This window comes from Sphingomonas sp. CARO-RG-8B-R24-01, from assembly GCF_022662295.1.
GTDB lineage: Bacteria > Pseudomonadota > Alphaproteobacteria > Sphingomonadales > Sphingomonadaceae > Sphingomonas.
Window position 1 is genome coordinate 115,108 of the sequence record NZ_JAKNQI010000006.1, and the last position, 56,943, is coordinate 172,050.

General features: G+C 67.9%; 53 protein-coding genes (2 of these 53 cut by a window edge). 24 read left to right on the plus strand and 29 right to left on the minus strand.

Annotation, left to right across the window (positions count from 1 at the left end; translation table 11 throughout):
- Both L8G49_RS12930 and L8G49_RS12935 read right to left on the minus strand, forming a co-directional pair.
- Positions 1-387: the 5' portion of a molybdopterin-dependent oxidoreductase gene (locus tag L8G49_RS12930; RefSeq protein WP_242186227.1), read on the minus strand. The gene continues 375 nt to the left of window position 1, outside the view; only the first 387 of its 762 coding nucleotides appear in the window; it begins with the start codon at positions 385-387; its stop codon lies beyond the left edge, outside the window.
- Positions 384-1,142: a cytochrome b/b6 domain-containing protein gene (locus L8G49_RS12935; RefSeq protein WP_242138640.1), complete on the minus strand. Its 759-nt coding sequence runs from the start codon at positions 1,140-1,142 to the stop codon at positions 384-386. Before L8G49_RS12935 ends, L8G49_RS12930 begins: the two co-directional genes overlap by 4 nt.
- Before the next feature lie 94 nt (positions 1,143-1,236).
- On the opposite strand from L8G49_RS12935, the gene L8G49_RS12940 reads away from it, so the two are divergent.
- Entirely contained in the window at positions 1,237-1,866 is a 630-nt protein-coding gene (locus L8G49_RS12940; RefSeq protein ID WP_242186228.1) for a flavin reductase family protein, read from the plus strand.
- Between the two features lie 315 nt (positions 1,867-2,181).
- Positions 2,182-2,841 (plus strand): opacity protein, encoded by a 660-nt coding sequence (locus tag L8G49_RS12945; RefSeq protein ID WP_242186229.1) that lies wholly within the window; start codon positions 2,182-2,184, stop codon positions 2,839-2,841.
- A 265-nt stretch (positions 2,842-3,106) separates the two neighbouring features.
- Here L8G49_RS12945 and L8G49_RS12950 read toward each other — a convergent pair whose 3' ends face one another.
- From L8G49_RS12950 to L8G49_RS12975, 6 genes are all read right to left on the minus strand, one after another.
- Positions 3,107-3,895: an ABC transporter permease gene (locus L8G49_RS12950; protein ID WP_242186230.1), complete on the minus strand. Its 789-nt coding sequence runs from the start codon at positions 3,893-3,895 to the stop codon at positions 3,107-3,109.
- On the minus strand, positions 3,892-4,824 hold the full coding sequence (locus L8G49_RS12955; RefSeq protein ID WP_242186233.1) for an ABC transporter ATP-binding protein: 933 nt from the start codon (positions 4,822-4,824) through the stop codon (positions 3,892-3,894). Before L8G49_RS12955 ends, L8G49_RS12950 begins: the two co-directional genes overlap by 4 nt.
- 201 nt (positions 4,825-5,025) lie before the next feature.
- Positions 5,026-5,730 (minus strand): RibD family protein, encoded by a 705-nt coding sequence (locus tag L8G49_RS12960; protein WP_242186235.1) that lies wholly within the window; start codon positions 5,728-5,730, stop codon positions 5,026-5,028.
- Between the two features lie 461 nt (positions 5,731-6,191).
- Positions 6,192-6,917 carry a DsbA family protein gene (locus L8G49_RS12965; RefSeq protein ID WP_242186238.1) on the minus strand — a complete coding sequence of 242 codons (726 nt, stop codon included), beginning with the start codon at positions 6,915-6,917 and terminating at the stop codon, positions 6,192-6,194.
- Positions 6,917-8,272: a M48 family metalloprotease gene (locus L8G49_RS12970; RefSeq protein WP_242186240.1), complete on the minus strand. Its 1,356-nt coding sequence runs from the start codon at positions 8,270-8,272 to the stop codon at positions 6,917-6,919. Before L8G49_RS12970 ends, L8G49_RS12965 begins: the two co-directional genes overlap by 1 nt.
- A 196-nt stretch (positions 8,273-8,468) precedes the next feature.
- Positions 8,469-11,384 carry a ribonuclease E/G gene (locus L8G49_RS12975; RefSeq protein ID WP_242186242.1) on the minus strand — a complete coding sequence of 972 codons (2,916 nt, stop codon included), beginning with the start codon at positions 11,382-11,384 and terminating at the stop codon, positions 8,469-8,471.
- 593 nt (positions 11,385-11,977) lie between these two features.
- Between L8G49_RS12975 and L8G49_RS12980 the strand changes: the two genes are divergently transcribed.
- From L8G49_RS12980 to L8G49_RS12995, 4 genes are all read left to right on the plus strand, one after another.
- Entirely contained in the window at positions 11,978-12,856 is an 879-nt protein-coding gene (locus tag L8G49_RS12980) for an N-acetylmuramoyl-L-alanine amidase (RefSeq protein WP_347272065.1), read from the plus strand.
- A 96-nt stretch (positions 12,857-12,952) separates the two neighbouring features.
- The gene (locus L8G49_RS12985) at positions 12,953-15,484 is read left to right on the plus strand and encodes a transglycosylase domain-containing protein (RefSeq protein ID WP_242186244.1); all 2,532 of its coding nucleotides are present in this window, start codon (positions 12,953-12,955) and stop codon (positions 15,482-15,484) included.
- Positions 15,485-15,607: 123 nt separating this feature from the next.
- Complete coding sequence (gene prfB, locus L8G49_RS12990; RefSeq protein WP_242186245.1) at positions 15,608-16,735, plus strand: peptide chain release factor 2; 1,128 nt, start codon at positions 15,608-15,610, stop codon at positions 16,733-16,735.
- Between the two features lie 145 nt (positions 16,736-16,880).
- Positions 16,881-17,600, plus strand: a complete 720-nt coding sequence (locus L8G49_RS12995; protein ID WP_242186246.1) for a class I SAM-dependent methyltransferase — start codon at positions 16,881-16,883, stop codon at positions 17,598-17,600.
- A gap of 12 nt (positions 17,601-17,612) precedes the next feature.
- Here L8G49_RS12995 and L8G49_RS13000 read toward each other — a convergent pair whose 3' ends face one another.
- Positions 17,613-18,017 (minus strand): JAB domain-containing protein, encoded by a 405-nt coding sequence (locus tag L8G49_RS13000; RefSeq protein ID WP_242186247.1) that lies wholly within the window; start codon positions 18,015-18,017, stop codon positions 17,613-17,615.
- A 238-nt stretch (positions 18,018-18,255) separates the two neighbouring features.
- Between L8G49_RS13000 and L8G49_RS13005 the strand changes: the two genes are divergently transcribed.
- On the plus strand, positions 18,256-19,152 hold the full coding sequence (locus tag L8G49_RS13005; RefSeq protein ID WP_242186248.1) for a thymidylate synthase: 897 nt from the start codon (positions 18,256-18,258) through the stop codon (positions 19,150-19,152).
- 116 nt (positions 19,153-19,268) lie between these two features.
- On the plus strand, positions 19,269-19,817 hold the full coding sequence (locus L8G49_RS13010; protein ID WP_242186249.1) for a cytochrome c family protein: 549 nt from the start codon (positions 19,269-19,271) through the stop codon (positions 19,815-19,817).
- Between the two features lie 54 nt (positions 19,818-19,871).
- Here L8G49_RS13010 and L8G49_RS13015 read toward each other — a convergent pair whose 3' ends face one another.
- From L8G49_RS13015 to L8G49_RS13045, 7 genes are all read right to left on the minus strand, one after another.
- A complete protein-coding gene (locus L8G49_RS13015) occupies positions 19,872-20,069 on the minus strand; it encodes a hypothetical protein (protein ID WP_242138624.1) in 198 nt (65 codons plus the stop codon).
- 59 nt (positions 20,070-20,128) lie between these two features.
- Complete coding sequence (locus L8G49_RS13020) at positions 20,129-20,632, minus strand: TspO/MBR family protein (RefSeq protein WP_242138623.1); 504 nt, start codon at positions 20,630-20,632, stop codon at positions 20,129-20,131.
- The gene (locus L8G49_RS13025) at positions 20,629-21,813 is read right to left on the minus strand and encodes a geranylgeranyl diphosphate reductase (protein ID WP_242186250.1); all 1,185 of its coding nucleotides are present in this window, start codon (positions 21,811-21,813) and stop codon (positions 20,629-20,631) included. The genes L8G49_RS13020 and L8G49_RS13025 overlap by 4 nt, the downstream gene beginning before the upstream one ends.
- Positions 21,810-23,126 carry a BCD family MFS transporter gene (locus L8G49_RS13030; protein ID WP_242186251.1) on the minus strand — a complete coding sequence of 439 codons (1,317 nt, stop codon included), beginning with the start codon at positions 23,124-23,126 and terminating at the stop codon, positions 21,810-21,812. The genes L8G49_RS13025 and L8G49_RS13030 overlap by 4 nt, the downstream gene beginning before the upstream one ends.
- Positions 23,123-24,034 carry a chlorophyll synthase ChlG gene (gene chlG, locus L8G49_RS13035; protein ID WP_242186252.1) on the minus strand — a complete coding sequence of 304 codons (912 nt, stop codon included), beginning with the start codon at positions 24,032-24,034 and terminating at the stop codon, positions 23,123-23,125. Before chlG ends, L8G49_RS13030 begins: the two co-directional genes overlap by 4 nt.
- Positions 24,035-24,123: 89 nt before the next feature.
- Positions 24,124-25,551, minus strand: a complete 1,428-nt coding sequence (gene ppsR, locus L8G49_RS13040; protein WP_242186254.1) for a transcriptional regulator PpsR — start codon at positions 25,549-25,551, stop codon at positions 24,124-24,126.
- A 69-nt stretch (positions 25,552-25,620) separates the two neighbouring features.
- A complete protein-coding gene (locus L8G49_RS13045; protein WP_242138618.1) occupies positions 25,621-26,442 on the minus strand; it encodes a cobalamin-dependent protein in 822 nt (273 codons plus the stop codon).
- Between the two features lie 329 nt (positions 26,443-26,771).
- On the opposite strand from L8G49_RS13045, the gene bchF reads away from it, so the two are divergent.
- The 14 genes from bchF to hemA all read left to right on the plus strand — a co-directional run bounded on the left by bchF (position 26,772) and on the right by hemA (position 42,736).
- On the plus strand, positions 26,772-27,320 hold the full coding sequence (bchF, locus tag L8G49_RS13050) for a 2-vinyl bacteriochlorophyllide hydratase (RefSeq protein WP_242186257.1): 549 nt from the start codon (positions 26,772-26,774) through the stop codon (positions 27,318-27,320).
- A complete protein-coding gene (locus L8G49_RS13055) occupies positions 27,317-28,615 on the plus strand; it encodes a ferredoxin:protochlorophyllide reductase (ATP-dependent) subunit N (protein WP_242186258.1) in 1,299 nt (432 codons plus the stop codon). Before bchF ends, L8G49_RS13055 begins: the two co-directional genes overlap by 4 nt.
- A 115-nt stretch (positions 28,616-28,730) precedes the next feature.
- A complete protein-coding gene (bchB, locus tag L8G49_RS13060) occupies positions 28,731-30,485 on the plus strand; it encodes a ferredoxin:protochlorophyllide reductase (ATP-dependent) subunit B (protein WP_242186260.1) in 1,755 nt (584 codons plus the stop codon).
- Positions 30,475-34,179, plus strand: coding sequence for a magnesium chelatase subunit H (locus L8G49_RS13065; protein WP_242186262.1), 3,705 nt, complete (start codon positions 30,475-30,477; stop codon positions 34,177-34,179). Before bchB ends, L8G49_RS13065 begins: the two co-directional genes overlap by 11 nt.
- Before the next feature lie 11 nt (positions 34,180-34,190).
- Positions 34,191-35,081 carry a ferredoxin:protochlorophyllide reductase (ATP-dependent) iron-sulfur ATP-binding protein gene (gene bchL / locus L8G49_RS13070; protein ID WP_242186264.1) on the plus strand — a complete coding sequence of 297 codons (891 nt, stop codon included), beginning with the start codon at positions 34,191-34,193 and terminating at the stop codon, positions 35,079-35,081.
- A gap of 169 nt (positions 35,082-35,250) precedes the next feature.
- Positions 35,251-35,934: a magnesium protoporphyrin IX methyltransferase gene (gene bchM, locus L8G49_RS13075; RefSeq protein ID WP_242186265.1), complete on the plus strand. Its 684-nt coding sequence runs from the start codon at positions 35,251-35,253 to the stop codon at positions 35,932-35,934.
- Positions 35,931-37,430: a BCD family MFS transporter gene (locus L8G49_RS13080; RefSeq protein ID WP_242186266.1), complete on the plus strand. Its 1,500-nt coding sequence runs from the start codon at positions 35,931-35,933 to the stop codon at positions 37,428-37,430. Before bchM ends, L8G49_RS13080 begins: the two co-directional genes overlap by 4 nt.
- 17 nt (positions 37,431-37,447) lie before the next feature.
- Complete coding sequence (puhA, locus tag L8G49_RS13085; RefSeq protein ID WP_242186267.1) at positions 37,448-38,233, plus strand: photosynthetic reaction center subunit H; 786 nt, start codon at positions 37,448-37,450, stop codon at positions 38,231-38,233.
- Complete coding sequence (gene puhB, locus L8G49_RS13090) at positions 38,230-38,880, plus strand: photosynthetic complex putative assembly protein PuhB (protein ID WP_242186268.1); 651 nt, start codon at positions 38,230-38,232, stop codon at positions 38,878-38,880. Before puhA ends, puhB begins: the two co-directional genes overlap by 4 nt.
- Positions 38,877-39,371, plus strand: coding sequence for a photosynthetic complex assembly protein PuhC (puhC, locus tag L8G49_RS13095; protein ID WP_242186269.1), 495 nt, complete (start codon positions 38,877-38,879; stop codon positions 39,369-39,371). Before puhB ends, puhC begins: the two co-directional genes overlap by 4 nt.
- Positions 39,368-39,664, plus strand: a complete 297-nt coding sequence (locus L8G49_RS13100) for a hypothetical protein (RefSeq protein WP_242186270.1) — start codon at positions 39,368-39,370, stop codon at positions 39,662-39,664. Before puhC ends, L8G49_RS13100 begins: the two co-directional genes overlap by 4 nt.
- Positions 39,661-40,722 (plus strand): magnesium-protoporphyrin IX monomethyl ester (oxidative) cyclase, encoded by a 1,062-nt coding sequence (gene acsF / locus L8G49_RS13105; RefSeq protein ID WP_242186271.1) that lies wholly within the window; start codon positions 39,661-39,663, stop codon positions 40,720-40,722. The genes L8G49_RS13100 and acsF overlap by 4 nt, the downstream gene beginning before the upstream one ends.
- Positions 40,719-41,519 (plus strand): putative photosynthetic complex assembly protein PuhE, encoded by an 801-nt coding sequence (puhE, locus tag L8G49_RS13110; RefSeq protein ID WP_242186272.1) that lies wholly within the window; start codon positions 40,719-40,721, stop codon positions 41,517-41,519. Before acsF ends, puhE begins: the two co-directional genes overlap by 4 nt.
- Positions 41,516-42,736: a 5-aminolevulinate synthase gene (gene hemA, locus L8G49_RS13115; protein ID WP_242186273.1), complete on the plus strand. Its 1,221-nt coding sequence runs from the start codon at positions 41,516-41,518 to the stop codon at positions 42,734-42,736. The genes puhE and hemA overlap by 4 nt, the downstream gene beginning before the upstream one ends.
- A 192-nt stretch (positions 42,737-42,928) precedes the next feature.
- Here hemA and L8G49_RS13120 read toward each other — a convergent pair whose 3' ends face one another.
- The 11 genes from L8G49_RS13120 to L8G49_RS13170 all read right to left on the minus strand — a co-directional run bounded on the left by L8G49_RS13120 (position 42,929) and on the right by L8G49_RS13170 (position 54,089).
- Entirely contained in the window at positions 42,929-44,188 is a 1,260-nt protein-coding gene (locus tag L8G49_RS13120; RefSeq protein WP_242186275.1) for a DUF3422 domain-containing protein, read from the minus strand.
- 60 nt (positions 44,189-44,248) lie between these two features.
- Entirely contained in the window at positions 44,249-45,346 is a 1,098-nt protein-coding gene (pufC, locus tag L8G49_RS13125; RefSeq protein WP_242186276.1) for a photosynthetic reaction center cytochrome PufC, read from the minus strand.
- Positions 45,343-46,317: a photosynthetic reaction center subunit M gene (pufM, locus tag L8G49_RS13130; protein WP_242186277.1), complete on the minus strand. Its 975-nt coding sequence runs from the start codon at positions 46,315-46,317 to the stop codon at positions 45,343-45,345. The genes pufC and pufM overlap by 4 nt, the downstream gene beginning before the upstream one ends.
- Positions 46,318-46,330: 13 nt before the next feature.
- Positions 46,331-47,170, minus strand: coding sequence for a photosynthetic reaction center subunit L (gene pufL / locus L8G49_RS13135; protein WP_242186278.1), 840 nt, complete (start codon positions 47,168-47,170; stop codon positions 46,331-46,333).
- Positions 47,171-47,287: 117 nt separating this feature from the next.
- Entirely contained in the window at positions 47,288-47,470 is a 183-nt protein-coding gene (pufA, locus tag L8G49_RS13140) for a light-harvesting antenna LH1, alpha subunit (protein ID WP_242138599.1), read from the minus strand.
- Positions 47,471-47,500: 30 nt separating this feature from the next.
- Positions 47,501-47,662, minus strand: coding sequence for a light-harvesting antenna LH1, beta subunit (pufB, locus tag L8G49_RS13145; RefSeq protein ID WP_242138598.1), 162 nt, complete (start codon positions 47,660-47,662; stop codon positions 47,501-47,503).
- A 124-nt stretch (positions 47,663-47,786) separates the two neighbouring features.
- Entirely contained in the window at positions 47,787-49,232 is a 1,446-nt protein-coding gene (gene bchZ / locus L8G49_RS13150; protein WP_242186279.1) for a chlorophyllide a reductase subunit Z, read from the minus strand.
- A gap of 133 nt (positions 49,233-49,365) precedes the next feature.
- Complete coding sequence (bchY, locus tag L8G49_RS13155) at positions 49,366-50,958, minus strand: chlorophyllide a reductase subunit Y (protein ID WP_277923264.1); 1,593 nt, start codon at positions 50,956-50,958, stop codon at positions 49,366-49,368.
- The gene (locus L8G49_RS13160) at positions 50,948-51,931 is read right to left on the minus strand and encodes a chlorophyllide a reductase iron protein subunit X (RefSeq protein ID WP_242186280.1); all 984 of its coding nucleotides are present in this window, start codon (positions 51,929-51,931) and stop codon (positions 50,948-50,950) included. Before L8G49_RS13160 ends, bchY begins: the two co-directional genes overlap by 11 nt.
- Entirely contained in the window at positions 51,928-52,854 is a 927-nt protein-coding gene (bchC, locus tag L8G49_RS13165; protein ID WP_242138594.1) for a chlorophyll synthesis pathway protein BchC, read from the minus strand. The genes L8G49_RS13160 and bchC overlap by 4 nt, the downstream gene beginning before the upstream one ends.
- 71 nt (positions 52,855-52,925) lie before the next feature.
- Entirely contained in the window at positions 52,926-54,089 is a 1,164-nt protein-coding gene (locus L8G49_RS13170) for an acetylserotonin O-methyltransferase (protein ID WP_242186281.1), read from the minus strand.
- 55 nt (positions 54,090-54,144) lie between these two features.
- On the opposite strand from L8G49_RS13170, the gene crtD reads away from it, so the two are divergent.
- Together crtD and L8G49_RS13180 are read left to right on the plus strand one after the other, a co-directional pair.
- Positions 54,145-55,704 carry a 1-hydroxycarotenoid 3,4-desaturase CrtD gene (gene crtD, locus L8G49_RS13175; protein ID WP_242186282.1) on the plus strand — a complete coding sequence of 520 codons (1,560 nt, stop codon included), beginning with the start codon at positions 54,145-54,147 and terminating at the stop codon, positions 55,702-55,704.
- Complete coding sequence (locus tag L8G49_RS13180; protein WP_347272066.1) at positions 55,605-56,537, plus strand: hydratase; 933 nt, start codon at positions 55,605-55,607, stop codon at positions 56,535-56,537. Before crtD ends, L8G49_RS13180 begins: the two co-directional genes overlap by 100 nt.
- Here L8G49_RS13180 and L8G49_RS13185 read toward each other — a convergent pair.
- Both L8G49_RS13185 and bchO read right to left on the minus strand, forming a co-directional pair.
- Complete coding sequence (locus L8G49_RS13185; protein ID WP_242186283.1) at positions 56,484-56,672, minus strand: hypothetical protein; 189 nt, start codon at positions 56,670-56,672, stop codon at positions 56,484-56,486. The two genes, L8G49_RS13180 and L8G49_RS13185, sit on opposite strands and share 54 nt — an antisense overlap.
- Positions 56,669-56,943: the end of an alpha/beta fold hydrolase BchO gene (gene bchO / locus L8G49_RS13190; RefSeq protein ID WP_242186285.1), read on the minus strand. Its footprint extends 613 nt past the window's final position; 275 of the gene's 888 nt are visible here — the last part of the coding sequence; its start codon lies off the right edge, out of view; it ends in the stop codon at positions 56,669-56,671. The genes L8G49_RS13185 and bchO overlap by 4 nt, the downstream gene beginning before the upstream one ends.

A 56,943-nucleotide genomic window follows, 5' to 3' on the forward strand; every position in this document is an offset into this window, starting at 1 on the left:
GACGCAGTCGTGCCGGGTGATTTGGGTCCGCGCCGGCATCGCCATCAGCTGCTGGTGCGAGATCGCGAGCGGCCGGGCGACGAGGCCACCGACCTTGAGCCGCCAGTTCGCGAACTTGTCCGCGACCATCGCGGCATAATCGGGCGTGCCGGGATTGCTCGTCCCGTTGGTGCGGAAGAACGGCGACATCTGGTCGGCACGATATTCGGGCGCGAGACTGTGCCGGTTCGACAGCGCGCGCTGCAGACCGAGGTTGAGCTTTTCGCCCGAGAACAGGATTTTCCGCGCCGCCGGAATGTCCGCGACCCGGTCGCATCCGGCGAGCAACGCGCCGGTGCCCAGCGCCGCGGTCGTGACCAGCGCGCGTCGTGTGATCAGGCTGCTCATGCCGCATCCTCGCGTTTGTCGTGGCCGGGAATGCGCCACCAGCCGGTGATCATCGACTTCGTCTCGGGCCAGGCGCCCGCCAGGATCACGAGGACGAGGTGGACGATGATGAACAGCACCAGCCCCGACGCTGCGATGAAATGCACCGAGCGCGCCGAGGCACGCCCGCCGACGATATCGAGCAGCCACGGCCATGCCGCATCCATTCCGGGCGACAGGGCCAGCCCCGTGACGATCATCGCGGGCAGCAGGATGAAGATCGCCAGCACATAGGCCAGCTTCTGGAAGATGTTGCGCGCATTGGGCTGCTTCGGATCGTGGAAGCGCAGCGCGATATGCTCCTTGGCATCATACCACAGGTGCGCCGGCGCCAGCTCGCGCGCGCGGATCGCCAGGTCGCGCTGGAAATGCCGGTTGATCAGGCTCGCCGCCATGAAGGCCAGCAGCCCGAAGCCGAGCACCAGCGCGAACAGCAGATGCCAGCGCCGCGCGACCGCGAGATTATAGCCCGCGGGAATCGTCAGCCAGGGCGGCGCGCGCGGCGTATCGAGCCAGGCATGGTCCGAATTCGCGCCGAACTGCCCCCAGTAGAGATGCGGATGCGCATTGAGGATCGTCAGCCCGCTGCCGATCATGATGAAAATCGTGATCACGGACACCCAGTGCCAGATCCGCGTTGTCAGCCGGTGCCGGTAGATCGGCGTGCCAGCACCGGGCGGCGGGGTCGTTGCGGGGGAGCGGGTTGCGTCGGTCATACAGGTGCCTATTCGAGCCGTCGCCGGAGATGGTTACACCTAACCGCATTCCCGACGTTCGCCCACCGTAAACCGCGCCGCGAGGACCATCCCCATGTCGAATCATCATTTCTACGAGCCCAAGGATGGTCCTGCGGGCATTCCGGGTCTGGACCACGATCCGCTCAATTCGATCGTCGCGCCGCGCCCGATCGGCTGGATCAGCACGCTCTCGGAAGACGGCACGCGCAACCTGGCACCCTACAGCTTCTTCAATCTGTTCAACTATCGCCCGCCGATCATCGGGTTCGCCTCGATGGGCTGGAAGGACAGCGCCGCCAACATCGCCGCGACCGGCGAGTTCGTCTGGAACCTCGTGACGCGCGATCTCGCCGACGTGATGAACCGCAGCGCCGCGACGGTCGGGCCCGAGGTCGACGAATTCGCCCTGGCGGGGATCGCCACCCTCCCCTCCCGCCTGGTCAAGCCGGCACGGGTCGCGGCGAGCCCGGTCGCGTTCGAATGCCGCCACACCCAGACGCTGCGCCTGGAAACCAGGGAAGGCCGCGCGCTCGACCAGTGGATGATCCTCGGCGAAGTGGTCGGGATCCATATCGCGCCCGAGCTGATCGCGGAGGGGGCCTATAAGACGGCCGCGGCGCACCCGATCCTGCGTGGCGGCGGCCCGGGGGACTATTTCGAGATCCGCGAGGATGCCCTGTTCAAGATGCAGCGGCCGGGCTGATGAACGGGCGTCCGGACGCCCCCTCTATTGCAGCGCACGCTGCATCCGTCCGGGGAAAGGCGCGTCCAGAATCGGTCGTAGCGCGCTGCGCAAGGCCAGTCCGGCATATGACGGATTTGGCAAATCACCGGAATCCGGTCGATTTCCGTTCATGCTGCCGCAAGAAACCGTTGCACAAATGTGACATTCGGGAACCTTCCTCAAAAATCTCTCGACCGCACTGCAACAAGCGATGGCCAACGTAGTTCAGACGACTACGGAGCTCGGGACGAACACCCGGCGCCAACCAAAACGCCAAAAGATAGGTCACATCATATGCGTAACATCACCCTTGCCGCGGCCGCCCTGGCCGTTTTCGCAGCAGCACCTGCCTTCGCGCAGGACATGTCGCAGGACACCACGCCAGCAGCGCAGACCGACGCGGGCCCCAAGGCACCCGACGGCAGCAAGGCATTCGGCATCGAGCCGTATGTCGGCGTCATGGGCGGCTGGGAGCAGTTCGACAACGAGCGCAACCACGGTATCCCGCAGGCGCTGAACTCGAACGGCACGCTGCGTAACAACTATCGCCTCGCAGGCGCGCTGGTTCAGGGCGTCGTCGGCGTCAACGTTCCGCTCGGGCCGGTCTTCGTCGGCGCAGAAGGCAACGTTGCCAAGGGCGTTTCGGGCAACATCAACTGGGAATATGGCGCAGCAGGCCGCTTCGGCGTCCGCGCAGGCGACAGCGGCATGTTCTACGGCAAGGTCGGCTACCAGTGGATCGATTTCGACCACTATTCGACCTTCTCGACCGGCAACCGCAACGACAAGAAGCATGACGGCATCACTTACGGGATCGGCACCGAGTTCGGCCCCAAGGACATCGGCCTGAAGGGCATCACCGGCAACGCCGGCTTCCGCATCCGCGCAGAAGTCAACACGTTCGGCGATTTCCACAGCTTCCGCCCGATGATGGGCGTGATCACGCACTTCTAAGACTTCGGTCTCGGCAAGTCCTTGAGGGGCGGGGAATGGCAGCATTCCCCGCCCTTTTTGCGTGGATGGCCCGGGGGGCAGTGCCGCGACCGTTCGCGCCGGACGGCCATGGACCGCCACCGGCCCGCCCACATCGCCGATCCGTCCAAGCGGCAAGGCGCAAGGTTCGAGGGATTCCGGCGGCAACGTGGGGCAGACGTCGCTGGCCCCGAACGTCCGGCCGTCGGTCAGGCCGGCGCGGGATGTCCCGGCGGCCGGCGAAGTTTCAGTTCTTGAGCCGCCACCCGGACTTGAAGATCCATCCCACCACGCCGAGGCACGCGACCAGGAACAGCGCGGTCACGCCAAGGCTCAGCCCGACGGACACGTCGCCCTTGTCGAAGAACGCCCAGCGGAACCCGCTGACGAGATACACCACCGGGTTGAACAGGCTGACCGTCCGCCACGGCTGCGGCAGCATGTCGATCGAATAGAACGCGCCGCCCAGGAAGGTCAGGGGGGTAATCAGCAGGGCGGGGATGAAGTTGAGCTGTTCGAACCCCTTCGCCCAGATCCCGATGATGAAGCCGAACAGACTGAACGTCACGCTGGTCAGGATCAGGAACGCAATCATCGCGAGCGGGTGGACGATCTGGAGCGGCACGAACAGCGCCGCGGTCGCGAGGATGATCAGCCCGATCACCATCGACTTGGTTGCGGCTGCGCCGACATAACCGACCACCATCTCCATCGCCGAGACCGGCGCGGACAGCAGCTCGAACATCGTGCCGGTGAATTTGGGGAAATAGATGCCGATCGAGGCATTGGCGATGCTCTGCGTCAGCAGCGACAGCATGATAAGGCCCGGCACGATGAAACTGCCGTACCCGACCCCGCCGACCGTGCTGATCCGCGACCCGATCGCGCCGCCGAACACGACGAAATAGAGCGAGGTGGTGATCACCGGGGTGACGAGGCTCTGCCACAGGGTGCGCAGCGCGCGCGCCATCTCAAAGCGGTAGATCGCCCAGATCCCGTTGAAGTTGATCGCGGGGGCTTTGTTCGTGCCGCTCATGCCGCGTCCTTCTTCTCGACCAGGTCGACGAAAATATCCTCGAGGCTCGATTTCGAGGTCTCGAGATCCTTGAACCCGATCCCCAGCTCGCCGAGTTTGCGCAGCAGCGAAGGGATGCCGGTATGCTCGGCCTGCGCATCGAAGATATAGCGCAGCGTCCGGTCGTCATTCTCGAGCGCGACGTCCCAGTCGGACAGGTCGGCGGGAAGCGTGGACAGCGGTTCCTGCAGCGAAATCAGCATCTGCCGCTTGCCGAGCTTTTTCATCAGCTCGGCCTTGCCCTCGACCAGGATCAGCTGCCCCTTGTTGATGACGCCGACCCGGTCGGCCATCTCCTCGGCCTCCTCGATATAATGCGTCGTCAGGATGATCGTCGTCCCCTTCTCGCGCAGCCGATGGACGAGCTTCCACATGTCGCGGCGCAGAGCGACGTCGACACCCGCGGTCGGTTCGTCGAGGAACAGGATGTCGGGTTCATGGCTCAACGCCTTGGCGATCAGCACGCGGCGCTTCATCCCGCCCGACAGCGTCATGATCTTGGCGTCGCGCTTGTCCCACAAGGAAAGGTCACGCAGCACCTGTTCGAGATGCGCCTCGTTCGCCCCGCGCCCGAACAGGCGACGACTGAAGCGGACGGTGGCGATCACGGTCTCGAACATGTCGACCGACAGTTCCTGCGGCACCAGCCCGATCGCACGGCGTGCGCTGCGGAAATCGTTGAGCGCATCGTGGCCGAGCACCGTCACGCTGCCGGTGGTGGGGGTGACGATCCCGCAGATGATCGAGATGAGCGTGGTCTTGCCCGCGCCATTGGGGCCAAGCAGCGCGAAGATCTCGCCACGGTTGATCGACAGATCGATCGGCTGGAGCGCGTGATGGCCTGATGCGTAGGTCTTCGAGACCCCCGCGACCGAAAGTATGCTGTCCATCAAGCCCCCGTTTCCTGAACCGGGAGATAGGGTTGCTGTTGCGTCGCAACAAGGTTGGGGGGCTTGCCTCCTGAACCGCTTCCCCGGCGAAGGCCGGGGCCCAGGAGCGAAACAGAAGAGTGCGGGCGGCTGCGCTCCGTTACCTCCGCCATCGCTCCTGGGCCCCGGCCTTCGCCGGGGAGGTGTACGGATAGGGACCGTTCAGGCCGCCGCCACCGCGTAGCGAAGGTGGACGACGCCATGCGCCAGTTGCTCGCAGCCGGTGAGCGACAGCGTCACCTTGCCCTTCAGCCCGTCATCGAACTTGACGATGCTTTCCGCCCCGCTCCCGCCGTCGAGCGCGGGTGTCATTACGACGCTCAGTTCGTCGACCAGCCCCGCGGCAAGGAACGTCCCGTTGATCCCGCCCCCACCTTCGAGCAGCAGCGTCTCGATCCCGAAATCGCGCTTCAGCGTAGCGAGCGCGGCGGGAAGATCGATCTCCGCCGCATCGGACACGACATAGGAAACCCCGCTCGCCGCGAGTTCGGCGAGATGCGCGTCGCTAACGTCCCCGCCGAGCAGCACGACGACATGATCGCCGCCGACATCGCCCGCGCCGAAATGCAGCTTGGCCGAACGGTCGACCGTCACCGCGTAGCTCTCCGCCGCCGGGTTCGCGATGTGGACGGGGCGCTCGACCGTCGCGCCCGCGGGCGCGGTCGCGGAGTCGCCCTTCGCCATTTCCGCCATCGTCACGCGCCCAACGATCCAGCCGTCGGCGTCCATGCTGTCGTGGAGCTGCTCGTAGAGCGCGGTCCAGTCCTTGGATGTACCGTCAGAGCTGGTCGTATAGCGGCTCGGGTGGAGGCCACCGTCGAGCGAGGACGTCATGTGGCAGATGATTTTTGGGCGGTCGGTGGGCATGAGGCGTCTCGTGCTGGAGGGTGATGCCCTAACGCCGCATGCTGCAGGTCGGGTTCACCCGTAACCCCGGCGCAGGCGAGACCTCTGCGAAACCATAGGTGTTCTCCCGCGAAGGCGGGCGTCCAGGAGTCGCGATAACTGTAAGCCGTTGTTTTGCTTAACTCTGGATTCCCGCCTTCGCGGGAAAACACCAGACGAAGGGTCCGTAAACCGACTTTCGCAGCGGTCTTACGGAGGCCGGGGCCGCCAGGTTGCCGCAAGCACACCGCGCGCAAACCCGTCACCCCGGCGAAGGCCGGGGCCGCCAGGTTATCGCGGGGACCCTTCGACAAACGCCCGCCAACTGGCAGCTCCTGGCGCCAATTCACCCTGTCCCGATATTGGGGCTCCGGCCTTCGCCGGGGTGACGGTGCTTGACGCGACGTTCCTCACCGCATGTCATAAACCCCATGAAGCAGGGCCTACTTCGCCGCGCGCGCCGCCGCGACCGCCTTCTGCAACGCCTCCAGCGTCAGCGCCGAAGACACGACGGTGTTGCCGATCACCCAGCTGGGCGTGCCGGTCAGCCCCAATTGCCGCGCAACACCCATGTTGGACGCGATCTCGGCCTCGGCCTGCGGGGTGAATGCGGCAGCCTTGGCGAGGTCGACGCCCGCAGTCCGTGCCGACGCCGCAATCGTCGCGCCCGACACCGGGCCCGCCGCGTAGAGCGCGTCGTGGAACGCCTTGAACTTGCCCTGCTGCGCCGCCGCGAGGCTCATCCGCGCGGCATCGACGCTCGCATCGCTCAACACGGGGAATTCACGGAAGACGATGCGGAGCTTCGGGTCGCTCTTGAGCAGCGCTGCGATCGTCGGCAGGCTGGCGCGGCAATAGCCGCAATTATAGTCGTAATATTCGACCAGCGTGACGTCGGGGTTGGCACTCCCTTGCCATGCGCTGCCGAACGGCTTGAAGATCGCGTCGCGGTTCGCCGAAATCACGTCGGCATGCGCGCGGTCGCGCAGCGCGTCCATCGCCTGCGGGATGATCTCGGGGTGCGCGAGCAGGTAATCGTGGACGACCTGTTCGGTCCGCGCTGCGTCCGGTGCGCTGGCGGGGACCAGCCGTTCGGCCGCCCAGAACAGCGCCGCGCCGAGAATGGCGGCGACGAACGCCACCGCGAAGGAACCTGCATACGGGCGCATCAGCGTCTTTTCTTGTATTTCTTGGGGTTGTCGGACATTTCGTTCTGGGCGGCCAAGGCGATGTCCTGCGCGCGGATCCAGTCGGTCGAATTGGGCGGCAAGCCCTGCATCGCGCCGCGCGCGCTATACGCGGCGGTACGCTGGTCGCCGGTGAGGCTCGCCTGCTCGGCGGTGGCGAGCAACGCGCGGGTCTGGTCGCCCGACGCCTCATAGACCGTGCCGAGCTGATACCAGGCGAACGGATTGTCGTCATCGCGCGCCACCGACTGACGCAGCACCTTGATCGCCTCGGGGTAATTCGCCTTGTCCTCGGTCGCGATCAGCGCGTGGCCGAAGGTGGTCGCGATCAGCGGGCTGTTGCGCGACAGGTCGGTCGCCTCGCGCAGCGGTGCCAGTGCCTCGCGCGGCTTGCCCGCCTCGAGCAGGATCTGGCCCTGGATCTCGAGAAAATACGGGTCGTGCGGCGCGGCCTTGATCAGCGCGGTCGCCTCGGCGTCCGCCTTTTCGGGATAGCCCGATTTGTGCCATGCATAAGCGCGCGCATAATGCGCGTAGACGCTCTGATCCTGCTCGGGATAGGTGTTGAGCGTCGCCTTGGGGTCGGCGACATAGCCCATCAGCTTGGCCTTGACCCGCTTGAACCGCTCCTCGAGGCCGGGGTCGGGTTTGGTGTTATAGGCAGGCGAGGCCTGGACGTCGGCGGTCAGGTTGGCGATGCGCTCGCCGGACAAGGGATGGCTTTGCGCGAACGGGTCGATGTTGTTGAGCCCATAGGCATATTCCTCGTTCTGCAGCTTCTTGAAGAAGGTCAGCATGCCCTTCCCGGACACGCCGGACTCGCGCAGGAACTTGGCCCCCGTCGCATCCGCGGTCGATTCCTGGACGCGGGTATAGGCGAGGAACTTGCCCTGCGCGGCGCTGGTGCCCGCCGACAGGATGCCCGCCCCCGCCTCGGGCGCCCCCGCCGCGATCGCCGCGACGCCGAGCACCATGCTGAGGATCGAGATTCCCATCGCGGGGCGCGCGCCGCCATCCATCAGCACGACATGCCCGTCGGCGACGTGGCCGAGCTCGTGCGCGATCACGCCCTGGACCTGGTTGGCATTGTCGGCGGCCTGGATCAGCCCCGAGTGGACATAGATCGTCTGCCCGCCCGCGGTGAAGGCGTTGATCGAATCGTCGTTGATGAGGACGACCTTGACCGCCGCGGGCGACAGCCCCGCCGCCTTGATCAGCGGCAGCGACATGTCGTTGAACATCGCCTCGGTCTCGGCATCGCGCAAAATCGACTGTGCCGCGGCGGGTTGCGCGCAGAGCAGGAGAGAGGCCGCGAGTCCCGCGATGTACAGCTTCATGGTGCTTCTATCCCCGAGTTTGCGCGTGCGGGCAACCGTGGCGGCGATGGGCGCGGGGGGCTGAATGGCGGATGAAGCCGGGGGTTTAGCGAAGAGGGGGATGCCGTGGGCGATCCCCATTCTGCCGTTCGTGAGGGCACGAGCGCCGGAAACGAACCCGCGTCCCCCGGCACGCAGCCGGGGGACGCGGTGCGCATCATGCGCCGAAGGTGCGCTGCCACCAGCCGCGACGCGGCGTGCCGGCTTCGCCCGGATCGGGATCGATCGCGGTCGGCGCGGGGGCGGGTGCCTCGCGCTCGCTCGTCGGCTCGACGACGGGCGATGCGTCCGGCGCCGGCTCGATCGCTGGGGTCGATTCGACCGCGACGACCGGGTCGATCGCCGGGCTGGTGTCGGCAACCGGGGCTTCGACGGCACCGTCCGCCTTCGCCTTGGGACGACGCGCGCGCTTGGGCTTGGCGGGTGCCTCCTCGGCGACGGGGGCGACTGGCGCTTCGACGACGGCATCGGCCGGAGCCTCGGCGACCGCAGCCTTCTTGGTGCGACGGCGCTTGGGCTTGGCGTCCGCCTCGGCGTCGACGGCCGGAGCCTCGACCGCCGGGGTCTCGGCGACCGGCGCTTCGACCGCGGCCACCTTTGCCGCAGGCTTTACGTCCGTCTCGGGCTTGCGCGCCTTGGGACGACGACGGCCCTTCTTGGGCGCTTCTTCCTCGACCACGGCCTCGACCGGAGCATCCGCCTCGGTCAGCGCAACCATCGTCTCGACGTCGACTGCAGGCAGTTCCACAGCGGCCTCGACCGGCTGCGCTTCGCCAACGGCCTCGTCCGTGGACGGCTCGACGCCAGCCTGGTCGGCAGAGGTCTGCTCGCCCTCGGCGCGACGACCGCCACGGCGACCGCGACGACCGCGACGGCGCTTGCCGCCCTCGCCCGCTGCCGCATCGCCTTCGGCGCTTGCCCCCGTATCGTCGCCATCGGACTCGACCGCGACGTCGGCCCCGAGCAGTTCAGCGACATCGGACGCCTCGGCAATCGCGCCGCCACGATCCTCGTCGGTGTCCGCCAGCATCTCACCGTCGATATCGCCCTCGGACGTACCCTCGACCTCGCCCTCACCCTCGGGGCGATTGCGACCGCGCCGTCCGCGACGACGGCGACGGCGGCGCGAGCCACCCTCGTCGTCCCCCGCACGCTCTGCGCGCTCGGGACGCTCGCGCGGTTCGCGGGCTGCCTTGGGCTCTTCCTCTTCCTCGACGAAGTCGTCGACCTCCTCCTCGAATTCCTCCTCGGGGATGTCCTCCTCGATCTCCTCGATCGGCGCGTCGAAGCGCGGCGTGTAGGCGGGCGGCGGTCCGGAAACCTCGACCGACATGCGCGCGCCTTCCTGCTCGCCGTCGGGCGAGACTTCGATCATCACGCCGTAACGCTCTTCGATCTCGGCGAGTTCGGCGCGCTTGCGGTTGAGCAGGTAGAACGCCGCTTCCTGGCTCGCGCGCAGCAACAACTGCGATCCGCGACCCTGGGCAGCTTCGTCCTCGAGCAGACGCAGCGCCGACAGACCCGACGACGAGGCGGTACGGACGAAGCCCGAGCCTTCGCAATGCGGGCACGGCCGGGTCGATGCCTCGAGCACGCCGGTGCGCAAGCGCTGGCGGCTCATTTCCATCAGGCCGAACGACGAGATGCGCCCGATCTGGATCCGCGCGCGATCGTTCTTGAGCGCTTCCTTCATCGCCTTCTCGACCTTGCGGACGTTCGAGCCGTTATCCATGTCGATGAAGTCGATCACGACGAGACCCGCCATGTCGCGCAGCCGCAACTGGCGCGCGATCTCGGCAGCGGCCTCGAGGTTGGTCGCGGTCGCGGTCTGCTCGATCGAATGCTCGCGAGTCGAGCGCCCCGAGTTGATGTCGATCGACACCAGTGCCTCGGTCGGGTTGATGACCAGATAGCCGCCCGACTTGAGCTGGACCACCGGGTGATACATCGCGGAGAGCTGCTCCTCGACGCCTGCGCGCTGAAACAGCGGCACGGGGTCGCTGTAATGCTTCACCTTGCGCGCATGGCTCGGCATCAACAGCCGCATGAAATCCTTGGCGTGCTGATAGCCTTCGGTACCCTCGACGATGACCTCGTCGATCTCGCGATTGTAGATGTCGCGGATCGCGCGCTTCATCAGGTCGCTGTCGCCATACACCAGCGCCGGCGCGGACGACGAAAGCGTCGCCTCGCGGATTCCGTCCCACAGGCGGGCGAGATAATCGAAGTCGCGCTTGATCTCCTGGCGCGTGCGCTGGAGCCCCGCGGTCCGCACGATGCAGCCCATCGACGGGGGCAGCTTCATGTCCGCCATGATCGACTTCAGACGCTTGCGATCGCCCGCATTCGAAATCTTGCGGCTGATCCCGCCGCCGTGCGACGTGTTGGGCATCAGCACGCAATACCGACCGGCGAGCGACAGATACGTCGTCAGCGCGGCGCCCTTGTTGCCGCGCTCTTCCTTGACGACCTGGACGAGCAGCACCTGGCGGCGACGGATGACGTCCTGGATCTTGTAGCGATGGCGCAAATTGGTGCGACGCTCGCGCAGATCGTCGGCGGCATCGTCCGATGCCGAGCGCTTGCGACGGCGACGGCCACGACCTTCGCCGGGGTTCTCGCCTTCGGATGCGACTTCGCGGTCGGGGACGATCTCGTCCGCCTCATGCCCGCCGTCGTCGTCGTAGCGCTCGATCGATTCCTCGTCGGGCTCGAAGCCTTCGTCGTCCGCTTCCAGATCGTCCTCGGCATCCTGCTGGGCGCGCAGTGCAGCTTCTTCAGCGGCATGCTCGGCCTCTTCGCGCAGGAGCGCGTCGCGATCCTCCTTGGGGATCTGGTAGTAATCGGGGTGGATTTCGCTGAAAGCGAGGAAGCCGTGGCGGTTGCCACCGTAATCGATGAACGCGGCCTGGAGCGACGGCTCGACGCGCGTCACCTTGGCCAGATAGATATTCCCCTTGAGCTGCTTGCGCTCAGCGGATTCGAAATCAAATTCCTCGATCCGGTTTCCCTTGACGACGGCAACACGGGTCTCTTCCCGGTGCCGTGCGTCGATCAGCATACGCGTGGTCATGTAAATGTCTCCGGACGCGCGGCGCAGGGCCCGAAGGCGCTGGGCGCCGTGGCACTGGCCGCGCGAAATAAAGGTACGCGGAGCGAGGGGCGGTCACGCCGCCGGGTTCGCTCGCACGGTGGGTTGCAAAAAATGCCTCTGCTCGCTCTGCACGCCCGGCCTTCCGGCCCTGGGCATCCCGCGCAGTCGCGTTCCCGCCGGTCGGAACCGGGGGAAACGAGAAACGGGAGTCATGCTTCATGCGAACGTCAACCTGGATAAGCCGCGCCCAGGAAACACCGGGGCGGCCGAGTGGACCTGTCGCTTCCGTTACTTGGGTGAACGATCAGGTACTGGTTGTTGCCTAGCACCGACCCGCGCGCGCAGCAACTGGCACGTGCGCGGGGGATATCGGGCAATTCTATGGCTGGAGGACATGTTAACCGTCTTGCGCTAAAGCTGGGACCATGGTCGATCCTGGCGGTGGAAAGGTGCGCGTGCAGTCGGTTGGTAGGGCGTTTCCGGATACGGAAGGCTTCGCGCGGAACCCTGGACTCCTGTATTCGCGGGAGAAGCGGGAGGGGGGCGTCGGGATCGCTGCGCAACGGAACCGCGTGGGATGGTCGCTGCTGCTGGCAACCGGGTGCCTGGCGCTCGCCTTTCCCGCAGCGGCGACGCCGGGCGATGGCGCCGAGCGGTCGCTCCTGCTTAGCACGCACCCGCGCCGGTCCCAAACGGCCGCCTCCCTCCAGCCGAACGCGCGTCGCGCGGGCTTGCCGCGCATCTATGGCGACGACCCCCGCCGCCCGCTGGTCGTGATCGACGCCGGGCACGGCGGGGTCGACCCGGGCGCGATCTCGCCGATCGACGGGCGGCGCGAGAAGGACGTGACGCTCAGGATCGCGCGCGCGATCCGTGACGAACTGGTCCGCGCCGGGCGTGTCCGCGTCGCGCTGACGCGAGACGACGATCGCTTCCTGGTCCTGCGCGACCGCTATGGCATCGCCCGCCGGCTGGGGGGCGACCTGTTCCTCTCGATCCATTGCGACAGCGTCGGCGCCGGCTCGGCCAGCGGCGCGTCGGTCTACACGCTGTCCGAGGTCGCCTCCGACCGGGAATCCGCGCGACTGGCGGCGCGCGAGAACAAGGCGGACATCATCGCCGGGGTCAACCTGGCCTCGACCAATGCCGACATCTCGTCGATCCTGATCGACCTGACGCAGCGCGAGACGATGAACGCCTCCGCCGGCTTTGCGCGACTGCTCGGGCGCGAGGCGCGCGACCGGATCCCGCTCAAGCCCAACTTCCACCGGATGGCGTCGCTGATGGTGTTGAAGGCGCCCGACATGCCCTCGGTGCTGTTCGAGACGGGCTACATCTCCAACCCCGTCGACGCCGATTTCATCGATAGCGACGACGGGCGCCGCCGCATCGCGCAAAGCGTGGAGCGCGCCGTCGAGGTCCATTTCGCGCGGCGGATGGCGACCCGCTGACGCGCGTCCTGCCCCCGGGGCGTTGCAACCGGTGATGGTGCCGCCGAGAGAAGGCGGCTGGCAAGGCGCGCGAAAGTTGCTAGAGCCTCGTCGCTTATGGCCGAGCCCGACTCCACCGTGACATTCCGTATTCGTCGGGAAGAGGGTGGCTCGCCCGGCTTCCTGCGTCGTAGCTGGGGCCACTGGTGGGTCAAGACGCTGGCCGTGCTCGCGCTGTTCGGCGCGGTCGCGATCGGCATCGGCTGGTACGTCTTCGCCTCCGACCTGCCCTCGGTCGACAAGCTGCGCACCTATGAGCCGCCGCTGCCGACCAACGTCCGCGGGGTCGATGGCGCGCCGGTCTATACCTATGCGCGCGAACGCCGGGTCGAGCTGAGCTACGACGAATATCCGCAGATGCTGGTGCACGCGTTCCTCGCGGCGGAAGACAAGTCGTTCTTCGAGCATCACGGCGTCGATTATCTCGGTATCGCCAGTGCCGCGTTCCGCAACATCAGCACGGGCCGCCGCCCCGCCGGTGCCTCGACCATCACGCAGCAGGTCGCCAAGAACCTGCTGATCGGCAATGCGCCCAATTACAGCCGCAAGATCAAGGAGGCGATCCTCGCCTACCGGATCGAGGACACGCTGACCAAGAAGCAGATCCTGGAACTGTACCTCAACCAGATCGCGCTCGGCCGCAACGCGTTCGGCGTCGCGGCGGCGAGCTATGCCTATTTCGGCAAGGACCTGAACAAGCTCGACCTCGCGCAGATGGCGTATCTGGCGATCCTGCCCAAGGGTCCGTCCAATTACGACCCGCTGCGCCATACCCAGCGCGCGCTCGACCGGCGCGCCTATGTGCTGCGCGAAATGCTGTCGAACGGGTTCATCACCCAGGCCCAGCACGATGCAGCGATGGCAGAGCCGCTCGGCACGGTGCCGCGCCAGACCCCCAAGACCGAGACCGCCGGGGCCGGCTATTTCGTCGAGGAAGTCCGGCGCCAGTTGATGGGCAAGTTCGGCGAAGACGCGATGACCGGGCCGTACAGCGTGTATGCGGGCGGCCTGTGGGTGCGCTCGTCGCTCGACCCCAGGATGCAGGATTATGCGCAGACCGCGCTGCGCGAGGGACTGCTGCGGTTCGATCGCGGGCGCGGTTGGTCGGGGCCGATGGGGCATGTCGATATCGACGGCGACGCCTGGCAGGCCGCGTTCCTCAACACCAACATCGGGCTCGATTATGACGACTGGCGCGCGGCGATCGTCACCGATCTGAGCACCGCCAGCGCGTCGCTCGGGTTCAGCGACGGCTCGACCGGCGAAATGCCACGCAGCGCGGCGCAGATGCCGGTCCGCGGCGGGGGCGGCACGGCCTATGCCGCGCTCAAGGTCGGCGACATCATCGCGGTGGCGCCCGAGGGCGGCGGCTTCGCGCTGCGCTCGGTACCGAAGATCTCCGGCGCGTTCGTGGTCGAGGAACCGCAGACCGGCCGCGTGCTCGCGATGCAGGGCGGGTTCGACTCCCGCGTCCAGGCGTTCAACCGCGCGACCCAGGCGCAGCGCCAGCCGGGCTCGACGATCAAGCCGATCGTCTATGCCGCCGCGCTCGAGGGCGGGATGACGCCTGCCTCGATCATCGTCGACGGGCCGTTCTGCGTCTATCAGGGCGCGCGGCTGGGGCAGAAGTGCTTCCGCAACTTCGGCAACATGCGCGGCGCGGGGCCGCACACGATGCGCTGGGGCGTCGAGCAATCCCGCAACCTGATGACGGTGCGCGCCGCCGCGACCACCGGCATGCCGCGGATCGTGTCGCTGATGGACCGGATCGGCGTCGGCAAATATCCGCCCTATCTCTCCTATGCGCTCGGCGCGGGGGAGACGACGGTGTCGCGGATGGTCAACGCCTATGCGATCCTCGCCAACCAGGGGCAGTCGCACCCCGCCTCGCTGATCGACTTCGTGCAGGACCGGCACGGCAAGGTGATCTGGCCCGAGAACTGGCGTCCGTGCGACCGCTGCAACGCGCCCGCGTGGAACGGCAAGGCGATGCCGCGCCCGGTCGTGCGGGGCAAGCAGATCGTCAGCGCGATGAGCGCATATCAGATGATCCACATCGCCGAGGGCGTGATCCAGCGCGGCACCGCCACCGTGCTGCGCGATCTCGACCGGCCGATGTTCGGCAAGACCGGGACCAATTCGGGACCGACCGACGTGTGGTTCATCGGCGGAACCCCGCAGATGATCGGCGGGCTGTACATCGGCTATGACCAGCCGCATTCGCTCGGTGGCGCGGCGCAGGGCGGCACCGTCGCCGCGCCGATCTTCAAGGCGTTCGCGACCAAGGCCTATGAGGGCCTCCCGAAGATCCCGTTCCGCGCGCCCGCCGGGATCCGCATGGTCCGGATCGATCGCGGCAGCGGGCGTCCGGTGTTCGGCGCATGGCCGACCGACGACCCCAAGGCGCCGGTGATCTGGGAAGCGTTCAAGCCCGAAAGCGAACCGCGCCGCGTGATCCACCGCGATGCGATCCTGCCCGATCCCACCGCCGCCGCCGCATCCGCGGCGAAGGCAAGGGCGGCGAGCGAGGCGCAGAAGGACACGCGCAAGGACAGCGATTTCTTGCAAAGACAGGGTGGTATTTACTAGCACCACCCCCACCCCATATACGTCATCCCCGCGCAGGCGGGGATCCATACCCCCGACCGCTCGAGATTATGGGTTCCCGCCTCCGCGGGAATGACGAAACGATGTTTTCTGGAAGGTTTCCCCATGCGCGCTGAAGCGCAGGCTCATATCGATTCGATCAAGGACGCGCTCGCGCTGCTCCGCCGCTTCCTCGACTGGGACCGTGCGCTGCGTCGGCTCGACGAGCTCAACGCGCGTGTCGAGGACCAGGCCTTGTGGAACGATCCAAAGGCCGCGCAGGCGGTTATGCGCGAACGGCGTCGTCTCGATGAGGCGATCACCGCGACGCGGGCGATCGAGAGTGAACTCAACGATACCGCAGAGCTGATCGAGATGGCCGAGGCCGAGGGCGATACCGAGATGGAGGCAGAGGGCGTCACCGCGCTCGCCGATCTCGCGCGCCGGGCGGATACCGACAAGGTCAAGGCGTTGCTCGCGGGCGAAGCCGATGGCAACGACACCTATATCGAGGTCAATGCCGGTGCCGGCGGGACCGAGAGCCAGGACTGGGCTGGGATGCTCAGCCGGATGTACTCGCGCTGGGGCGAGCGGCACGGGCTGAAGGTCGAGCTGATCGACCAGCATTCGGGCGAACAGGCCGGAATCAAGTCCGCGACGCTGCTGCTCAAGGGCGAGAACGCCTACGGCTATGCCAAGACCGAGAGCGGCGTGCATCGCCTGGTGCGCATCAGCCCGTATGACAGCGCCGCGCGCCGCCACACCTCGTTCGCGAGCGTGTGGGTCTATCCGGTCGTCGACGACAATATCGACGTCGAGTATAACGAGAGCGACCTGCGGATCGACACCTACCGTGCGTCGGGCGCGGGTGGGCAGCACATCAACACGACCGATTCGGCGGTGCGCATCACGCACATCCCGACCGGGATCGTGGTGCAGTGCCAGAACCAGCGGTCGCAGCACAAGAACAAGGCCGAGGCGTACAACCAGCTCCGCGCGCGTCTCTACGAACGCGAACTCGCGATCCGCGAAGCCGCCGCCAATGCCGAGAATGCGGGCAAGACCGACATCGGCTGGGGCCACCAGATCCGCTCCTACGTGCTCCAGCCGTATCAGATGGTGAAGGATTTGCGCACCGGCGTCACCTCGTCGAGCCCGTCGGACGTGCTCGACGGCGATCTCGACGCGTTCATGGCGGCGGCGCTGTCGCAGCGGGTGACGGGCGAGACGGTCGAGGTCGAGGACGTCGAATAGTGGGGGACAGGCGTCCGGCATTCGGTGGTACCGCTTCCCCGGCGAAGGCCGGGGCCCCGTTGCGCTGGCCGCGGCAAGCGGAAGCTGCGTCCAGTCAAACAGCGGCCCGCGACTGGGCCCCGGCCGTCGCCGGGGAAGCAGGACAATGACGATCTTCCGCCGCGCAACCCTTGCCGCATTCCTGCTCGTCGCCGCGTGCGACGGTGGCCCCGCGCGCGTCCCCGACCATACGGAAAAGGCCGGCCCCTTCCCCGCCCCCGACCGCCCCGTCGCGCCCGTCGTCTCGTCGCGCTGGTCGACCGAGGAGGAACGCGACCGCCTCAACGAGGCGAGCGAGGTCATGGCCAAGGCCGGGATCAAGCGCGGCATGACCGTCGCCGACATCGGCGCGGGCGAGGGCTATTACACCATCCGCCTCGCCGCGCGCGTCGGCAAGGACGGGCGCGTGCTGGCCGAGGACATCATCCCGCAGGTGCGCGATACGCTCGCGCTCCGCGTCGCGCGCGAGCGGCTTGAGGCGGTCAGCGTCCGGCTCGGCGCGCCGAACGATCCCAAGCTGCCGGACGCGAGCTTCGATCGCGTGGTGATGGTGCACATGTACCACGAAATCGAGCAGCCCTATGAGTTCCTGTGGCGCATGCGGCCGTCGCTGCGCCCCGACGGGCTGGTCGTGGTGGTCGATGCCGATCGCCAGACCCAGAACCACGGCACCCCGCCGGCGCTGCTGAAATGCGAGTTCGCCGCGGTCGGTTACGTGCAGGTTGCGACCTATGACATGCCGTCGGCGGGTGGCTATCTCGCGACCTTCCGCCCACAGGGTCCGCGCCCGGAGCCGAGCGCGATCAAGCCCTGTCGACTCACCTGACGCAATCCCGCGTCACAACAGGCCTTCCGCGCGAAAGCTGATCCGCCTGCCGCGCGCGAGCACGAGGTGCTCGACCAGCGCGATCCCGATCGAATCGAGCGTGCGCGCGAGCCGCCGCGTGACGGCATAATCGGCGGGGCTCGGCGTCGGGTCGCCGCCCGGATGGTTATGCGCCATGGCGATGGCCGCCGCATCGAATTCGAGCGCGTCCGCGACGACCGCGCGCAGGGGAATGATCAGCGAATCCACCCCACCCCCGCTTACCTCGCGCGTCCCGAGAACCCTCCATTTCGGATCAAGATACACGAACACCGCCATCTCCCGCGCCGCCGTCGCGATCGGCGCGAGACGGTCGTGGAGCGTTTCGAGAACGCCGGCGGTGAGCGCGTCGCGCATATCGGACGGATGGATGATCATCCCCGCACAACAGCGCAGTCCGTCGCGGCCGCCCAGCCGAGCCGCATCCACAATGGACCCTGGCCTTGCCGAAGCGGCGCCGATGCATCGCATCGCCACGTTCGGGAGAAGCGCGCGAAAGCGTCGATGGCCGGGCGGGCAAAAGCTGCTACGGCATCGCGCAAGGATCGATCGGTCGGTCGCGTGCGGGGCGCAGTGCACGCGTCCATGCCGCTCCGACCGGCAATGAGGCAGGACGATGCGACACCCGGAATATCAGTATCTCGACCTGATCGAACACGTGCTCGAGCGCGGCGACGAGCGTATCGACCGCACGGGCGTCGGAACCCGCTCGATCTTCGGGGCGGCGGTCCGTTTCGATCTCTCGGCGGGTCAGGTCCCGATCCTGACGACCAAGCGGGTCTATTGGAAGACCGCGGTTAAGGAGATGCTGTGGTTCCTTACCGGCGGTACCAACATCGCCCCGCTGCTGCGCGAGAACGTGCGGATCTGGACGGACTGGCCGCTCGCCACCTATCGTCGTGAGACGGGCGAACAGATCGAGCAGGAGGCGTTCGAGCGCCGGATCCTCGACGACGTCGGCTTTGCCGCACGATGGGGTGAGCTGGGTCCGGTCTATGGCAAGCAATGGCGTCGCTGGCAGGGCGCGGACGGACGCACGCACGATCAGATCGCGACCCTCGTACAGACGCTCAGGACCAACCCGTCGAGCCGGCGGATGCTGTTCCACGGCTGGAACGTCGGCGAACTGGACGCAATGGCGCTGCCGCCCTGCCATATGGTCTATCAGTATCACGTCACCTCCGACGGACGCCTCAACTGCCTGCTGTTCCAACGCTCGGTGGATCTGCTGCTCGGCGCGGCGTTCAACTTCGTCGGGGCGACCGCGCTGCAACTGATGCTCGCGCAACAGGCTGATCTGACGCCGGGCGAATTGGTCTGGGTGGCGGGCGACGCGCATCTCTATCTCAACCACCTCGAGCAGGCGCGCGAACAGATTACGCGCGAACCGCGTCCTTTTCCCACGATGCGACTCACCCGCCGGCCGGACAGCATCGACGGCTACCGGATCACGGACTTCGCGGTCGACGGCTACACCCCGCACGCCGCGATCAAAGCGGACGTCGCCGTCTGATCTGGCCGGAAAAGACTTTGTAAATCAAGCAACTGTCAAATATTGTGGACAGTTCTGCCGCGATCGTGTGAGATGAGGGCCTGGAGACGTGATAACGGACCAACAGGAGCAGGATCATGAAAGCAGGATCGATGACGTCGTTTGGGCGGTTGGGCTTTGGCCTGGCGTGTACCGCCCTGGTTTTGACGGCGTGCGGCAAGAAAGCCGAGACCACCGACACCACCAGCACGACCACGACCACTGCTTCCACCTCCGCCGATACGACCGCTCCCGCCGCCGCGCCGACAACCGCGGCCGCCAAGGCGCCGGCAGCCGACAATACCGACACGCTCGCGGGGGTGAAGCTGGCCGCGTTTACCGGCGACGCCAAGAAGGGCGAGGCCGATTTCGTCACGTGCAAGACCTGTCACGCGATCGAGGCGGGGGTGAACAAGATCGGTCCGTCCCTGCACGGCGTGGTTGGCCGCGCCGCCGGGACGATCGCGGGGTTCAGCTATTCCACCGCGAACAAGACCAGCGGCATCACCTGGACCCCGGAGAAGCTGTTCCAATATCTCGAAAATCCGCAGCGTGTCGTGCCCGGCACCAAGATGAGCTTCGCCGGCTGGCCGACCGACCCGCAGAAGCGCGCCGACGTGATCGCCTATCTCAAGGCGAATTCCTGATACGTGCGACGGGGCCGGGCGGTCGCGCCCGACCCCGCTCGCGGGCGTCCTCCGCTACCGGCGACGCCGCCCCAGATCCGCAAGATGCACCGGGAATGACGCGGCCAGCGCCAGCGCGATCCAGGGCCATGCCAGCCCGAGCAGCGCCGCCCGCAACGCCAGCAGCATGATCGCCCCCGGCAGCAATCGCAGCGCGGCATCCCCCGCCGACCAGCCGCGCCAGCGCACCAGCGCGATTCCTTCCGCCAGCATGAGGCAAAGGATCAGGTCGACCGCATGCGCCTGCCCGAAGAGCCAGGTCCCGATCGCGCTCAGCCGAACGGGCCGTTGAGCCGGACGATCGTCATCGTCAGATAGCCGGCATAGGTGACCCAGCCGAGATAGGGCAGCAAGAGCAGCCCGGCGACGACCGAGCGCGGCCACACGACATAGATCCACGCGGCAACCGACACCCACCACGCCACCGCATCGATCACCGCCCAGTCGGGCCGATGGACGTGAAAGAACAGCAGGCTCCATGTCACATTGAAGAAGCCGCTGAGCGCGAACAGCCCGATCATCCACTCCGCGCCGGATTGATCGGGCACCGCCCGCCAGCCGTGCACGGCGGCCCATGCGGTGACCAGATAGACCGCGGTCCAGGCCAGTCCATCGGTCGCTTCCGGCAAGGCCCAGCGCGGCTGGGTGAGGCCGCGATACCAGGGATCGACCTCGGTGATCGTCGCCCCCATGACCGCCACGCCCAGCGCGGCGATCGCTGCCAGCCCGATCGGCAGCCCCCAGGCACGATGCAGCACGGGCGCGCGGACCTTCATGCCGGGGCCAGCCCGAACAGATGCCGCAGATCCTTCAGGAAGATACGAACGTGCGCGATCGGTTTCGCCCGCACCAGCCGCTTGTTCATATACGCGTCCCAGGTCAGCCGCTGCACGTCCGGATCCTCGCAGATCTTGACGAAGCGTTCGCGCCGCGCGTCGCTGGAATACCAGAAATATTGCATGATCCCGAGGATCCAGAACACCCGGCCGTGCGCGCGCATGAAGCGCCTGCGCGCGATCCGCAGCGCCGAGGCTTTGCCCGTCGCCAGGAACAGCGCGACCGCCTCGGCCGCGTGGCGCCCCCCCGCCATCGCATAATAGATCCCCTCGCCCGATGCCGGCGCGACCACGCCCGCGGCATCCCCCGCCACCACCACGTCACGGCCATTGTCCCACCGCCGCAGCGGCTTGCAGGGGATTGGCGCGCCCTCGCACCGCAGCGTCGCGCACCCCTCGAGCCCGGTCTGCGCCCGCAGCGCCGCCACCGAATCGCGCAGCGCCAGCCCCTTGCGGGCGCTGCCCACGCCGATGCTGGCGGTATCGCCATGGGGGAAGACCCAGGCATAGAAATCGGGCGAATGCTTGCCCTGGTAGAAGACATCGCACCGCGCCCGATCGTAATCGGCGCCGCCGTCGGGCGGGGCGGCGACGATCTCGTGATAGGCGAAGACATAGGGCATCCGGGCCGCGCCCTTGATTTCGCCGCGCGCCACGCCGGATCGCGCGCCGTCCGCGCCGATCACCGCGCGCGCGGTGATCCGGCGTTCCGGCCCGTTACGGTCGGCGCGATAGACGACCACCGCGGTCCCCGCGGCGTCGCGCTCGATCCGCTCGAACGTGCCGGTCCGCCGTTCCGCTCCCGCCAGCGCCGCGCGGGCGCGGAGCCATTCGTCGAACGTCTCGCGGTCGACCAGACCGACGAACCCGTCCCCGACCGGCATGTCGACCCGTTTTCCCGACGGCGCGACCATCCGCGCCATGCTGGCCTTGCCGACCAGTATGTGATCGGTAATCGCGAAATCCTGGATCGCGCGTGGCGGAATCGCGCCCCCGCACGGCTTGATCCGTCCCGCGCGATCGAGCAGCAAGACGCGATGCCCGGCCCGCGCAAGGTCGGTTGCGGCGGTCGCGCCGGACGGCCCGCCCCCGACGACGACACAATCGAAAGCAGCGGTCACAGCATCACCTCCCGACCAAGACCCACGACGCGCGGCGCCCCGCGCAACGACATGGCGGCGGCGACGAGGAACAGCATCGCTTCCGTCCCGAAGACCAGCGTGAACGCCTCCGGCATCGATCCGATCAGGGCCCGCCCGGCATCGACCGCCACGGCGCCGGTCAGCCCGCCCAGCCCGAAGGCGATGGCCTGCGCCGCACCCCACACCCCCATGCGAATCCCTTCGCTGGGCGATCCGTCCGCCGCGCCCGCCCCGGCCAGCGCCATCATCGCCCCGATCGCGGCGACCGCGAAGATGCCGTTGGCGAAACCGAGCGCGAAGACGTTCGCGAGGATCGGCCAGCCCGGCCCGACCCGTGCCGCCAGCGCGAGCCCGCACAAGGCGAGTGCCGAGCCGATACATCCCGCGACGATCCAGCGGCGCAATCCGGTCGCGCCATGCCCGCCGAACACGCTGCCGCCGACGCCCGCCAGGATCATCCCGAGCAGGACGCCGCCATGCTGGATGCTCGAGACCTGGGTCGACTGTCCGGGCGTCAGGCCGAAGCGCAACCCGGTGAACGGTTCGAGGATGAGATCCTGCATCGCATAGGCCAGCATCGACAGGAACACGAAGATCGTGAACCGGCGCGCATCGCTGTCCGCCCACATGGCGCGGAGCGCCGCCCTGAACGCGGGCGGCGGCGGTAGTGCCTCGTCCGGCATGGCAACCGGCCGCTCCAGCCCCCACACCGCGGCGGTCGCGACCAGGAACGCGGCCCCCGCGACACCCGACACGACCGCGCAGAGGCGAAGGTAGGAGAATGGGTCGACCAGCGTACCCGCCACCGCCGCCGACACCGCAATGCCCGCGACCATCATGATCCACGTGACCGAAGCCGCCGCCGCGCGTCGTTCGGGCGCGACGCGCGTGGCCAGCAGTGCCAGCAGCGACGTTCCCGCCGCACCGACGCCCGCGCCGATCATCGCAAATGCCACGACCGCCAGCGCATAGCCCCACCGCCCCCCGCCGGCGATGACGCCAAGCGCCCAGACCGCGACCATCGCGCCGCCCGCGAGCAGGGCCATCCCCCCAAGGATCCACGGCGTCCGGCGACGTCCGCGGTCCGAGCCATGACCCCAGATCGGGCGCGACAGCTGCACCGCATAATGCCACGCGACCAGCCCTGCCGGGAATGCCGCCGGCAAGGCATATTCCACCACCATCACGCGGTTGAGCAACGAGGTCGCCAGCATCACGATCGCGCCGATCGCGCTTTGCACCAGCCCGAGCCGGACGATCCCGACCCAGCGCAGCGGTGCGGCCGCGGTCACAACCCCAGCACTCCGCCGAGCCCGAACGCGGCCGCCAGCATCCCGAGCACATACAGGCTGGTTCCCGTGGCGTTGTACCACGGCGTCTGTTTGAGCGGATCGCGCAGCAACCGTGGCATCAGCGCCAGCTGCCCCAGCAGCAGCGCCGCGACGACCCCGGCGACCAGCCCATGGCCCCACAGCCCGAGCAACGCGACGACCGCGACCTGCGGCACCGCCATCACCACGCAAGCGACCCGCGCCGCCGGCCCGACCCCGAGCGTCACCGGGAGCGACCGGATCCCCATCGCGCGATCCCCGGCAACGGCCTTGAAGTCGTTGAGCGTCATGATGCCGAACGCGCCCGCACTGTACAGGATCAGGATCACGAGGATTGACGCATCGGGCAACGCCCCCGCCATCACGCTCGCGCCGGTGAACCAGGTAAGGCCTTCATATGTCAGCGCGACCGCGCCCGGCCCCCAGAGTCCGCTCCTCTTCAGGCGGAACGGCGGCGCGCTGTAGATCCACGCGAACACCAGGCCGACCGCCGTCGCCGCCACCACCCAGCCGCCGGTGATCGTGGCGACGACGAGCGCCAGCGCGCTGCCGCACAGCGCGATCCACAACCCCCAATGCCCCCCGATCCGGCCCGACGGGATCGGACGCAGCGGCTCGTTGATCGCATCGACGTGGCGGTCGAACCAGTCGTTCACTGCCTGGCTCGTGCCGCACACCAGCGGCCCGACCAGCAATACCCCGGCGATCAGGAACGGCCAGCGAGTCGACACCGATACGCCCGACGACACGACCCCGCACAGGAAAGCCCAGATCGGCGGGAACCAGGTGATCGGCTTGAGCAACTCGGCAACGTCGCGCACCCGCGGTACGGGCACTCCTGCCAGCGGAGGGAATGTCGCGCGAGCCATAGCAGCAAGCTAATATGGACAATGCCTATCGTCAAATATATTTGACACTCCAACCGGGCGTCCGGTGCTTGTCCTTGTGCGGGAAGGGCTTAGCCTTCGCCCGAGACCAGATTCCCCAGACCATGGCGATGGAGCTTGGAATACAGGCTTTGCCGGCTGATCCCGAGGATCTCCGCCGCCGACGCGCGATTGTCGGAGGTATAGGCCAGCGCCGCCTCGATGCAGAGGCGTTCGATCAGGTCGGTCGATTCGCGCACGATGTCCTTCAGCGACATCCGCCCGACCAGTTCGGTCAGTTGCTCGACCGAGCGCGGCAGGTCGCGCTCGGCCGGCGGCACGCTGCGCAGCCGGCGCGCGACGTTGCGGATCGTGAAGCCGTAACACTGGCTGTCCCCATAAGGCGCGACGACGCCCGATATCTCGATCTCTTCCTGCCGGCCGCCGGTGCTGCGCAGGATCGTCGCGACGTTGCGCACCGTGCCGTGCTCGCGCAACTGGCCGACGATCAGCTCGAGATCGATTCCGGGTCGACCGAGCCAGGTCGCCAGCGGGGCGCCCGTGACCCGCGCGACCGAGGCGACGCCCGCCAGCTCCGTGAACGCGGCGTTGGCGAACAGGATGTCGAGTCGCGCATCCACCAGCACGAAGGCATCGGGCATGTGTTCGATCACCGCGCCGATCGGTGCGGCATGGCCCTGGGTTTCCGGCGATGGCGCGTCCGGGACAAGCCGGACCAGCAGCAACGCGACCCGCCCTTGCCGGAACAGGCGCGCCGACATGGCGACGGGCTGCCCGCTCGCCAGCCGTACCGAAATCGCCGGAAGATCGTCGCTGGCACCCGCCGCGCCGAGTTGCGCGATCAGGTCCTCGCGATCGGCCGGATCGACGATCGTCGTGACCGGCTGATCGGTCAACGTGTCGTCCACGGCGCCGATCAGGCGCGCCGCCGCCGGGTTGATCTCGCGAATGCGGCGCGTCGCGACATCGATGATCAGCACGGGCTCGGTGCCGAGGTCGAACAACAGGCGATAGCGCGCTTCGGCCTGGCGCAGCTTGATATAGTCGCGCTCGAGCGATTGCTGGGTCTGGAGCAACCGCTGCTGCATGACCGCCGCCGCGCGCATGTCGCGTCCGATCGCGAGCACGCCGCCGCCCTGCTCCAGCTGCGTCACGAGGTAGCGTACCGGCACGTCCCCGCCCGCGGTGGGGTGGTTGATCTGGCGCCAGCGCGATGGCTCCCGCGCGGCACCGTCGGACAGCATGTCCGTGATCTTGGCCCTGCTCTCGCTGGTGACGGTGTCGATCCAGGCGTGGCCGCGCCAGTCGCCAAACCCTTGCGCCGCCAGATCCGCATTGGCGATCGCGACATCGCGGATCACCCCGGCCGGATCGACGACCAGCGCAATGTCACCGGCCGCCGCCACCACCGCCGCCGCGACGCGGGGCGCAAGCGTCTCCGCCAACGCATCGGGGTTGGTAAAGGCATGGGGTGCGAACAAGGTGGGACGATCGTTCATCGACGAACAATTTGCTCCTGAATCTAGGTGTCGCGCGACCCGCACCGTGGCCGCGAGACCCTGTCGGGATCAACCGGTCATGGCCGAAACCGCCTCCCGCGCAACCGCATCGACCAGTGCCCCGGCAACACGAACGGCGACCCTTGCGTCGGGAGCAGTCCCGTCCGCGCCGACCGCAGCGGCGAGTTCCGCGTTTTCCGCGAACACCCGCCCACCGACCATCACACAAATCCTGGGATTTCTGGAGGCCGCCCGCACTGCGCGGACGATCGAAGGCAAGGGCGCGATATGGCAGTCACAGGTGATCGTCAATCCGACCAGGTCGAACAGTTCGTCGCGGACGCGGGTCAGCAGGACATCGGCGCTCGCCTCGTTCAGCCGATCGGTCAGCCATCCGTTGGCGCAGAACATCTCGTCGACCACGACGGTACCGAAACTGTGATGATCGCCCGCCAGCGATACGAACAGCGCGCGACGGACGTGACCATCGCCGGGCACCTCCTTCATCGGCGCGCGCCCGGAGAGTTCGTGAACGACCTCCTGAAGCCGCCACAGCCCCATCGTCACGTCGATGAAGTCGCATCGATCGTCGTCCCACAAGGCGCCGAGATGGCGCGCCGCCGGGGCGAGCAGATCGACCAGCAGCGTATCGAACGACACGCCGCGCGCGATCAGCCCTTCGACATGCTGGAGCAACTCGTCGGCCTCTACCTGCAGCGCGAGCGGGGCGAAGGCGGCGACTTCCGCGGCCGATATGGAACCGGCGGGTCCGCCCCCCATCCGCGGGGACGGCGCGACGGCATGCGCGACCAGCAGGCGCGGGATGATTTCGCTTTCGATCAGACGGGTCAGCGACCGGGCCTGGTCGCGATCGGAGTCGGATCGGACCAAGGGCGTTACCCGGTGGAGATCGCGCAGGTCCGGCCTGACCCCCGGATCCGGTCTCGCTCCCTGTCGTCGAAAAAAATGTTCAATCCGGGTAAGCGAAGTCATCCTGACCCCCTCCGGCCTGGTTGAACACGCGACGTGCCGGACACCGATTTGGTTTGCCCTGCGACTCGCATCGTATGCCTGTCGTAACGCCCTTGCAACGGACAAACGTCGCTGCACTGCAACAGGTGTAATCTTGTCTGGACGTCAATTTGTGTTGACACTCGGGGCGTTACGTTTTCTAATTGCGGGGAGAGGGGCGGAGCGAAGCCATGCGGTCAAGCCATCCGATGCATACGCGCAAAGCGCTGCGATCGACCGCAGCCGCGCCCTACACGCGGTCTCACACCCCGCCGTACACACCCTTGTACACGCCGGACCAGAAACGGCGCCGTGACGCGAGCGTCTGGACCCTGATCCAGGGTGTGCTCGCACCGCTGCAGTTCGCCATCTTCCTGGTCAGCGTGGCGCTCGTGCTGCGGTACCTCGTCACGGGCGAGGGCGCGTTCGCGGCGACCGTTTCCATCGTCGTCAAGACGATCGCGCTCTATACGATCATGGTCACGGGCTCGATCTGGGAAAAGGTCGTGTTCGATCGCTGGCTGTTCGCGGACGCGTTCTTCTGGGAGGACGTCTTCAGCTTCCTCGTGCTCGCGCTCCACACCCTGTATCTCGCCCTGTTGATCGGCGGGCTGGGGACGGAGCGTGGCCGCATGCTCCTCGCGCTCGCCGCCTATGCGACCTATGCGGTCAACGCCACGCAGTTCCTGCTCAAGCTGCGCGCGGCCCGACTGCAGGACGCCGCCGGTGCGGCCGGACACCGGGCGGCCACGGCATGAGCCCCGCAATCCCCCTGCCGCGCGAGGTCGCATCGGACTGCGCCCCGCCGGCGCGCGCGCCGATCCTGCGCGAGCGCGGCCAGCGCGAGGTGTTCTGCGGGCTCACCGGGATCATCTGGCTGCACCGCAAGGTGCAGGACGCGTTCTTTCTCGTGGTGGGCTCGCGGACCTGCGCGCATCTGCTGCAATCCGCGGCGGGGGTCATGGTGTTCGCCGAACCCCGGTTCGCGACGGCGATCATCGAGGAACGCGATCTGGCCGGCATGGCGGATTGCACGGCGGAGCTGGACCGCGTGGTCGACCGGCTGCTCGCACGCCGCCCCGACATCAAGCTGCTGTTCCTGGTCGGCTCCTGCCCGTCCGAGGTGATCAAGCTCGACCTGTCGCGCGCGGCGCAGCGGTTGTCGGCGAAACACGGCGCGTCGACTCGGGTGCTCAACTATTCGGGCAGCGGGATCGAGACGACGTTCACCGAGGGCGAGGATGCCTGCCTGGCCACGCTGGTGCCCGAGCTTGCCGCGACGTCGCCGGATGCCGCCCCCGAATTGCTGATCGTGGGTGCGCTGCCGGACGTGGTCGAGGACCAGTTCCTCCGGCTGTTCGCGCAGCTCGGCATCGCACAGGTCCGCAGCTTTCCGGCGCGGCGTGCGGCCGCGATGCCGCCCGTTGGTCCCAACACGCGCTTCCTGCTGGCACAGCCGTTCCTGGGCGACACAGCGCGGGCGCTCGAAGATCGCGGCGCGATCCGGCTCGACGCATTGTTTCCATTCGGGGCGGAAGGCACCAGCAACTGGCTGCACGCCGCCGCGGTCGCGTTCGGCATCGACGAAATGCATTTCCGATCGGTGATCGCGCCCGGCCGCGAGCGCGCCAAGCGGGCAATCGCGCATGCGCGCGACAGGCTGGCGGGAAAACGCATCTTCTTCCTGCCCGATTCACAACTGGAGGTGCCACTCGCGCGCTTCCTCGCGCAGGAACTGGGGATGGTGCCGCTCGAAGTCGGGACGCCCTATCTCCACCGGGCGCATCTGGCGCAGGAGCTCGCGCTGCTCCCGGCCGACACGGTGATCAGCGAGGGTCAGGACGTCGACCGCCAGCTCGACCGCGTCCGCGCGGCGCGGCCCGATCTCACCGTCTGCGGACTGGGGCTCGCCAACCCGCTCGAAGCCGAGGGGCTGACGACCAAATGGGCGATCGAGCTGGTGTTCTCGCCGATCCATGGCTTCGACCAGGCAGGCGACCTTGCCGACCTGTTCGCGCGACCGCTGCGGCGGCGCGACGTGCTGCGGGTATGAGCGCCCCCGTCACCCCGGCGGACGCCGCGGCCGCCCTGTTGCTTCGGACGACCCGCGTTGCGCACGGCGGCGTGGCGCGACCGGCCTTCGCCGGGGTGACGGGAGCGGAGGCGTCATGCAGCTGACCGTCTGGACCTATGAAGGCCCGCCGCATGTCGGCGCGATGCGGATCGCGACCGCGATGGAGGGCGTGCATTACGTGCTCCATGCGCCGCAGGGCGATACTTACGCCGACCTGTTGTTCACGATGATCGAACGCCGCGGCAAGCGCCCGCCGGTGACCTACACGACCTTCCAGGCGCGCGATCTCGGCAAGGATACCGCCGCCTTGTTCCAGACCGCGGTGCGCGACGCGGTCGACCGGTTCGCGCCGCAGGCGCTGCTGGTGGGGGCGTCGTGCACCGCGGAACTGATCCAGGACGATCCGGCGGGGCTGGCGTCGGCGTTGCGGCTGCCGATCCCGGTAATCGCGCTCGAGCTGCCGAGCTATCAGCGCAAGGAGAATTGGGGCGCGGCGGAGACCTTCTATCAATTGGTGCGGGCGATGTGTTCGGGCGCTCCCGCCGGTACCGTTGCCACCCCCCCGGCGAAGGCCGGGGCCCAATCGCGGGACGGTGGTAACGAAGTCCTGTCCGCGCCAACATCGACCTTCGCCAATGGGCCCCGGCCTTCGCCGGGGGGGAGCCGTCCCGTGCGCAAAAAGGCCAACATCGTCGGCCCGACCGCGCTGGGCTTCCGCCACCGCGACGATGTCGTCGAGATCACCCGACTGCTCGAAACGCTCGGGATCGGGATCAACGTCGTCGCCCCTTTGGGCGCGACCCCGGCCGATCTTGCGCGGCTGCCCGACGCCGATTTCAACATCAGCCTCTATCCCGAGATCGCCGACACCGCGTGCCGCTGGCTCGAGCGGACCTATGGGCAGAAGACCGTCCGCACCGTCCCGATCGGGCATGGCGCGACGCGCGACTTCATCGCAGAGGTCGCGGCACTCGCCGGGGTCGACCCCGCCGCCGCGCTCGATACGTCGCGGCTGCCGTGGTGGAGCCGGTCGGTCGACTCGACCTATCTGACCGGCAAGCGCGTCTTCATCTTCGGTGATGCCACGCACGCGGTTGCCGCTGCGCGGGTGGCGCGCGACGAGTTCGGGTTCGAGGTGGTCGGGCTCGGCTGCTACAATCGCGAATTCGCGCGCGAGATCCGCACTGCCGCTTTGGTGTACGGGCTCGAGCCGCTGATTACCGACGATTATCTCGCGGTCGAGGAGGCGATCGCGCGGCTCCAGCCCGAGCTGGTGCTCGGCACGCAGATGGAGCGGCACATCGCCAAGCGGCTGCGGATCCCGTGCGCGGTGATCTCGGCGCCGGTCCATGTCCAGGATTTCCCCGCGCGCTACAGCCCGCAAATGGGGTTCGAGGGCGCGAACGTGCTGTTCGACACCTGGGTCCACCCGCTGGTGATGGGGCTGGAGGAACATCTGCTGACGATGTTCCGCGATGATTTCGAGTTTTCGGACCATGCCGGTGCGAGCCACCTGGGGCATGGCGCCTCCCCGATCCTCCCCCGGGAACCGGGGGAGGGGGACCGTGAGCATTCAGCGAACGGTGGAGGGGGAGCAACCGCGGTTGTTTCGCCCAGCGCCAGCCCCCTCCACCACTCGGCTGAAGAAGCCGAGCGGTCCCCCTCCCCCGCTGACGCGGGGGAGGAACAGGAGGGATGGTCGCCCGAAGCCGAGCGCGAGCTGCTGAAGATCCCGTTTTTCGTGCGCGGCAAGGCGCGGCGCAACACCGAACGCTATGCCACGGAGCACGGCATCGCCGCGATCACGCTCGACACGCTCTATGACGCAAAGGCGCATTATGCCCGCTAGCGCACCCCGCCCCGCCCCAAGCGCGAACACCGCCGTCCGCGTCGTGATCGTCACGCTCGACAACCATCTGTCGGGCGCGGTGCAGCGCGCGCAGGTTCAGCTCGCACGGGAAAATCCGGGCGTCACGATTGGCTTCCACGCCGCCGCCGACTGGGAGGAGAACCCCGCCAGCCTCGCCGTAGCGCGCGAAGACATCGTGCGTGGCGACGTCATCCTCGTGACGATGCTGTTCCTAGAGGATCATATCCGCGCGGTCCTGCCGCAGCTCCAGGCGCGGCGCGACGACTGCGACGCGATCGTCGGGCTGATGTCGGCGGGCGAGGTGGTCAGGCTCACGCGGATGGGCGACTATCGCATGGACAAGCCGAGCGGCGGGATGCTCGCGCTGCTCAAGAAACTGCGCGGATCGCCCAAGCCCGGCGCGAGCGGCGGCGCCAAGCAGATGGCGATGCTGCGACGGCTGCCCAAATTGCTCCGGTTCGTGCCGGGCACCGCGCAGGACGTCCGCGCCTATTTCCTCACGATGCAATATTGGCTCGCCGCGTCGGACGACAATGTCGTCGACATGGTCCGCGCGCTGGTCGATCGCTATGCCGCCGGGCCGCGGCTCGGCTTGCGCGGCACGATGAAGCCGCATGCCCCGCGCGACTATCCCGAGGTCGGGGTCTATCACCCCGCGCTGCGCGACCGGATCGCCACCACCGCGACCGAGCTTCCGCGCCGCCGCGGGGCGAAGGGGACGGTCGGGCTGCTGATGCTGCGCTCCTATGTGCTCGCGAACGACGCGGGCCATTATGACGGGGTGATCGCGGCGATCGAGGCGCGCGGGTTCGACGTGATCCCGGCGTTTGCGGGCGGGCTCGACGGGCGCCCCGCGATCGAGGCGCTGTTTATGCGCGACGGGGTCGCGACGGTGGATGCCGTGGTCAACCTCACCGGGTTCAGCCTGGTCGGCGGGCCGGCGTATAACGATGCGGCTGCCGCCGAGACGATCCTCGCGACGCTCGACCGGCCGTATATCGCCGCGCATCCGGTCGAATTCCAGACGTTGCAGGCGTGGGGCGCGAACCGGCAGGGGCTGCTCCCGCTCGAATCGACGATGATGATCGCGATCCCCGAGCTGGACGGGGGGACCGTGCCGATGGTGTTCGGCGGGCGGTCGGACGGGTCGGACACGCCGTGCACCGGCTGCGCGCGGGGGTGCGTCTTCCCGCCCGCGAGCGAAGTGCGCGCGATGCAGACGTGCAGCGAGCGCGCGGAGATGCTCGCCGCGCGGGTCGCTGGCCTGATCGCGCTGCGCCGCGCGGAGAATGCCGAGAAGCGCGTCGGGATCGTGCTGTTCAACTTCCCGCCCAACGCGGGTGCTGCCGGGACCGCGCAATTCCTCAGCGTGTTCGCTTCGCTCCACGCGACGCTCCAGCGGCTGGCGCGCGAAGGCTATCGCGTCGACGTCCCCGCCGATGTCGATTCGCTGCGCGAGGCGATTCTCGGCGGCAATGCCGCGCGGTTCGGGACCGAGGCGAACGTCCATGCGCGGGTGAGCGCGGATACGATCGTCGCGCGCGAGACGTGGCTCGCGGAGATCGAGGCGAGCTGGGGTCCGGCGCCGGGCAAGCTGCAATCGGACGGCACGTCGGTGCAGATCCTCGGGCGGCAGTTCGGCAATGTCTTCGTGGGGCTGCAACCTGCGCTGGGGTATGAGGGCGATCCGATGCGGCTGCTGTTCGCGGGACGCTTCGCGCCGACGCATGCGTTCGCGGCGTTCTATCGCTGGCTGCGCGAGGATTTCCGCGCGCATGCGGTGCTGCATTTCGGGACGCACGGCAGCCTCGAGTTCATGCCGGGCAAGCAGAGCGGGCTGAGCGCCTCGTGCTGGCCCGACCGGCTGATTGGCGATCTCCCCAACATCTATCTCTATGCGGCGAACAATCCCTCGGAAGGCGTGCTCGCGAAGCGGCGGTCGGGGGCGACCCTGGTGTCGTATCTGACGCCCGCGCTGACCAATGCGGGGGTGTACAAGGGGCTTGCGGCGCTCAAGGCATCGGTCGAGCGGTGGCGCGTGGCGGCACCGGGGAGCGACGAGGCGCGCGATCTGGCGGAGCTGATCCGCGATCAGGCGGACGCGCTCGATCTTGGCGGTGCTCCCGCGCAGGGGGATGCGTGGATCGCGGACCTCGCCGCCAGACTTTACGAAATCGAGCGCGAGCTCATTCCGCAGGGGCTCCACGTCGCAGGCGAGGCGGCGACTCGCGAGGAGCGGATCGCGATGATCGCGGCGTCCTCTGATGCACGGGGGGAGACGCTGGCGCAGGACGTGATCGTCGCGCTGGTCGATGGCGCGCTCACGCCCGACACGCCGTTGCTCAAGGACATGGCCGCGCTCGACCGCGCCTTGTCCAGCAATGCCGAGATCGACGGGATCGTCGCCGCGCTTGGCGGACGGTATATCCACCCGGTCACCGGCGGCGATCTGCTGCGCAGCCCGGAGATCCTGCCGACGGGGCGCAATATCCACGGGTTCGACCCGTTCCGCATCCCCTCGGCCTATGCGGTGCGCGATGGGGCGGCGCAGGCGCAGCGGCTGATCGACCGCAGCCTCGCCGATTCGGGGCACCTCCCCGAGACGGTGGCGATGGTGTTGTGGGGGACCGACAATCTCAAGAGCGAAGGCGCGCAGATTGCGCAGGCGCTCGCGCTGCTTGGCGCGCGGCCGCGGTTCGACAGCTACAACCGGCTTGCGGGGGCGGAGCTCGTCCCGCTCGAAGACCTGGGGCGGCCGCGGATCGACGTCGTCGTCACGCTGTCGGGGGTATTCCGCGACCTGTTGCCGCTCCAGACGCGGATGCTGGCGCAGGCAGCCTTGCTCGCGGCGGAAGCGGACGAGCCGGATGCGCGGAATTTCGTCCGCAAGCACGCGCGTGCGCACGCCGCCGCGCACGGCTGCGACCTCGAGACCGCGGCGCTCCGCGTCTTCTCGAACGCCGAGGGCGCTTACGGCGCGAACGTCAATCTGATGATCGACACCGGCGCATGGACCGACCCCGACGAACTCGCGGACAGTTTCGAGCGGCAGAAGGGGTTTGCGTACGGCGTGAAGGGTGCGCCGGTGCGGCAGGCGGAGGTCCTGAAGGCCGCGCTCCAGACCGTCGATTGCGCCTATCAGAACCTCGAGAGCGTCGAGCTCGGCATCACCAGCATCGACCAATATGTCGACACGCTCGGCGGGATCAGCCGCGCGGTGACGCGCGCCAAGGGCGGGCAAACCGCCCCGGTCTATATCGGCGACCAGACGCAAGGCACCGGCAAGGTCCGCAGCTTGCAGGAACAGGTCGCGCTCGAAACGCGGACTCGCGTGCTCAACCCGGTGTGGACCGAGGGGCTGCTGCGTCACGGTTATGAGGGCGTCCGCCAGATCGAGGGCAGCGTCACCACGACGATGGGCTGGTCGGCGACGACCGGCACAGTCGACCCCTGGGTCTATCAGCGGATCAGCGAAACCTATGTGCTCGACGCAGCGATGCGCGAACGGATCGCCGCGCTCAATCCAAAGGCGTCCGCGCGCGTCGCCAACCGCCTGATCGAGGCGAGCGAGCGGCATTACTGGTCCCCCGACGCGGCGACGCTCGCCGCACTCCATGCCGCCAGCGATGAGCTCGAGGATCGTCTCGAGGGCATCGTCGCGGTGGCGGCTTGAAGGAATTTTGCATGGCCCTGCTCGACCCACCAATCCGCGGCCTCGACGGCGAAGGCTCGCTCCAGGTCGGGCTCGACCCGAACGACCGGATCGGGAGCGCGAAGGTGTTCGCGGTCTACGGCAAGGGCGGGATCGGCAAGTCGACCACCTCGTCCAACCTCTCCGCCGCCTTCTCGCTGCTCGGCAAGCGCGTGTTGCAGATCGGCTGCGACCCGAAGCATGACAGCACCTTCACGCTGACCAAGAAGCTGATGCCGACCGTGATCGACGTGCTCGAGACGGTCGAATTCCACGCCGAGGAATTGCGGCCCGAGGATTATATGTTCGAGGGGTATAACGGCGTGATGTGCGTCGAGGCGGGGGGCCCGCCGGCCGGGACCGGGTGCGGCGGCTATGTCGTCGGACAGACGGTCAAACTGCTCAAGCAGCATCATTTGCTCGAGGAGACCGACGTGGTGATCTTCGACGTGCTCGGCGACGTGGTGTGCGGCGGGTTTGCCGCCCCCTTGCAACATGCCGAGCGCGCGGTGGTGGTCGCGGCGAACGATTTCGACAGCATCTTCGCGATGAATCGGATCGTCGCGGCGATCAAGGCGAAGGCGAGGAATTACGACGTGCGGATGGCGGGCGTGATCGCCAACCGCTCGGCGGCGACCGATGAGATCGACCGGTTCAACGCGGCCACGGGGCTCAAACGGCTCGCGCATTTCCCCGATCTCGATGCGATCCGGCGCTCGCGGCTCAAGAAGTGCACGCTGTTCGAGATGGACTCGACGCCCGAGGTCGATGCCGCCTGCCTCGAATACAAGCGGCTCGCCGCGCAGATGTGGGCGGGGTGCGAACCGCTCGATGCGCAGCCGATGAAGGATCGCGAGATCTTCGAATTCCTGGGGTTCGAATGATGCTGCGGTGCGCCCACCCCTCCTTCGTCATCCCCGCGCAGGCGGGGATCCATAGTCGCGAACCGCGGAAACCGCCGCGGGCCGCCCGCCTCATGGATTCCCGCCTGCGCGGGAATGACGGACTTGGAATGTACGGAGTTGGGAATGACGGTCTGAGGAGGCGCGCACGATGACCACCGCGACCTACGACCGCTTCCGCGGCACGCTAGAGACCTATTTCGACCGCACCGCGGCGAAAGCCTGGGAGCAACTCACCTCGGACGCGCCCGTCAGCGGCATTCGCGCGACCGTCCGCGCGGGGCGGACCGAAATGCGCGACACGTTGCTGTCCTGGCTCCCGCACGACATGACCGGTCTCCGGCTGCTCGATGCGGGCTGCGGCACCGGGGCGCTCGCGGTCGCGGCGGCGGAGCGCGGCGCGCAGGTGGTCGCGATCGACGTCGCGGGGAGCCTCGTGCAGATCGCGCGCGACCGCGCACCCTCCACGCTCGCGATCGACTGGCGCGTCGGCGACCTGCTCGACCCTGCGCTGGGACCGTTCGATCATGTCGTCGCGATGGACTCGCTGATCCATTATCCCGCCCGCGACATCGTCACCGTGGTGCAACGCCTGGCGGCGCGCACGCACGGATCGATCCTCCTAACCTTCGCGCCGCAGACGCCGCTGTTGCTGGCGATGCTCGGCATGGGGCGGCTGTTCCCGCGCAGCGATCGCTCGCCCGCGATCCTCCCGGTGCGCGACCGGCGGCTCCGCACGCTGATAAGGACCGCGCTTCCAGACGCACGGATCGGACGCGACCGGCGCGTCTCGGCGAGCTTCTATACTAGCCACGCGCTCGAGGTGCTGCCATGACGCGCGACCTGACCGCACTCAAGGCCACGCTGCGGCGGCGACCGGCACGGGTCGGCACGCTCAGCAGCGGGGCGTTCTGGAACCGGCTCGGCACGCGCTTCCTGCCGTTCGCGGATGCGGCGACCGCCGAGCTGCCGCTCGGACGGTTATTGCGGCTGTCGCTGTTCCAGGTCTCGGTCGGGATGGCGGCAGTGCTGCTGACGGGAACGCTCAACCGCGTGATGATCGTCGAGCTCGGCATGGCGAGCTGGGCGGTCGCGGCGATGGTGTCCCTGCCGCTGGTCTTCGCGCCGCTGCGCGCGCTGATCGGGTTCAAGTCGGATCATCACCAGTCGCTGCTCGGGTGGAAGCGGGTGCCGTACATCTGGTTCGGAACGCTCCTGCAGTTCGGCGGATTCGCGCTGCTGCCGTTCGCGCTGCTGGTGATGACCGGGCTCGGCCATGGACCGGCGATCGTTGGCGAGATCGGCGCGGGACTCGCCTTCCTGATGGTCGGTGCGGGCATGCACACGACGCAGACCGCCGGCCTCGCGCTCGCGACCGACCTCGCGCCACCCGACAGCCGCCCGCGGGTGGTCGCGCTGCTCTACGTCATGTTGCTGCTCGGCATGATGGTCAGCGCGATCGTGATCGGGCGGCTGCTTGATCACTTCACGCCGACGCATCTCGTCCAGATCGTGCAGGGCGCGGCGGTGTTGACGGTGGTGCTCAACGTCACGGCCATGTGGAAACAGGAGCCGCGCCGGCGCGGGGGGACGCAGGGCACGCAAACACCCGCGGCCTTCCGTGAGATCTGGGCGATCTTCATCGCACGGCCGCGAACGCTGCGGCTGCTGGTCGCGACGGGACTTGGTGCTGCCGCCTTCTCGATGCAGGACGTGCTGCTCGAACCCTATGGCGGGCAGATCCTGGGGCTGTCGGTCGGCGCGACGACGTCGCTGACCGCGCTCTGGGCGATCGGGATGCTGTCGGGATTCGCGCTGGCCGCGCGCGCGCTCGGTACCGGGGCGGAGCCGCACCGGCTTGCCGGGTTCGGCGGGGTGGCGGGGATCGCCGCGTTCCTGTGCGTGATCTTCGCGGCCCCCTTGCACGCGACCGCGCTGCTCGCGATCGGCGCGACGGTCATCGGGTTTGGCGGCGGGCTGTTCTCGGTCGGCACGCTGACCGCGGCGATGGCGATTTCGGACGGCGAGGATCTCGACGGGCGTACCGGCCTCGCGCTCGGCGCATGGGGCGCGGTGCAGGCGACGTCGGCGGGGCTGGCGATCGCGATCGGCGCGATCCTCCGCGACGGGGTTTCGGCGGCGGCGCGCGCGCAAGCGCTGGGCCCGACGCTCGCTGATCCGGCGACGGGCTACGGCTTCGTCTACGCGCTGGAGATCGTGCTGCTGTTTGCCGTGCTGGTCGTGCTCGGCCCGCTCGTGCGCCCCGCTACCGACCCGACCCGCATTCGCTTCGGCCAGGATCGCTTCGGCCTTGCAGACTTTCCGGCCTGATCAGGAGGAGACCGACCATGCATCCGACCCTCACCCCCGGCATCGATGTGGCGATGGTGGTATTCTACGCCTTCGTCTTGTTCTTCCTCTGCCTGGTGATCTACCTGCGCCGCGAAGACCGGCGCGAGGGCTATCCGCTCGAGCATGAGGTCACCGGACGGCTCGAATCCGAAGGCGGCTTCTTCCTGACCGCCCTCCCCAAGACCTTCCGGCTGTCGTTCGATCGCGGCACCGTGACGACCCCGACGAAGGGGCGCGAGCCGGTCGAGATCGCGGCGCGCTTCACCGACCGCTTCGCCGGCGCGCCCTATGCGCCGACCGGCAACCCGCTCGTCGACGGGATCGGCCCGGCCGCTTACGCGCAGCGTGCGCACCACCCCGACATCGACATGGAGGGGCATCCGCGGATCGTCCCGATGGGTGTGGCGCTCGATTTCCAGATCGAGCGGCGCGACCCCGATCCGCGCGGGATGCCGATGCTGGGCTGCGACGGTCGTGTCTCCGGGGTGGTATCCGAGCTGTGGATCGACCGTGCCGACCGGCTGATCCGCTACCTCGCGGTCGATCTGGAAATGGGGGGCGCAACGGGGAGCGGCGCGGTGCTCGTGCCGATGATGATGACGAGCATCGATCGCCGGCGCGGTGTCGTGGTGTGCGACGCGATCACCGCCGCGCAATTCGCCGATGCACCGCGGATCGGGGCGACCGAGCGGATCACGCTGTACGAGGAAGATCGCGTGCTCGGCTATTTCGGCGGCGGCTACCTCTACGCCACGCCCGATCGGCAGGAGCCCTATCTGTGACCGAGCATGATCATGAACCGATCCCGGGTTTGCCCGGGCTGCTGCCCGAGGGCGAGCGGATCCTGTGGCAGGGCGCGCCCGGCTGGCGGGTGCTGGCGCGGACCGCGTTCCACACGCGGATCGTGACGGGCTATTTCGTGCTGCTCGCCGGCTGGGCGCTCGGCGCGGCGCTTGCGCACGGGATCCGTGCGATCGGCGATCTTGCGGGCGTCGCGCTGACCGCGGCGTTCGGGCTGCTCGCGGTCGGGCTGCTGCATGCGCTCGCCTGGGGGGCGGCGCGGACGACGCTCTATACGCTGACCAACCGGCGGATCGTGTTTCGCGTGGGCATCGCCTTTTCGAAATGCATCAACCTGCCGTTGCCGCTAGTCGGCAGCGTCGGGCTGGCGCTGCATCCCGACGGATCGGGCGACCTGCCGCTGGCGCTCACCAGTGTGCGCAAGCTCGGGTATATCGCACTCTGGCCGCACGCCCGCCCCTGGCGGCTCGCGACCCCCGAGCCGATGCTCCGCGCGGTACCCGACGCCGAGCGTGTAGCAACGCTGATCGGGCGCGCCTGCCTGGCGGTGCATCCGCAGGGCACGGTGACGCAACCCGCGGTCGTCGCAACGCCCGAGCCCGCGTTCGGGCAGGCGGTGGCGGCATGATCCCGAACCACGCCCGACAGCCGCAGGCCGAACAGCTGCCGCGCGGCGCGCTGATCCTCGCCGGCGTTCTGGTCGGCTTCGCCTTCACGCTCACCGCGGGGATGCGGATCGCGCATGTCCCGCCCGCCGCGTCGCCCGTGTTGCTGCGCAGCACCGACCACATCGCGCCGGTCCGGTCGCGCACCTTGCGTTTCGTCGACGAAGCCGACCGCGGGGTGCGGATCGAGGATATCGGCACGGGCCGCACCGCGTCGGAGATCGTGCCGGGGCAGAAGACCGGCTTCATTCGCGGGGTGATGCGCGGGCTGGCGCGCGAACGGCGGTTGCACGGGATCGGCGGGGGACCACCCTTCACGCTCACCGAATGGCGCGACGGCGAGCTGACGCTGACCGACACCGCGACCGGACGGTCGATCGAGCTCAACGCCTTCGGCACCACCAACCGCGCAGCCTTCGCAGCGCTGCTCGACACCCCGGAGGCCGCACGATGACGCTGTTCCGCCGCACCCGCTTCGACATGCCGTGTCGGATCGACATCGAGCATAGCGACGCCTTCCTGCGCGCGCATGTCGAACTGGCCGGCGGCATCGCGATCAACCCCGGCGACCGGGTGCGCGTCCATGGCGATCCGATCGAGGTCGCGTTCGGCGACTCGCGCGTGTTCGAGCGCACCGCCACGGTCGAGCGCGCCGGCCCGATCGAGCGGCTGTGGACCAGGCTCTGCGGCCATTTCGAGATGACCGAACTCTACGAAGTCAGCTTTTCGGATCGGAGACTGTCATGAATGCCGTCACCCCGATCGTGCCCGCCGACACGCTGCGGATCGCACGACAGGACACCGTGTTGTCGCCGCGCTTCTACACCACCGACTTTGCGGCGCTCGACCGGATCGACGTAGCGCCGGTGCGCGCCGAATGGGACCAGCTGATCGCGGAGATGACCGCCGACCCCAACCGCCGCCACTTCCGCCGCACCGATGCGTTCGACGGGGTGATCGAAAGCCTGCCCGAAGAATTGCGCGAGGAGTTCATCGACTTTCTGGTGAGTTCGCTCACCGCCGAATTCTCCGGCTGCATCCTCTACGCCGAAATCCAGAAGCGCGCGCAGAACCCCGACATCAAGGCGCTGTTCAAGCTGATGAGTCGCGACGAGAGCCGGCATGCAGGCTTCATCAACGATACGCTCAAGGACGCCGGGATCGGCGTGAACCTCGCCTTCCTCACGCGGACCAAGCGCTACACATATTTCCGGCCGAAGTTCATCTTCTACGCGACCTATCTGTCGGAGAAGATCGGCTATGCCCGCTACATCACGATCTTCCGCCATCTGGCGCAGCATCCGCAGTGGCGCTTCCACCCGATCTTCAACTGGTTCGAGGAATGGTGCAGCGACGAGTTCCGCCACGGCGAGGCGTTCGCCATGCTGATGCGGACCGATCCGAAGCTCCTGCGTGGCCACAATGTCTGGTGGATCCGCTTCTTCCTCGTCGCGGTCTATGCGACGATGTACGTGCGCGACCATAACCGCCCCGCGTTCCACGCCGCGCTCGGGATCGAGCCCGACGATTATGACCAGCGCGTCTTCCGCGTCTGTTCGCAGATCACGCGGCAGGTTTTCCCGATCGTGCTGGACACCGATTCTCCGCGGTTCCGCGCCGGGCTCGAGCGGATGCGCCGGATCGCGGCCGGGATCGATGCGGCCAAGGCGCGGGGCGGCGTGATCGGCGGGATCAAGCGGATCGCCCTGATCGGCGCGGCGGGGGTGGCGTTCGCGCGGCTGTACCTAACGCCGGTCGAGCGCAACGCGCTCCCCGCCTCGGCCCGGCTGGTCCCGGCCTGGTGACCGTCCCGCCGCTCCTGTTCGCGCTGGTCATGTGGTTCATCGGGACGGCGGCGGTGGTGTGGCTCGACAGCCGCCCGCGCGCGACGTTCCGCACGAGCTTCACCCTGGCCGGGGTCAGCGCGGTCCTTGCGACGGGCGCGGTCTGGTGGAGCGCGGGCGAGCGCGGGTGGAGCGGCGCCTATATCGGCTTTGCGGCGGCGATCGTGATCTGGGGCTGGCACGAAATGGGGTTCCTGATGGGGTTCGTCGCGGGGCCCAATCGCCTGCCCTGCCCGCCCGGCGCGACTGGCTGGACGCGGCTCCGCCTCGCGACCGCGACCGTGATCCACCACGAACTGGCGATCGCGGCGACCGCGCTGCTGCTGGTCGCGCTGACCTGGGGGCAACCCAACCAGGCCGCGCCGCTGACCTTCCTGCTGCTGTTCGCGCTGCGGCTGAGCGCCAAGTTCAACCTGTATCTCGGCGTGCCCAACCTCAGCGACGAAGTGTTTCCGGCGCATCTGGCCTATCTCAAGAGCTACTTCCGCGTGCGCGCGGGCAACCCGCTGCTCCCCGTATCGATCCTGGGGTCGGCGGCGCTTGCATGCTGGGCGTGGAGCATCGCGGAAGCCGTGCCCGCGCAAAGCGGGCGCGCGGTCACCGCGACCTTGCTGGCCGGTCTCTCCGCCCTTGGCATGGTCGAGCATCTTTTTCTTGTGCTGCCGCTGCGCGATGCCAAGATGTGGCATTGGGCGTCAGCCAACACCAAAGCGGCAGAAGCCGCAGGCAACGACCAGGCGCGGGAGGGTATGCGATGAATTACGAGGCATTCTTTCAGGTTCAGCTCGATACACTGAAGGAAGACGGGCGCTATCGCACCTTTGCCGAACTCGAACGCAAGGCCGGCCAGTTCCCGCGCGCCAGGCATCATACCGAGGGCAAGGTCGACGAGGTCACCGTCTGGTGCTCGAACGATTATCTCGGCATGGGGCAGCACCCGAAGGTGCTCGCCGCGATGCATGCGACGCTCGACGCCTGCGGGGCGGGCGCCGGCGGGACGCGCAACATCTCGGGGACGACGCATGCGCATGTGCTGCTCGAGGCCGAACTCGCCGATCTCCACGGAAAGGAGGCGGCGCTGCTGTTCACCTCGGGCTATGTCTCGAACTGGGCGGCGCTGGGCACGCTCGCCGCGCGCTTGCCGAACTGCGTGGTGCTGTCCGACGAGCTCAACCATGCCTCGATGATCGAGGGGATCCGCCACAGCCGCGCCCAGTGCATCCGCTTCGCGCATAACGACCCGGCCGACCTGGACCGGCGGCTATCCGAGATCCCGGCGGATCGTCCCAAGCTGGTCGCGTTCGAAAGCGTCTATTCGATGGACGGCGACATCGCGCCGATCGCCGAGATCCTCGACGTGTGCGAACGGCACGGCGCCATGTCCTATCTCGACGAGGTCCACGGCGTCGGGCTGTATGGCCCGCGTGGCGGCGGGGTCGCTGAGGAACGCGGGCTGATGGACCGCATCACCGTGATCGAGGGGACGCTGGGCAAGGCGTTCGGGGTGATGGGGGGCTATATCGCCGCCTCCGCCGCCCTGTGCGATTTCATCCGCAGCTTTGCCAGCGGGTTCATCTTCACCACCGCCTTGCCGCCGGCACTCGCCGCCGGCGCGACCGCGAGCATCCGGCATCTCAAGCACAGCGGTGTGGAGCGGGGGCAGCACCAGGCACGGGTGGCGCAGGTGCGGCGGCGGCTCGACGCGATCGGCATCCCGACGATCGACAACCCGAGCCACATCATCCCGGTGATGGTCGGCGATGCGCACAAGTGCAAGATGATCAGCGACTGGCTGCTCGAGCATCACGGCATCTATGTCCAGCCGATCAACTATCCGACGGTCCCCGTCGGGACCGAGCGGTTGCGGCTGACTCCCTCGCCGGTCCATTCGGATGGCGACGTCGACCGGCTGGTCAGCGCGCTGTCGGAAATCTGGTCGCAATGCGCGCTCGCGCGGCGCGCACTGGCCGCGTGATGCTGGCTGCCGGTTAGGGTTGCCACCCCCCTTCGGTTCGAGCCTAGTCGAGAACCCTGTCACCGGACGTGTGCCGGGTTTCTCGACGGCGCTCGAAACGAACGGGGGCGGCGGCTCGAAGGAGTGCTGTATCGCCGGTCTCGCGCGGAAACATGGCGGCCCCGGCCTTCGCCGGGGTGACGGGGAGGTTCGCTATTCCTCGAGCCCGCGCCGCAACCGCCGTGCGAACAGCCATGCGCCCCCGAACACCAGCGGCACCGCGGCGACCATCACCCATTCCTTCCACGCATGTGCCGGCGCGGCGAGGTATCCGATCAGCGCGACCGCATAATAACTGATCGCCACGACGGACAGCCCCTCGACCGTCTGCTGCAACCGCAATTGCAGGTGCGTGCGCGTGTTCATCGACGCCAGCAGGTCGCGATTCTGCTTGGCGAGCGCGATGTCGATCCGCGTGCGGAGCAGCTCGCTGGTCCAGGCTGCCCGCTGCGACAGGTCGGCAAGCCGCGCGGAGAAACTGTCGCAGGTCCGCACCGCCGGGGTCAGCCGCCGTTCGGTGAAATCGGCGAGCGTCTGATACCCCGGGATCCGCCCGATCCCGAGCGTCTCGAGCCGGTCGAGGCTGAGCTGTGCATAAGCGCGCGTCGCGCTCATCCGGTAGCGCGTCTCGGCGAGCAACCGCGCGAGCTCGGCGGAGAGATAGGTCAGCTCGTCGAGCAGGCTGTCGTCCTGCGAGACGCGTTCGGACACCGCCGCGGTCAGCGTCGCCAGCCGCGCCTCGAGCCGCGACACGTCCGGGGTCAGCCGTTGCGCGAGCGGCAGGCCGAGCAACGCCATGTTGCGATAATTGCCGAGTTCCTGCAGCCGCAGGACGAGTTGCGCGGGTTCGTCGCGGAGCAGCCCCTGGTCAAACAGCAGAAGGCGTCCGAAGCCATCGGGGTTGAGCCGGAAATCGGACATCACCCGCGCCTTGCCGTCGCTGACGTCGCACAGGATCAGCGCCTCGGGCACGAACAGCGTGTCGCGCGTATCTTCCGCCGGCGGATCGGTGCCGGGCGGATAGACCGCGATCTGCGTCGCGCGGATCACGTCCCCCGGCATGCCCTCGAGGATATCCGCCGCGACGGGATCGAACACGTCGGGGGAGAAGGGCTGGTCGAACGCCCCTTCGCGGATGAAGGTGTAACTCGCGAATTCGGTGTGCCGCTCGAGCACCAGTTTCATGCCGTCGAGGTCGACCACGGCATATTTGGCGGACGGCGCCAGACCGACGCCCACGCGCGCGCCGATCGCATCGAAATGCACCCCTGCGCTGGCGGCACCCTCTTCGCCCAGCACCGTCACGATCTGCATCAACCGGCACGGCGCGGCAAAGCGTGGCAGCCGCCGAACGTGCATCTCTTCCGACAATGACGCACGCAGCGGATGGCTGCGCAGACTCAGACGATCCATGCGCTGCCTCCTTCCTGGCGCCTATGCGCGCGCCAAAGCGCATCAGATAGCCTCAATCGGTCATTGCCGCCGCGTCATCGCCTGCGGGTTGGCAAGGACCGCCGGGACCGCCGCCCCCGCCGCGCCGCCCTCGGGCGGCGCGGTCGGCACCGGTGGCCCCTTGAGCGTCGGGTTGAGCGCCAGCATCGAATAGCCGCCGAGCGGCTTCGACTGGCCCTGATGACACGTCTGGCAGTTGATCTTGTACGGATCGCCGTGCGGCCCCTTGCGATAGGCGGGGAACACCGCGGTCAGCGACGTGATGTAGTGTGCATTGGCGTCGCGCACCATGCGAATGCCGTAATAGGCGGTCGCACGCTGCGGCCGGCTGAGGCTCCACGAGCGGAACGACTGGCTGTTGTGGCAATAGGTGCAATTCACGCCGAGCGCGGTGCTCATGTGCATCATCAGGCCATAGGTCTGTTCCGCCTGCTTGACCGAAACCACGTGGTCGGGCGACGGATATTCGCTGCTCGCCGCGACCCGGATCTGCGCGGTGCCGTTGAGGTAAGTCTGGAACGGGTCATAGGGCAGCGAGGCATAGCCGACCGCGGCGTTGGGGCTGTTCTGCCCATGCTTGTTGCGCACGATCGTATCGGGATCGGCGACGCCCTCGGCGATCGCCCATTTGTATGTCGGCACCGCATTGCCGCGATGGCAGGTGTAGCAGGTGACGCCGGTCGCCTTGACGTGGCTGGACCATGTGCCGTTGATCGTCCGCGTCATCTGCAACATCCGCCGCGCGACGACCTTGGTGTATTTCTCGTCCGAGGCCATGTTGTTGGGATTGTGGCAGTAATTGCACCCCTGCGCGGGCGGCGCGACCCATTGGCTCATCGCCGCCATCAGATGGTTGAACCGCTCGGTCGAGACATTGCCCAGCACGCGCACATTCTGATAGGTTTCGCGGGCACGCGGCCCGCTGTCGTCGGGGAGCGGATAGGGTGGCGGCGGGATCGCGCCGGTCTGCACGGCATCGTCGGGATCGACGACCTGCGCCATGCCCGTGCCGCGAAAGCCCGTCGCCTCGGTGTCCTTATGCCCCAGCTGGCACCCGCCAAGGCCGATGGCCGCGCCGATCAGCCCCGCAACGCCGAGGGTCCTGCCCAAGCCGCTCATCGTCCTGCTCCCGGAAGGCTGGCAGGGTCGATCACGCCGGTGCCGGGATAGGCCGGCGCATAACCATGCTGGATCGCCCAGAGATACCAGTTGTCGACGACGGTCCCGGTCAGCAGGATGCCGATCCCGCCGGTCAGCGTGGTCAGCACCGCGAACCACCAGGCCCAGCGATGGATCGATTCGTACGTCGCATTGAACCCCATGGTCCAACGCCAGAACAGCGCCGCGCGTTCGGCTGCGGTGCCGCGATCGGTAATATGCTCGATCTCGCGCTCGCCGCCGTAGCGCCCGACCGCGAGGATCGTCGCGCCGTGCATCGCGAACAGCAGGGTCGATCCGTAGAGGAACACGATCGAGAGGCAGTGGAACGGATTGTAGAACAAATTGCCGTAGCGGATCGAGAACGCCGCGGTCCAGTCGAGGTGCGGGAAGATTCCGAACGGCACCGCCTCGGCCCAGCTGCCCATCAGCATCGGGCGAAGGAAGCCCAGCACCACCATCAGCCAGATCGCGCTGAGAAACGCCCAGGAGACATGCGTCCCCATCCCTAGCGCGCGCGCGCGCCGATAGGTCCGCGCCCACCACAGCAGCACCGACGTCGTCATGCTGAACCCCGCGATCTGCCACCAGCCGCCATGCGCCAGCGGCACGAACAGCTGGAAGCCATATTCCGGCCCCGGCGGTTCGAGCGCGAGCCACGGCAATTGCCGCGCAAACTGGATCGGATCCCAGCCGACCGACGCCCACATGTTGAGCCCGACCACCTCGAACGCGAGAAAACCGAATATCAGCGACAGGATGCCGAGCCCGCCGAGATAGATCGGCCCGATCTGCGCATTGCCGATCTTGCCCATCCAGTAGGAGAAGCCGGGCGTGCCGAGCCGCGGGAATTCATACGGCCCGAGCAGCGGCCCCATCTCGGGTGCGGCGCGCAGCTGCACCTGGGTGAAGATGTTCTGATAGCGTGCCATCGTCTTTCCCCCTTCACGACCAGATCGGCAGGTTGAGCCACCAGCTCCACCATTCGGGCCAGCCGCGAGTCCACAGCGGGCCCGAAATGATGATGCAGATCGCGCTCCAGAACCCCGCACTCAGCGCGAGGAACAGCCCGAGCCGGTGGATGCCGAGCGTTCCGATCGAATAGCCGATCGTGTCGCGGAAGAAGGCGTCCTCATATTCGGGCGACTTGACCTCGCCCTGCGTCCCGTCCGGGTTCTTCGGGGGATTGACCGCCGAGAGCACCAGCCCGCCGTGCAAGGCAAGCGCGAGCGTCGTGGTGAAGAAGAAGCTCACCGCGAGCATGTGCGCGGGATTGTAATGGAAATGGAGATATTGGTAGCCGGTGTTCGACACCCAATCGAGATGGCTGAAAATCCCGTACGGAAAGCCGAAGCCCCACGCGCCGAGCAGCCACGGGCGGATCACCACCAGCGAGACATAGGCGAAGATCGCCACCCCGAATGCTACGGGCACGTGATAGCCGATCCCGAGCTTGCGACAGATCTCGACCTCGCGCAGCGCCCAGGACACGAACGCCCCGACCGCGCAGATGGTGATGATCTGCCAGAACCCACCTTCGCGGAGCGGCGCAAGCGACAGGCCATAGGACAGGTCGGGCGGCGCGATGCTGATCAGCCAGATGTTCCAGGTCGGTCCGAGCGACGCGGCATAGACGATCAGGCCGGTGCCGAGCGCCGAGAACAGGGCGGTCGTGACTCCGAAAAAGCCGACGTAAAACGGACCGACCCAGAAATCGAAAAGATCCCCGCCAAGCAGCGTGCCACCGCGCACGCGGTATTTCCGTTCGAAACTCAGCAACGCCATGACGACTCCCTCCTCCCGACGAAGGTCGCATGCGGCCTTATCGCGGGTGCACGATCTCCTGCCTTGAGGGCGACGGGGAACGGCTGTCGCGTCCCCGTCGCGCCAAGGATACGCCTGTCACTGGGCGGGCGGTGCCGCCGCCGCGCTGGCCGCGACGGGCGCATGGCGCGGGCCGTCGAGCCAATTGTACCGATCCGTGCTGAGCAGGATGAAGTGAATCAACAAGGCCAGCACGAACAGGAACGCGAACAGCGCGACGAGCGTGCGTCGCGGATCGAATATCAGCCAAATTCTCCACATGACGTGGGTCTCCTCTTCAAGGTCGGGCGATCAATGAATCCACGGCTTCCACATCCACACCAGGATGTGCGCGACGATCGCGATCGCGGTGAACAGGGCGAAGCTGGTCATGAAGATCTTGTGGAACTCCTTGGCCTCCTCGGGGGTCAGATAGGTTCCTGGCCCAAATCTTTCGTCTCTCTTGTCGCTCATTGCTCGGTCTCCATCGTGACGACCAACAGGAGCGTGGGATGCGCTCCCCGGCTACATCCGCGCGGCGTCGCGCCGTGAGGATCGGGTGTCCGCGCGGGGGCGGAAAGATCGGGCGCGCGCGGGGTCACCCGCCGCGGCTTTCGCTGATCGCATCGGCGAGCCGACGTGCGCTGACAGAGGCCTCGCCCGCACGGCGCGCGCCGCGTTCGGCGGCGTCGCGGATCCGCTTGGCGGCGGAAATCCGCACCAGCACCGGCTCCCGCTCGACCACCGCGTCGAGCGCGGTCTTGGCATCGTCGTCCCACGCGACGTCGCGCTCGATCCGCGCGGGGGTCGCCTCGACCTGGTCGAGCTGCCCGGCGAGCGGGAGGATGTGGAAAAGCGCGTCGAACAGCGCGTTGCACACTTCCTGGATCAAATAGGTCGCGCCGGCATAGCCCATGAACGGCGTGCCGGTATGCCGCCGGATCACCGCGCCGGGGAAGCTCGCGGGGATATAGACGCCACGTGCGCCGGTCTCGGCCATGTACATGCGCTCGTTAAAACTGCCGAACACGATCAGCGGCGGATTGCCGCGGATCGCATCGAGCACCGCCTGATTGTCGGGCTTGACCCCGGCCGTGCGTGCGAACGCGAAGTGGCAGGGGAGCCCCATGTCGGTCTCGAGGAAATTGCGGATGCCGCGCGCATAGGTTTCGGTCGCGACGATGCCGAAGCTCGCGGTGCCGAAGAAATCCTGCGTGACCGAGCGCCACAGGTCCCACAAAGGCTTGATCGTCGTGTGCTTCTCGCGTTCGATGAACGGTTCGGGATCGAGCCCGAGGATTTCCCCGAGCGTGCGCAGGAACAGCGTGGTGCTTTCCAGCCCGATCGGCGCCTGGAAATATGGGCGCTCGAGCATCTCGCACAGCCCGCGCCCGAATTCGCGGTAGAGGCAGACATTGGCCTGTGCGTCGGCGAGCTTGCGGACATCGGCGAGATGGCTGCCGAGCGGGAAGACCATCCCGACCTCGGCCCCGATCCCCTCGATCAGACGGCGGATCTCGGCGAGATCGGAGGGCATGTTGAAGCTGCCGTACATCGGGCCGATGATGTTGACGCGCGGGCGCTCACCGGGTTTGAGGGGACGCGGTGCGGGCACTTTCTTCGGGCCGAACTGAGTCCACAGCCACGTCAGCGCGCGGTCGCCCGACTGCCACTGGTCCTCGTCGATCGTGCGCGGCAGGAAGCGCTGGATATTGGTGCCCTCGGGCGTGACGCCGCCGCCTATCATCTCGGCGATCGAGCCCGTCACCACGACCGCGGGGAGATCCGGGTCGAGCGTCGCCCAGGCGCGCTTCATCGCGCCTTCGGTCCCGTCGCGGCCGAGTTCCTGCTCGCCGAGCCCGGTCACGACGATCGGGAGTTCGTGCGGCGGGAGCGCGTCGGTATAGTGCAGCACCGACGTGACGGGGAGGTTCTCGCAGCCGACCGGGCCGTCGATGATGACCTGCAGCCCCTTGATCGCGGTGAAGGCATAGACCGCGCCCCAGTAACCGCCGGCGCGGTCGTGATCGAGGATGAGGGTCATGGCGTGACCTCCCCCCCAAATGCTCCGTCATGCTGAACTCGTTTCAGCATCCACCGCGCAACGATGGCAGTCTGCCGGTGTTGCGCGGTGGACCCTGAAACGAGTTCAGGGTGACGGCTGAGGGAAAGGCCGCTCATGACCCCACGCTTTCTTCGGCCTTCGCCGCGGCGATGCGTTTTGCGGCGTATTTCGCCTTGAATTCGGGCCGCTCGACCGGCGTGTCTTCCCACACGCCAGCGGTCGCGCCGGTGCCCACCCCCTCGAAGAACGCGGTCATCCTGTCGAAGCGCGCCTGGTTGGCGAGGGCCGCATTCACCACCAGCGCGAGGCTCCCCGCCCCCGCCGGCCCCATCAGCGGGCGCGCCGAGATGAGATTGGTGAAATAGAGCGCCGGGATCGACTTCTGCTTGGCGTGCTGCACCACGGGCGTGGTGCCGATCGCGAGATCGGGGCCGAATGCGTCGACCGCGGCGATGTCCTGCTCGAGGCTCGCGCGATACTGGACGCGGACGCCGCGGCTGACCAGCCAGTCGCGGTCGGGTTCGGACCACGGCGTGCGCGGGCAGGCGGTGCCGACATAGGGGACGTCCGCGCCGCTCTCGATCAGTAGCCGCGCGACGAGCAGTTCGGAGCCTTCATAGCCCGACACGGTTATCCGCCCGGCGATCGGCCGCGCCGCGAGTGCGCCACGGATCGCGGGGAGGAAGCGGTTCTTCGCGGCATCGACCTTGTCCTGCGCGATCCCGCAGGCCGCGCCGATCGCGTCGAGCCACGCCGCCGTCCCCTCGGCACCGACCGGGGCAGACCCGACGACCGTGCGCCCGGCCGCCTCGAATTCGCGGACGCTCGCGGTGTAGAAGGGGTGGATCGCGGCGACCACGGCGCAATCGAGCGCCGCATACAGTTCGCGCCATTCACGTGTTGGCACGACCGGGCCGGCCGCCAAGCCCAGCGGTTCGAGCAACAGCCCGATTCCTGGCGGGTCAGCCGGGAACATCTCGCCGAGGAGAGTCACGCTCGGCCGGTCCGGCCGTTGCTTTGGCGCGGCGACGGGGCCCTGTTCGGCCTCCTTGCGCGCATAAGCGAGCATCGCACCCGCAAGGACGTCCTTCGCCTCGGCATGCGTCGGCACGCCGAAGCCGGGGACGTCGATCCCGATGATCCGCACCCCGTTGATCTGGTCGGGGAGCAATTGCAGCGGCACGCCGCTCGCGGTCGGGACGCAGAGGTTGGTGACGATGATCGTGTCGTACAGCGCGGGGTCGGCGAGTTGATGAACCGCGTCGCGAATGTCCTCGAACAATTTGCCCGTCACCAGCGTCTCGGACGAGAAGGGGACGTAGCCGACGCTGCGTTTCGCGCCGTAGAAATGCGACGTGAAGGTGAGGCCGTAGACGCAGCAGGCGGAGCCCGAGAGGACCGTGGCGGTGCGGCGCATCCGCAGGCCGACGCGGAGGGAGCCGAAGGCTGGGCACATGGATTGGGGCTGGTCGTGCGGGCCCTTGGGGTAGTCGGTGTCGTAGCGGGCGAGGATGTCGGATTTTCCGGATAATTCTGCGGCTTCTCGGAGCGTGGTGCCGTTCGAACACGTAAGCCCCTCCCCTTCAGGGGAGGGGTTGGGGGTGGGGACGTTTGAAATCACGTCGCGGACGCGGTCTGACGTCCCCACCCCAACCCCTCCCCTGAAGGGGAGGGGCTTGAGAAGATCGCGGCCCTCAGACGGCATCGTACACCACCTCGAGCGTCGGCTTCGTCACATAAGCGACCCCGCGCATGTCCGCCTGGCTCGCAGGCTTCAGCGCGTAATCCGCCCCCGTCACATCCGCCGAGAACAGCCCGAGCAACCCGTCCTGGTCGAGCGGCGTCGGCCGCAGCGGCGGAGCTTCCGCCACATTGACCGCGAGTTCCTCGAACAGGCTCGCCCATTGCCCGCCGGGCTTGCCGATGATCTGGTAATTCGCGCTTTTCTTGCGAATGTCCTCGTTCGCGGGGATCGCGGTCAGCACCGGGATGCCGACCGCCGCAGCGAACGCCTGCGCCTCGCCGGTGCCGTCGTCCTTGTTGAGGATCATCCCCGCGACGCCGACATTGCCGCCCATCTTGCGGAAATAGTCTACCGCCTTGCAGACGTTATTAGCGACATACAGCGATTGCAGGTCGTTCGAGGCGACCACGATCACCTTCTGGCACATGTCCCGCGCGATCGGCAGGCCGAAGCCGCCGCACACCACGTCGCCCAGGAAATCGAGCAGGACATAGTCGAAGCCCCATTCGTGGAACCCGAGTTTTTCGAGCGTCTCGAACCCGTGGATGATCCCGCGTCCGCCGCACCCGCGACCGACCTCGGGCCCGCCCAATTCCATCGCGAACACCCCGTCGCGCTGGAAGCAGACGTCCTCGATCCCGATCTCCTCACCCGCGAGCTTCTTGCGCGAGCTGGTCTCGATGATCGTCGGAGTCGATTTGCCGCCGAACAGCAGCGAGGTCGTGTCGCTCTTGGGGTCGCAACCGATCAGCAGCACGCGCTTGCCCTGCTGCGCCATCATGTAGCTGAGGTTCGCCAAAGCGAACGACTTGCCGCTGCCGCCCTTGCCGTAGATCGCGATGATCTGCGTTTCCTTGGTAATGGGGCCAGTCGGGACCGGGTCCGGTTCGTGCTCGGCTTCGTGCCGCAGCGGTCCGGGATCGAGCATCGTCATGCAGCCCTCCAGTCGAGCACCATCTTGCGGCACGCCGGATCGACGAAGGCCGCGGGATATGCGTCGGTCGCCGCTGCGGCGGGCCGCACATGGCTGATCAGCCGGTCGAGCCGCAACGCGCCCGAGCCCACCAGGCCGAGCGTCGCCGCGACATCGGCCGGCGTAAATTCCGCCGCGATGCGGACCCGCGCCTCGCGCTGGAAGGCCGGGGGGAAACCGAAGCTCAGCCGGTCGTAGAAGCCGGCGAGGACGATCTCGCCCCGCTTGCCGAGCCGCGCGATCGCGGTGTCCAGAATATCGGCGGCACCGCTCGCGTCGCAGATCGTCGCATAGTCGCGACGGTCATCCTCCGCCGGATCGATCACGGTATAGCCGTCCCCGTCACGGCGGTCCGGGTTGGTTTCCCATACCATCGGCGCAGGCGCGCCCGACGCGATCGCAATCCGTGCGATCAGCCGACCGAGGACACCGTGACCGATCACCAGATCCGGTGCCGCGCCCCCCGCCACGGCATGGAAAGCGGTCGCAGCCAAGGCTGTCAGGATGCCGTCCGCGCCGAGCGATTCTTCGACCGGCAGCGCGCGTGCCGAAGGCAGCACCACCCGCTGCGCCGTGCCGCCAAACAGGCCGCGCGCATCCCGGTAACAATTGGCTCCCGGTACGAAGACCCACTCGCCGATCCGCCCCCGCGCTTCGACTCCCGCATCGACGATCCGACCGACCGATTCGTAGCCCGGCACCAGCGGATACCCCATGCCCGGGAACACCGGCATGGTACCCGACCATAACAGCCGTTCGGTTCCCGAACTGATCCCGCTCCACACGATGTCGACCAGCACATCGGCAGCCCCCGGGGCGTTGAGCGCGAGCGGCCGAAGGACCAGCCGCTGGGGCGCCTCCAATACCACTGCCAGTGTTTCCACCGCGCTTCTCCCGTACGACAGCCCGATCCGGGTCTGCTTCGAGTGTAAGTCTAGTTGGACACTTTATATTGTCAATCTTTTATGTCGGCGGTCGAGCGGCGCGCCACGATGACTCGGCACGTCAGGGGCAGCGCCGATCCCAGGGTGCGGACCGCCTCGAACCCGGCGACGTGGAGCATGTCGTGGATTTCCCGCGCCGTACGGGGACGTCCAGACCCCATCGCAAGCAGATAGAGGCCGAAGTACGCGTCGCCCGCAGGTACCGCCCCGCGCGTTCCGGCCATCGGTTCCGCGATCAGCAGGCGCCCTCCGGGCGGCAGGGCCGCGTGGATCGCGCGCAACAGCGCCGACGCGGCGATATCGTCATGGTCATGCAGCACGCGGACCAGCGTGATCAGGTCATAGCCGCGCGGTAGCGGATCGACCAGAAAGTCCCCGCCATGAATCGCCGTCCGCCCGGCGAGACCGGCCGCCGCGAGCCGGGTCAGCGCCTGCGCGCCCACCGCAGGCAGGTCGAACAGCGCGAGATCGAGCCCGGGCACGCGCGCGCCGACCGACTCGAGGAAGCGCCCCTCGCCACCCCCGACGTCGAGCATCCGGCGATGACGCGAGAACCGGTAGGATCGCAGGATCTGACGCGCCACCAGCGGCTGCGACTCGGCCATCAGCCGGGAATAGGCCGATACGTCGGCCGGAGTGCCCTGCCCGGGATGTTCGGCATAGGCCCAATAATGCGCCAGTGCGCCGCCCCCGCCGTCGCGCCGCAGCAGCGCGACAGGGTCCGCCAGATCGGCATACAACAGGCGGTGATGCGCAACCATTTCGGCAATGCCCGGATTGCCCCGGAGCGCGGCGCCGGTGCTGCCCAGCATCCAGACATCCCCGATCCGCTCGACCAGACCCAGCGCCGCCCCGGCACGCAACAGGCAAAGCGCACCGTCCGGGCTTAGCCGACACGCCATCGCGACGCGGTCGATCGACGTCGGCCCGTCGGCCAACACGTCGAACAGTCCGGTCTCGAGACAGGCCGTCAGGGTCTGGGAATAAACGAACCCAGCGACCAGATCGAACGTCCTGCGCGCCCGCGCGCGCGCAACAGGCCGGGTGAGCCAGAAATCCGTCGCAAACTGCTGAAAGCGCGGGGCGGCCAGGACGCGGTTCCGCCACCCGGTCCAGCACAAACGCAACCGTTCGATATAGCCCTTTGACATGTCGTTCGATGTGGACGAAACCATATGTCCATTTATGTGGACAACGGCCCGTAAAGGTCAACGTCCCGAAAGGCGCGCGATGGCAACGCAGGACCAGGTCGTGGTGATCGGCGCCGGTATCGGCGGGCTGGCCACGGCCGCGTTGCTCGCCGCGCGCGGAATGCACGTCACGGTGGTCGAGGCGGCGCAGACCCCGGGCGGAAAGATGCGCGAGGTCATGGCGGATGACACTCCGATCGACGCCGGCCCCAGCGTGTTCACGATGCGCGCGGTGTTCGACGCCCTGTTCGAAGCGTGTGGCGCGTCGCTCGACGCGCATGTCGCGCTGACCCCCGCAACGATCCTCGCGCGGCATGCCTGGGGGGACGACCGGCTCGATCTGTTCGCCGACCCGGCGGCGAGCGAAGCCGCGATCGGGGACTTTGCCGGGGCCCGTGCGGCGGCCGGCTATCGCGCGTTCCGGACCGAGGCGCAGCGCATCTTCACGACGCTCGATCGTCCCTTCCTGCGTGCACCGCAGACCAACCCGCTCGGGCTGACGTGGCGGCTCGGCTGGCGCGGTTTCGCCGATCTCAGCCGGATCCGGCCCTATGAAACGCTGTGGCACGCGCTTGGCGAGCATTTTCAGGACCCGCGGCTTCGGCAGCTGTTCGGACGCTATGCGACCTATTGCGGGTCGTCGCCGTTCCGCTGCCCGGCGACGCTGATGCTGATCGCGCATGTCGAGGCATCGGGCGTGTGGCTGGTCGACGGCGGCATGCACCAGCTCGCACGCGCCATCGCCGCCTTGGCCACGCGCCACGGGGCGACGTTCCGCTATGGCACAGCCGTGTCCGAGATCCTGGTCGAGCGCGGACGCGCCGCCGGGGTCGCGCTGGCGACGGGCGAACGGATCGCCGCGACCGCCGTGGTGTGCAACGCCGATCCCGCAGCCCTCGCGGCCGGGGCCTTTGGCGACCGTGCGCGCCGCGCCGTTTCGCCGGTCCCGCCCGGACGACGGTCGCTTTCGGCGATGGTGTGGTGTGCACGCGGGACCGCGCAGGGCTTTCCGCTCGTCCGCCACAATGTGGTCTTTTCGCGCGATCCCGCGGCGGAATTCGCCGCGCTCGCCGCCGGCCGACTCGCGAGCGATCCCAGTGTCTACGTCTGCGCGCTGGACCGCGACGCCGCCGACGGCGCGGGCTGCACCGCGCCCGAGCGCCTGCAGATCATCGTGAACGCGCCGCCGACCGGCGATACCCCCTTCACCCAAGCGGAGACGGACCCATGTACCCAGTCGATGCACGCAACGCTGCGCCGCGCCGGCCTGACGCTCGATCTGCCGGAGCAGGCCACGGTTCTGACGACGCCATCGGACTTCGCCACGCTGTTCCCACGGACGGGTGGAGCCCTTTATGGACCGGCCTCGCACGGGTGGGCGGCCTCCTTCCGGCGCCCCGGCAGCCGGACGCGGATCCCTGGGCTCTATTGCGCGGGAGGGAGTACCCATCCGGGCGCGGGCGTGCCGATGGCGGCCTTGTCCGCCCGGCTAGCCGTCGATTGCCTGCTCAGGGACCGCGCTTCGATGGCGCGGTCGCACCCGGTGGCTATGCCTGGTGGTATGTCGACGCCTTCAGCGCGGACGGCCGCTTCGGCCTGACCATCATCGCCTTCATTGGCAGCGTCTTCTCCCCCTATTACAAGCTGTCGGGGCGGGCGCGGCCGGACAATCACTGCGCGATCAACGTATCGCTCTGCGGTCCGCGCGGCAGTGCGTGGGCGATGACCGAACGCGGCGCCGGACGGGTGCGTCGGGATGCCGACCATTTTGCGGTGGGCCCCAGCGCCCTGAGCTGGGACGGCGATACGCTGGTGATCGACATCGCCGAAATCTCCGCGCCCTTGCCCTATCCGGTGCGCGGGACGGTGCGGGTGCGGCCCGAGATGATCGGCACCACCGCCTTTGCGCTCGACCCCGACCAGCGTCATCGCTGGCACCCGGTCGCGCCGCGCGCGCGGGTCGAGGTGGAGATGGTGCATCCCGACATGCGCTGGACCGGCGATGGGTATTTCGATTCGAACTTCGGGGACGAGCCGCTCGAAACGGGGTTCGACGACTGGCATTGGGCGCGCGCGCATCTCAAGCACGACGTCGCGGTGCTGTACGAGGGCCGCCGGCGCAACGGTGCGCCGTTCGACCTGGCGCTGCGGGTCGATCGGCAGGGGCGCTGGCATGACGTCGCGCCGCCGCCGCGCGTCGCGCTGCCCCGGACGCGGTGGCTGGTCCCGCGCGCGACCCGCGCGGATGCGGGCAGCACGCCAAGGGTCGCGCGCACCTGGATCGATGCGCCTTTCTATGCGCGCTCGGCGCTCGACATGCAGCTGTTCGGGGAACCGGTGCGCGCGGTGCACGAGAGCCTGTCGCTCGGACGATTCCGCTCACCGGTCGTCCAGTCGATGCTCCCCTATCGCATGCCCCGGGCGTTCTGGTGACGGCTCCGGTCGGTCGGTCTTGTCCCGCGCGATCTCGCGGTTGATCGAGACGAGCTGCCAGACGATCAGGCCGATCGTGGGGACGCCGACACTCGCCATGTCGAGCAGCGCGAACAGGCCGGGGTGCGCGGTCATTCCGACCCCGTCACCAGATGTTCCGCAAACCGGCCGATCAGCCCGGCGATGTCCGCCGGCCGCTCCTCATGCGCGAGATGCCCGAGCCCGGGCAGCAGCTCGACCCGGCTGTCCGGCAGCAGTGCCGCCGCCTGCCGGACCGATGCGGACGGGATCGCCCTATCGGCTGCCCCGTGGATCAGCAGGGTCGGAACGGTGACCTTCGGGAGGTCCCGGGCGAATGCCTCGAGATCCCATGACGCCATCATGGTGATCGCGCCCGCGACCTGAT

What these genes read in the sequence shown, in the direction of transcription:
- L8G49_RS12955 (WP_242186233.1), bottom strand. Translation starts at nt 4,824, where the DNA reads ATGGACAGCATACTTTCGGTCGCGGGGGTCTCGAAGACCTACGCATCA.
- bchM (WP_242186265.1), top strand. Translation starts at nt 35,251, where the DNA reads ATGACCACCGCGACCTACGACCGCTTCCGCGGCACGCTAGAGACCTAT.
- puhC (WP_242186269.1), top strand. Translation starts at nt 38,877, where the DNA reads ATGATCCCGAACCACGCCCGACAGCCGCAGGCCGAACAGCTGCCGCGC.
- bchZ (WP_242186279.1), bottom strand. Translation starts at nt 49,232, where the DNA reads ATGACCCTCATCCTCGATCACGACCGCGCCGGCGGTTACTGGGGCGCG.
- L8G49_RS12950 (WP_242186230.1), bottom strand. Translation starts at nt 3,895, where the DNA reads ATGAGCGGCACGAACAAAGCCCCCGCGATCAACTTCAACGGGATCTGG.
- bchL (WP_242186264.1), top strand. Translation starts at nt 34,191, where the DNA reads ATGGCCCTGCTCGACCCACCAATCCGCGGCCTCGACGGCGAAGGCTCG.
- prfB (WP_242186245.1), top strand. Translation starts at nt 15,608, where the DNA reads ATGCGCGCTGAAGCGCAGGCTCATATCGATTCGATCAAGGACGCGCTC.
- L8G49_RS13160 (WP_242186280.1), bottom strand. Translation starts at nt 51,931, where the DNA reads ATGACGATGCTCGATCCCGGACCGCTGCGGCACGAAGCCGAGCACGAA.
- L8G49_RS13080 (WP_242186266.1), top strand. Translation starts at nt 35,931, where the DNA reads ATGACGCGCGACCTGACCGCACTCAAGGCCACGCTGCGGCGGCGACCG.
- L8G49_RS12975 (WP_242186242.1), bottom strand. Translation starts at nt 11,384, where the DNA reads ATGACCACGCGTATGCTGATCGACGCACGGCACCGGGAAGAGACCCGT.
- L8G49_RS13055 (WP_242186258.1), top strand. Translation starts at nt 27,317, where the DNA reads ATGAGCCCCGCAATCCCCCTGCCGCGCGAGGTCGCATCGGACTGCGCC.
- L8G49_RS13170 (WP_242186281.1), bottom strand. Translation starts at nt 54,089, where the DNA reads ATGGTTTCGTCCACATCGAACGACATGTCAAAGGGCTATATCGAACGG.
- L8G49_RS12995 (WP_242186246.1), top strand. Translation starts at nt 16,881, where the DNA reads ATGACGATCTTCCGCCGCGCAACCCTTGCCGCATTCCTGCTCGTCGCC.
- L8G49_RS13065 (WP_242186262.1), top strand. Translation starts at nt 30,475, where the DNA reads ATGCCCGCTAGCGCACCCCGCCCCGCCCCAAGCGCGAACACCGCCGTC.
- pufL (WP_242186278.1), bottom strand. Translation starts at nt 47,170, where the DNA reads ATGGCGTTGCTGAGTTTCGAACGGAAATACCGCGTGCGCGGTGGCACG.
- L8G49_RS12985 (WP_242186244.1), top strand. Translation starts at nt 12,953, where the DNA reads ATGGCCGAGCCCGACTCCACCGTGACATTCCGTATTCGTCGGGAAGAG.
- puhA (WP_242186267.1), top strand. Translation starts at nt 37,448, where the DNA reads ATGCATCCGACCCTCACCCCCGGCATCGATGTGGCGATGGTGGTATTC.
- bchY (WP_277923264.1), bottom strand. Translation starts at nt 50,958, where the DNA reads ATGCCGTCTGAGGGCCGCGATCTTCTCAAGCCCCTCCCCTTCAGGGGA.
- L8G49_RS13185 (WP_242186283.1), bottom strand. Translation starts at nt 56,672, where the DNA reads ATGACCGCGCACCCCGGCCTGTTCGCGCTGCTCGACATGGCGAGTGTC.
- bchB (WP_242186260.1), top strand. Translation starts at nt 28,731, where the DNA reads ATGCAGCTGACCGTCTGGACCTATGAAGGCCCGCCGCATGTCGGCGCG.
- acsF (WP_242186271.1), top strand. Translation starts at nt 39,661, where the DNA reads ATGAATGCCGTCACCCCGATCGTGCCCGCCGACACGCTGCGGATCGCA.
- L8G49_RS12945 (WP_242186229.1), top strand. Translation starts at nt 2,182, where the DNA reads ATGCGTAACATCACCCTTGCCGCGGCCGCCCTGGCCGTTTTCGCAGCA.
- L8G49_RS13100 (WP_242186270.1), top strand. Translation starts at nt 39,368, where the DNA reads ATGACGCTGTTCCGCCGCACCCGCTTCGACATGCCGTGTCGGATCGAC.
- pufC (WP_242186276.1), bottom strand. Translation starts at nt 45,346, where the DNA reads ATGAGCGGCTTGGGCAGGACCCTCGGCGTTGCGGGGCTGATCGGCGCG.
- L8G49_RS13005 (WP_242186248.1), top strand. Translation starts at nt 18,256, where the DNA reads ATGCGACACCCGGAATATCAGTATCTCGACCTGATCGAACACGTGCTC.
- crtD (WP_242186282.1), top strand. Translation starts at nt 54,145, where the DNA reads ATGGCAACGCAGGACCAGGTCGTGGTGATCGGCGCCGGTATCGGCGGG.
- L8G49_RS13000 (WP_242186247.1), bottom strand. Translation starts at nt 18,017, where the DNA reads ATGATCATCCATCCGTCCGATATGCGCGACGCGCTCACCGCCGGCGTT.
- L8G49_RS13015 (WP_242138624.1), bottom strand. Translation starts at nt 20,069, where the DNA reads ATGCTGGCGGAAGGAATCGCGCTGGTGCGCTGGCGCGGCTGGTCGGCG.
- L8G49_RS12965 (WP_242186238.1), bottom strand. Translation starts at nt 6,917, where the DNA reads ATGCGCCCGTATGCAGGTTCCTTCGCGGTGGCGTTCGTCGCCGCCATT.
- L8G49_RS12960 (WP_242186235.1), bottom strand. Translation starts at nt 5,730, where the DNA reads ATGCCCACCGACCGCCCAAAAATCATCTGCCACATGACGTCCTCGCTC.
- L8G49_RS12970 (WP_242186240.1), bottom strand. Translation starts at nt 8,272, where the DNA reads ATGAAGCTGTACATCGCGGGACTCGCGGCCTCTCTCCTGCTCTGCGCG.
- chlG (WP_242186252.1), bottom strand. Translation starts at nt 24,034, where the DNA reads ATGGCTCGCGCGACATTCCCTCCGCTGGCAGGAGTGCCCGTACCGCGG.
- L8G49_RS13010 (WP_242186249.1), top strand. Translation starts at nt 19,269, where the DNA reads ATGAAAGCAGGATCGATGACGTCGTTTGGGCGGTTGGGCTTTGGCCTG.
- ppsR (WP_242186254.1), bottom strand. Translation starts at nt 25,551, where the DNA reads ATGAACGATCGTCCCACCTTGTTCGCACCCCATGCCTTTACCAACCCC.
- bchF (WP_242186257.1), top strand. Translation starts at nt 26,772, where the DNA reads ATGCATACGCGCAAAGCGCTGCGATCGACCGCAGCCGCGCCCTACACG.
- pufA (WP_242138599.1), bottom strand. Translation starts at nt 47,470, where the DNA reads ATGTGGAGAATTTGGCTGATATTCGATCCGCGACGCACGCTCGTCGCG.
- L8G49_RS12940 (WP_242186228.1), top strand. Translation starts at nt 1,237, where the DNA reads ATGTCGAATCATCATTTCTACGAGCCCAAGGATGGTCCTGCGGGCATT.
- pufB (WP_242138598.1), bottom strand. Translation starts at nt 47,662, where the DNA reads ATGAGCGACAAGAGAGACGAAAGATTTGGGCCAGGAACCTATCTGACC.
- L8G49_RS12935 (WP_242138640.1), bottom strand. Translation starts at nt 1,142, where the DNA reads ATGACCGACGCAACCCGCTCCCCCGCAACGACCCCGCCGCCCGGTGCT.
- hemA (WP_242186273.1), top strand. Translation starts at nt 41,516, where the DNA reads ATGAATTACGAGGCATTCTTTCAGGTTCAGCTCGATACACTGAAGGAA.
- L8G49_RS13120 (WP_242186275.1), bottom strand. Translation starts at nt 44,188, where the DNA reads ATGGATCGTCTGAGTCTGCGCAGCCATCCGCTGCGTGCGTCATTGTCG.
- pufM (WP_242186277.1), bottom strand. Translation starts at nt 46,317, where the DNA reads ATGGCACGCTATCAGAACATCTTCACCCAGGTGCAGCTGCGCGCCGCA.
- L8G49_RS13020 (WP_242138623.1), bottom strand. Translation starts at nt 20,632, where the DNA reads ATGAAGGTCCGCGCGCCCGTGCTGCATCGTGCCTGGGGGCTGCCGATC.